The organism is Mesorhizobium sp. LNJC391B00 (assembly GCF_000502535.1).
Classification (GTDB): domain Bacteria; phylum Pseudomonadota; class Alphaproteobacteria; order Rhizobiales; family Rhizobiaceae; genus Mesorhizobium.
The window spans coordinates 53890-108761 of record NZ_AYWI01000010.1 but is presented as its reverse complement, the minus strand read 5'-3'; the positions used below and the strand labels follow the sequence as shown (position 1 = coordinate 108761).

At 63.4% G+C, this 54872-nt stretch carries 59 protein-coding genes and 2 pseudogenes (1 of these 61 running past the window's edge); 29 read left to right on the top strand and 32 right to left on the bottom strand.

All coding sequences use genetic code 11. The features are described from left to right. Nucleotides 1-228: 228 nt before the first annotated feature. From X750_RS142205 to yihA, 3 genes are all read left to right on the top strand, one after another. The gene (locus X750_RS142205; protein WP_023748265.1) at nt 229-795 is read left to right on the top strand and encodes a fasciclin domain-containing protein; all 567 of its coding nucleotides are present in this window, start codon (nt 229-231) and stop codon (nt 793-795) included. 319 nt (nt 796-1114) lie between these two features. Beyond that, a complete protein-coding gene (locus X750_RS142210) occupies nt 1115-1753 on the top strand; it encodes a CatB-related O-acetyltransferase (RefSeq protein ID WP_023748264.1) in 639 nt (212 codons plus the stop codon). Continuing rightward, entirely contained in the window at nt 1750-2409 is a 660-nt protein-coding gene (yihA, locus tag X750_RS142215; protein ID WP_023703785.1) for a ribosome biogenesis GTP-binding protein YihA/YsxC, read from the top strand. The genes X750_RS142210 and yihA overlap by 4 nt, the downstream gene beginning before the upstream one ends. A gap of 63 nt (nt 2410-2472) precedes the next feature. Here yihA and X750_RS142220 read toward each other — a convergent pair whose 3' ends face one another. Next, nucleotides 2473-3216, bottom strand: a complete 744-nt coding sequence (locus tag X750_RS142220) for a TetR/AcrR family transcriptional regulator (protein WP_023748263.1) — start codon at nt 3214-3216, stop codon at nt 2473-2475. A 147-nt stretch (nt 3217-3363) separates the two neighbouring features. Here X750_RS142220 and X750_RS142225 point away from each other — a divergent pair, with 147 nt between their 5' ends. Both X750_RS142225 and X750_RS142230 read left to right on the top strand, forming a co-directional pair. Then, nucleotides 3364-4545, top strand: coding sequence for an HlyD family secretion protein (locus X750_RS142225; RefSeq protein ID WP_023696024.1), 1182 nt, complete (start codon nt 3364-3366; stop codon nt 4543-4545). 119 nt (nt 4546-4664) lie between these two features. Further along, a complete protein-coding gene (locus X750_RS142230; RefSeq protein WP_023748262.1) occupies nt 4665-6266 on the top strand; it encodes a DHA2 family efflux MFS transporter permease subunit in 1602 nt (533 codons plus the stop codon). Nucleotides 6267-6382: 116 nt separating this feature from the next. Here the strand turns inward: X750_RS142230 and X750_RS142235 are convergent, their stop codons facing one another. From X750_RS142235 to X750_RS142255, 5 genes are all read right to left on the bottom strand, one after another. Further along, on the bottom strand, nt 6383-7930 hold the full coding sequence (locus X750_RS142235; RefSeq protein WP_023750785.1) for an FAD-dependent monooxygenase: 1548 nt from the start codon (nt 7928-7930) through the stop codon (nt 6383-6385). A 151-nt stretch (nt 7931-8081) separates the two neighbouring features. Then, nucleotides 8082-8576: a peptide-methionine (R)-S-oxide reductase MsrB gene (gene msrB / locus X750_RS142240; protein ID WP_023703789.1), complete on the bottom strand. Its 495-nt coding sequence runs from the start codon at nt 8574-8576 to the stop codon at nt 8082-8084. Between the two features lie 211 nt (nt 8577-8787). Next, nucleotides 8788-9345 (bottom strand): fasciclin domain-containing protein, encoded by a 558-nt coding sequence (locus X750_RS142245; RefSeq protein ID WP_023693011.1) that lies wholly within the window; start codon nt 9343-9345, stop codon nt 8788-8790. 224 nt (nt 9346-9569) lie between these two features. Beyond that, on the bottom strand, nt 9570-10292 hold the full coding sequence (locus X750_RS142250) for an anti-sigma factor (protein WP_023703790.1): 723 nt from the start codon (nt 10290-10292) through the stop codon (nt 9570-9572). Continuing rightward, nucleotides 10289-10828, bottom strand: a complete 540-nt coding sequence (locus tag X750_RS142255; protein WP_023673234.1) for a sigma-70 family RNA polymerase sigma factor — start codon at nt 10826-10828, stop codon at nt 10289-10291. The genes X750_RS142250 and X750_RS142255 overlap by 4 nt, the downstream gene beginning before the upstream one ends. A 301-nt stretch (nt 10829-11129) precedes the next feature. On the opposite strand from X750_RS142255, the gene X750_RS142260 reads away from it, so the two are divergent. Then, complete coding sequence (locus X750_RS142260) at nt 11130-11471, top strand: amidase family protein (protein WP_023703791.1); 342 nt, start codon at nt 11130-11132, stop codon at nt 11469-11471. Nucleotides 11472-11548: 77 nt separating this feature from the next. Beyond that, nucleotides 11549-12442: an acetylglutamate kinase gene (gene argB, locus X750_RS142265; RefSeq protein WP_013528489.1), complete on the top strand. Its 894-nt coding sequence runs from the start codon at nt 11549-11551 to the stop codon at nt 12440-12442. 42 nt (nt 12443-12484) lie between these two features. Here the strand turns inward: argB and X750_RS142270 are convergent, their stop codons facing one another. The 3 genes and pseudogenes from X750_RS142270 to X750_RS142280 form a co-directional block, all read right to left on the bottom strand. Next, nucleotides 12485-12883, bottom strand: coding sequence for a RidA family protein (locus X750_RS142270; protein ID WP_023748261.1), 399 nt, complete (start codon nt 12881-12883; stop codon nt 12485-12487). Between the two features lie 315 nt (nt 12884-13198). After that, nucleotides 13199-13531 (bottom strand): annotated as a pseudogene (locus tag X750_RS142275) (cobalamin-dependent protein); the annotation flags it as partial. 111 nt (nt 13532-13642) lie between these two features. After that, a complete protein-coding gene (locus X750_RS142280) occupies nt 13643-14119 on the bottom strand; it encodes an Lrp/AsnC family transcriptional regulator (RefSeq protein ID WP_023687465.1) in 477 nt (158 codons plus the stop codon). Nucleotides 14120-14258: 139 nt separating this feature from the next. On the opposite strand from X750_RS142280, the gene phhA reads away from it, so the two are divergent. Beyond that, nucleotides 14259-15095, top strand: a complete 837-nt coding sequence (phhA, locus tag X750_RS142285) for a phenylalanine 4-monooxygenase (protein ID WP_023748259.1) — start codon at nt 14259-14261, stop codon at nt 15093-15095. Nucleotides 15096-15290: 195 nt separating this feature from the next. On the opposite strand, the gene X750_RS142290 is transcribed toward phhA, so the two are convergent. The 3 genes from X750_RS142290 to X750_RS142295 all read right to left on the bottom strand — a co-directional run bounded on the left by X750_RS142290 (nt 15291) and on the right by X750_RS142295 (nt 17833). Then, a complete protein-coding gene (locus X750_RS142290) occupies nt 15291-16730 on the bottom strand; it encodes a GMC family oxidoreductase (RefSeq protein ID WP_023748258.1) in 1440 nt (479 codons plus the stop codon). Further along, nucleotides 16727-16897, bottom strand: coding sequence for a hypothetical protein (locus tag X750_RS1000000165985; RefSeq protein WP_023673226.1), 171 nt, complete (start codon nt 16895-16897; stop codon nt 16727-16729). The genes X750_RS142290 and X750_RS1000000165985 overlap by 4 nt, the downstream gene beginning before the upstream one ends. 174 nt (nt 16898-17071) lie before the next feature. Next, a complete protein-coding gene (locus tag X750_RS142295) occupies nt 17072-17833 on the bottom strand; it encodes a GGDEF domain-containing protein (RefSeq protein ID WP_023681345.1) in 762 nt (253 codons plus the stop codon). A gap of 175 nt (nt 17834-18008) precedes the next feature. Between X750_RS142295 and X750_RS142300 the strand changes: the two genes are divergently transcribed. Next, entirely contained in the window at nt 18009-18728 is a 720-nt protein-coding gene (locus X750_RS142300; protein WP_023748257.1) for a pyrimidine 5'-nucleotidase, read from the top strand. A gap of 80 nt (nt 18729-18808) precedes the next feature. Here X750_RS142300 and X750_RS142305 read toward each other — a convergent pair whose 3' ends face one another. Continuing rightward, on the bottom strand, nt 18809-19654 hold the full coding sequence (locus tag X750_RS142305) for an LOG family protein (RefSeq protein ID WP_023681343.1): 846 nt from the start codon (nt 19652-19654) through the stop codon (nt 18809-18811). Between the two features lie 148 nt (nt 19655-19802). Here X750_RS142305 and dapD point away from each other — a divergent pair, with 148 nt between their 5' ends. The 3 genes from dapD to X750_RS142320 are packed head-to-tail and all read left to right on the top strand — an operon-like array spanning nt 19803 to nt 21850. Beyond that, nucleotides 19803-20657 (top strand): 2,3,4,5-tetrahydropyridine-2,6-dicarboxylate N-succinyltransferase, encoded by an 855-nt coding sequence (dapD, locus tag X750_RS142310; RefSeq protein WP_023673222.1) that lies wholly within the window; start codon nt 19803-19805, stop codon nt 20655-20657. Next, the gene (locus tag X750_RS142315; protein ID WP_081725464.1) at nt 20654-21058 is read left to right on the top strand and encodes a DUF805 domain-containing protein; all 405 of its coding nucleotides are present in this window, start codon (nt 20654-20656) and stop codon (nt 21056-21058) included. Before dapD ends, X750_RS142315 begins: the two co-directional genes overlap by 4 nt. 21 nt (nt 21059-21079) lie before the next feature. Beyond that, the gene (locus X750_RS142320) at nt 21080-21850 is read left to right on the top strand and encodes a hypothetical protein (protein ID WP_023732758.1); all 771 of its coding nucleotides are present in this window, start codon (nt 21080-21082) and stop codon (nt 21848-21850) included. Nucleotides 21851-21908: 58 nt separating this feature from the next. Here X750_RS142320 and X750_RS01000000163260 read toward each other — a convergent pair. Beyond that, a pseudogene (locus X750_RS01000000163260) lies at nt 21909-22921 on the bottom strand (2-dehydropantoate 2-reductase). 115 nt (nt 22922-23036) lie between these two features. On the opposite strand from X750_RS01000000163260, the gene dapE reads away from it, so the two are divergent. Both dapE and X750_RS142330 read left to right on the top strand, forming a co-directional pair. Further along, nucleotides 23037-24227 (top strand): succinyl-diaminopimelate desuccinylase, encoded by a 1191-nt coding sequence (gene dapE / locus X750_RS142325; protein WP_023748256.1) that lies wholly within the window; start codon nt 23037-23039, stop codon nt 24225-24227. A gap of 2 nt (nt 24228-24229) precedes the next feature. Further along, complete coding sequence (locus tag X750_RS142330; protein WP_023681339.1) at nt 24230-24835, top strand: hypothetical protein; 606 nt, start codon at nt 24230-24232, stop codon at nt 24833-24835. Here X750_RS142330 and truA read toward each other — a convergent pair. From truA to def, 4 genes are read right to left on the bottom strand one after another with little or no spacing between them, the layout of a single operon-like run. After that, complete coding sequence (gene truA / locus X750_RS142335; RefSeq protein WP_023681338.1) at nt 24832-25587, bottom strand: tRNA pseudouridine(38-40) synthase TruA; 756 nt, start codon at nt 25585-25587, stop codon at nt 24832-24834. The genes X750_RS142330 and truA overlap by 4 nt on opposite strands. 11 nt (nt 25588-25598) lie before the next feature. After that, nucleotides 25599-26105, bottom strand: coding sequence for an N-acetyltransferase (locus tag X750_RS142340; protein ID WP_023748255.1), 507 nt, complete (start codon nt 26103-26105; stop codon nt 25599-25601). Next, entirely contained in the window at nt 26102-27052 is a 951-nt protein-coding gene (fmt, locus tag X750_RS142345; RefSeq protein ID WP_023748254.1) for a methionyl-tRNA formyltransferase, read from the bottom strand. The genes X750_RS142340 and fmt overlap by 4 nt, the downstream gene beginning before the upstream one ends. 5 nt (nt 27053-27057) lie before the next feature. Continuing rightward, a complete protein-coding gene (def, locus tag X750_RS142350) occupies nt 27058-27588 on the bottom strand; it encodes a peptide deformylase (RefSeq protein ID WP_023673213.1) in 531 nt (176 codons plus the stop codon). Nucleotides 27589-27691: 103 nt separating this feature from the next. Between def and X750_RS142355 the strand changes: the two genes are divergently transcribed. Then, complete coding sequence (locus X750_RS142355) at nt 27692-28945, top strand: DNA recombination protein RmuC (protein ID WP_023748253.1); 1254 nt, start codon at nt 27692-27694, stop codon at nt 28943-28945. 61 nt (nt 28946-29006) lie between these two features. Here X750_RS142355 and X750_RS142360 read toward each other — a convergent pair whose 3' ends face one another. The 4 genes from X750_RS142360 to X750_RS142375 form a co-directional block, all read right to left on the bottom strand. Continuing rightward, nucleotides 29007-29813: a class I SAM-dependent methyltransferase gene (locus tag X750_RS142360; protein WP_023748252.1), complete on the bottom strand. Its 807-nt coding sequence runs from the start codon at nt 29811-29813 to the stop codon at nt 29007-29009. An 81-nt stretch (nt 29814-29894) separates the two neighbouring features. After that, nucleotides 29895-30299 (bottom strand): GFA family protein, encoded by a 405-nt coding sequence (locus X750_RS142365; protein ID WP_023732767.1) that lies wholly within the window; start codon nt 30297-30299, stop codon nt 29895-29897. A 77-nt stretch (nt 30300-30376) separates the two neighbouring features. Then, nucleotides 30377-31330 carry a cation diffusion facilitator family transporter gene (locus X750_RS142370; protein ID WP_023701969.1) on the bottom strand — a complete coding sequence of 318 codons (954 nt, stop codon included), beginning with the start codon at nt 31328-31330 and terminating at the stop codon, nt 30377-30379. Between the two features lie 112 nt (nt 31331-31442). Continuing rightward, nucleotides 31443-32252, bottom strand: a complete 810-nt coding sequence (locus X750_RS142375) for a transglutaminase family protein (protein WP_023687480.1) — start codon at nt 32250-32252, stop codon at nt 31443-31445. Nucleotides 32253-32464: 212 nt separating this feature from the next. On the opposite strand from X750_RS142375, the gene X750_RS1000000167430 reads away from it, so the two are divergent. Both X750_RS1000000167430 and sugE read left to right on the top strand, forming a co-directional pair. Continuing rightward, nucleotides 32465-32590 carry a hypothetical protein gene (locus tag X750_RS1000000167430; RefSeq protein ID WP_006200611.1) on the top strand — a complete coding sequence of 42 codons (126 nt, stop codon included), beginning with the start codon at nt 32465-32467 and terminating at the stop codon, nt 32588-32590. A gap of 206 nt (nt 32591-32796) precedes the next feature. Further along, entirely contained in the window at nt 32797-33111 is a 315-nt protein-coding gene (sugE, locus tag X750_RS142380; protein ID WP_023681326.1) for a quaternary ammonium compound efflux SMR transporter SugE, read from the top strand. Nucleotides 33112-33196: 85 nt separating this feature from the next. On the opposite strand, the gene X750_RS142385 is transcribed toward sugE, so the two are convergent. Then, nucleotides 33197-33625: a DUF6481 family protein gene (locus X750_RS142385; RefSeq protein WP_023673205.1), complete on the bottom strand. Its 429-nt coding sequence runs from the start codon at nt 33623-33625 to the stop codon at nt 33197-33199. Nucleotides 33626-33859: 234 nt separating this feature from the next. On the opposite strand from X750_RS142385, the gene X750_RS142390 reads away from it, so the two are divergent. The 7 genes from X750_RS142390 (at nt 33860) to pmtA (ending at nt 41868) form a co-directional block, all read left to right on the top strand. Beyond that, entirely contained in the window at nt 33860-34921 is a 1062-nt protein-coding gene (locus tag X750_RS142390) for an LLM class flavin-dependent oxidoreductase (RefSeq protein ID WP_023732768.1), read from the top strand. Nucleotides 34922-35030: 109 nt separating this feature from the next. Continuing rightward, the gene (locus X750_RS142395; RefSeq protein WP_023673203.1) at nt 35031-36200 is read left to right on the top strand and encodes an AI-2E family transporter; all 1170 of its coding nucleotides are present in this window, start codon (nt 35031-35033) and stop codon (nt 36198-36200) included. 82 nt (nt 36201-36282) lie between these two features. Continuing rightward, nucleotides 36283-36486 carry an arylamine N-acetyltransferase gene (locus tag X750_RS142400; RefSeq protein ID WP_023673202.1) on the top strand — a complete coding sequence of 68 codons (204 nt, stop codon included), beginning with the start codon at nt 36283-36285 and terminating at the stop codon, nt 36484-36486. Between the two features lie 22 nt (nt 36487-36508). Then, a complete protein-coding gene (locus tag X750_RS142405; RefSeq protein ID WP_023673201.1) occupies nt 36509-37507 on the top strand; it encodes an LLM class flavin-dependent oxidoreductase in 999 nt (332 codons plus the stop codon). 371 nt (nt 37508-37878) lie between these two features. Then, on the top strand, nt 37879-39795 hold the full coding sequence (dnaK, locus tag X750_RS142410) for a molecular chaperone DnaK (RefSeq protein WP_023673200.1): 1917 nt from the start codon (nt 37879-37881) through the stop codon (nt 39793-39795). 219 nt (nt 39796-40014) lie between these two features. Then, nucleotides 40015-41145: a molecular chaperone DnaJ gene (gene dnaJ / locus X750_RS142415; protein WP_023681322.1), complete on the top strand. Its 1131-nt coding sequence runs from the start codon at nt 40015-40017 to the stop codon at nt 41143-41145. Between the two features lie 117 nt (nt 41146-41262). Further along, the gene (gene pmtA / locus X750_RS142420; protein ID WP_023681321.1) at nt 41263-41868 is read left to right on the top strand and encodes a phospholipid N-methyltransferase PmtA; all 606 of its coding nucleotides are present in this window, start codon (nt 41263-41265) and stop codon (nt 41866-41868) included. 96 nt (nt 41869-41964) lie between these two features. Here pmtA and X750_RS142425 read toward each other — a convergent pair whose 3' ends face one another. Beyond that, nucleotides 41965-42873: a LysR family transcriptional regulator gene (locus X750_RS142425; protein WP_023732769.1), complete on the bottom strand. Its 909-nt coding sequence runs from the start codon at nt 42871-42873 to the stop codon at nt 41965-41967. A gap of 122 nt (nt 42874-42995) precedes the next feature. Between X750_RS142425 and X750_RS142430 the strand changes: the two genes are divergently transcribed. The 4 genes from X750_RS142430 to X750_RS142445 all read left to right on the top strand — a co-directional run bounded on the left by X750_RS142430 (nt 42996) and on the right by X750_RS142445 (nt 45335). Then, nucleotides 42996-43607, top strand: coding sequence for a LysE family transporter (locus tag X750_RS142430; RefSeq protein ID WP_023687486.1), 612 nt, complete (start codon nt 42996-42998; stop codon nt 43605-43607). A 120-nt stretch (nt 43608-43727) separates the two neighbouring features. Continuing rightward, a complete protein-coding gene (locus X750_RS142435) occupies nt 43728-44324 on the top strand; it encodes an NADPH-dependent FMN reductase (RefSeq protein ID WP_023701964.1) in 597 nt (198 codons plus the stop codon). Next, nucleotides 44321-45034, top strand: coding sequence for an orotidine-5'-phosphate decarboxylase (gene pyrF, locus X750_RS142440; protein WP_023696050.1), 714 nt, complete (start codon nt 44321-44323; stop codon nt 45032-45034). The genes X750_RS142435 and pyrF overlap by 4 nt, the downstream gene beginning before the upstream one ends. A gap of 13 nt (nt 45035-45047) precedes the next feature. Next, complete coding sequence (locus X750_RS142445) at nt 45048-45335, top strand: DUF1330 domain-containing protein (RefSeq protein WP_023748251.1); 288 nt, start codon at nt 45048-45050, stop codon at nt 45333-45335. Nucleotides 45336-45353: 18 nt separating this feature from the next. Here the strand turns inward: X750_RS142445 and X750_RS142450 are convergent, their stop codons facing one another. The 8 genes from X750_RS142450 to X750_RS142485 form a co-directional block, all read right to left on the bottom strand. Next, the gene (locus X750_RS142450) at nt 45354-46607 is read right to left on the bottom strand and encodes a low temperature requirement protein A (protein WP_031201382.1); all 1254 of its coding nucleotides are present in this window, start codon (nt 46605-46607) and stop codon (nt 45354-45356) included. A gap of 90 nt (nt 46608-46697) precedes the next feature. After that, nucleotides 46698-47759 (bottom strand): hypothetical protein, encoded by a 1062-nt coding sequence (locus tag X750_RS142455; protein ID WP_023692989.1) that lies wholly within the window; start codon nt 47757-47759, stop codon nt 46698-46700. 103 nt (nt 47760-47862) lie between these two features. Beyond that, nucleotides 47863-48738 carry an SMP-30/gluconolactonase/LRE family protein gene (locus X750_RS142460; protein WP_031208463.1) on the bottom strand — a complete coding sequence of 292 codons (876 nt, stop codon included), beginning with the start codon at nt 48736-48738 and terminating at the stop codon, nt 47863-47865. Beyond that, nucleotides 48738-49379: a 2-dehydro-3-deoxy-6-phosphogalactonate aldolase gene (locus tag X750_RS142465; protein ID WP_023692987.1), complete on the bottom strand. Its 642-nt coding sequence runs from the start codon at nt 49377-49379 to the stop codon at nt 48738-48740. Before X750_RS142465 ends, X750_RS142460 begins: the two co-directional genes overlap by 1 nt. 22 nt (nt 49380-49401) lie before the next feature. Next, nucleotides 49402-50346, bottom strand: a complete 945-nt coding sequence (locus X750_RS142470; RefSeq protein ID WP_023692986.1) for a 2-dehydro-3-deoxygalactonokinase — start codon at nt 50344-50346, stop codon at nt 49402-49404. A gap of 5 nt (nt 50347-50351) precedes the next feature. Beyond that, the gene (locus X750_RS142475; RefSeq protein WP_023692985.1) at nt 50352-51119 is read right to left on the bottom strand and encodes an SDR family oxidoreductase; all 768 of its coding nucleotides are present in this window, start codon (nt 51117-51119) and stop codon (nt 50352-50354) included. 169 nt (nt 51120-51288) lie between these two features. Next, nucleotides 51289-52638, bottom strand: coding sequence for an EAL domain-containing protein (locus X750_RS142480; RefSeq protein WP_023681311.1), 1350 nt, complete (start codon nt 52636-52638; stop codon nt 51289-51291). A gap of 100 nt (nt 52639-52738) precedes the next feature. After that, nucleotides 52739-54538, bottom strand: coding sequence for a hypothetical protein (locus X750_RS142485; RefSeq protein WP_023739807.1), 1800 nt, complete (start codon nt 54536-54538; stop codon nt 52739-52741). 124 nt (nt 54539-54662) lie between these two features. Here X750_RS142485 and X750_RS142490 point away from each other — a divergent pair, with 124 nt between their 5' ends. After that, on the top strand, nt 54663-54872 hold the beginning of the coding sequence (locus X750_RS142490; RefSeq protein WP_023710382.1) for a glycosyltransferase. Its footprint extends 795 nt past the window's final position; only the first 210 of its 1005 coding nucleotides appear in the window; its start codon is at nt 54663-54665; the stop codon falls past the right edge of the window.

Here is a 54872-nt window from a genome sequence, read left to right as displayed (position 1 = left end):
GTACCGCCAAGGCCGATCAACACCGATCAGCCCTAATCCGAAGACCGCTGTTTTTGATCCGCGACCCCGTCATGTCCATCGCGGGGATGCGGCTCGTGGGATGGGCATTCGCCTTTAAGTATCTGTTATTATTATTGTTTTTTACTCTGTATCGAAACTTTCCGGCAGTCGCCGCGTAACTCTTCCCGACAATCGAATCAACAATTGTCGCACCAGAAGGGTTCTCCAATGGCAAAGTCCATCCTCAAGGCATTCTGCTTTTCCGCCGGCCTGGCTCTATCGGGCCTCGCAGCGACGACGGCCTATACGCTCGCCAATCCCGCCGTTGGCGGCGCTGCGATGCTGACCTCCAAGAACATCGTCGAGAACGCCCTCAACTCGCCGATCCACAAGACGCTGGTTGCCGCCGTCAAGGCCGCCGGCCTGGTCGACACGCTGGAAAGCGCGGGACCCTTCACGGTGTTTGCGCCGACCGATTCCGCCTTCAAGAAACTGCCGGCCGGCACCGTCGCCACGCTGGTGAAGCCCGAAAACAAGAACAAGCTGACCAATATCCTGACGGCCCATGTCGTGGCCGGAAAGATCTCGGCCAAGGAGATGATGACCAAGGCCAAGGCGATGGGCGGCAAGTATGAGATGAAGACCGTCAGCGGCGACACGCTGATCGCCGAGGTCAAGGGCGGCTCGCTCTACATCGTCGACGAGTCCGGCGGCGCCGCCAAGGTGACGGTCGCCGACGTCAACCAGTCGAACGGCGTCATCCACGTCGTCAACAAGGTGCTGTTGCCGAAGTAACGGCTTTACGCAACGGGGAATGACGGCGGGCTGCGACGGGCTTTCTCGGTCTGCCTTCCCCACCTCACGGCGAGGTGCCATTCTTTTGAAGCCGTCTTCGACACCACCGGGGTCCTGCTTGTCCTTCGCAGGGCCCCGTTTTTTTGGGTTTCAGGGCGCCTTAGCCGACGGCGGCGGTCGACCTGATCGTGATCTGCCGCGGCACGAACTGAACATCGAAGCCCAGCAGGGCTCGCTCATCGGGCGATTGGTGCTATAGGGCGGATCACGCCATCTTGAATGGCGGCTTTAATTTGCGCCACTCTCGACGGATCTCGCCATGGACGGACCCAACCCAGACATCAAACACCCGATCCCGATGCACACCCGCGTCGGCTTCCTCAAGCCCCTGGTCACCGCGCCGAATATCGAGATCGGCGAGTTCACCTACTATGACGATCCTGACGGACCGGACAAATTCGCCGAGCGATGCGTGCTGCATCATTATCCCTTCATCGGCGACAAGCTGATCATCGGCAAGTTCTGCGCCATCGCCGAGGGCGCGCGCTTCATCATGAACGGCGCCAACCATGCCATGTCCGGCTTTTCCACCTATCCGTTCAACATTTTCGGCCATGGCTGGGAGCAAGGCTTCGACCCGAAGACGTGGTCGCAGGAACTGCGCGGCGATACGGCGGTCGGCAATGATGTATGGATCGGCATGGATGCGGTGATCATGCCCGGCGTGTCGGTCGGCAATGGCGCCATCGTGGCGGCGAAATCGGTGGTGACGCACGACGTGCCGGCCTATGCGATCGTCGCCGGCAATGCGGCAAAGGTGGTGAAGATGCGTTTCGACGACAGGACGGTCAGGCGGCTGCTTTCCGTGGCGTGGTGGAACTGGCCGGTGGACAAGATCGGCCGCAACCTCAACGCCATTCGGGGCGCAGATATTTCCAGGCTGGAGGCAGCGACTTGAACGCCTTGGGCAACACCGTCATCGGCACCGACCTGTTCACCAAGGGGTGGATCTTCATCCGCGGCGTGCCGGCGATGAAGTTCCTGCCGCCGGAGGGGCCGCCGGAGATCGCCTTTGCCGGCCGCTCCAATGTCGGCAAGTCGTCGCTGATCAATGCGCTGGTCGGCCATAACGGGCTGGCGCGCACCTCCAACACGCCGGGGCGCACGCAGGAGCTCAACTATTTCGTGCCGGGCGGGTTTTCCGGCGAAGGCGCCGACCTGCCGCCAATGGCGCTGGTCGACATGCCGGGCTACGGCTATGCCAGCGCGCCGAAGGAAAAGGTCGACGACTGGACCAAGCTGGTCTTCGATTATCTCAAGGGCCGCGTGACGCTGAAGCGGGTCTATGTGCTGATCGATTCCCGCCATGGCATCAAAGCCAAGGACGACGAAGTGCTGTCGCTGCTCGACAAGGCGGCGGTGTCCTACCAGATCGTGCTGACCAAGACCGACAAGATCAAGGCCGCCGGCGTGCCGCGGCTGATCGAAGAGACATTACTGAAGATCAAGAAGCGGCCGGCGGCGTTTCCGTTCGTGCTCGCCACGTCGTCGGAAAAGGGCGAGGGTCTGGACGAACTGCGCGCGGCGATCGTGCTGGCGGCCAATGGCGGTTAAAAGCAACTCCAGGAAGTGTGAAGCGGTTTTCCGTCCGGAGTTGCGAAAAAAGACCTTGGCTAACTAGGCCTTTGCCTTTGGCTTCGCCTCCACAGCGATCATCTGGTGGCTTTCTTCCTCGGCAAGCTTTTCGGTGCCGTAGGACTTCAGGAACAGGCTGACGCCCGACCGCACGATGTGGTCGATTTCATCCTGGCTCGGCGCCTTGGTGCGGTAGGCGAAGATGCACTGGCGAAACAGGCCGGCGAGGCACAGTTCGGTGAATTGATAGGCGGCAAGATCGACATCATCGATCTTGAGCAGGCCGCGTTCGATGGCTGCATTGAGGAACTTGACCACCTTGTCGTGGCCGCGTTTGGGGCCGCGTTCGTAAAACCGCGCGCCCATGTCGGGTATCCTGTCGGAAGCGCCGATCACGGTGCGTTGCGCCTGGATGACCTTGGCCGAGGTGATCTTCATCGACAGCACCTTGCCGAATTTCACCAGCGTCTGGCGCAGATCGTCAGCTCGGTCGAGCATGTCGTACATGTTCTTGAAGATGGTGCCGCGCTCTTCCTCGATCAGCGCCTCGAACAGCTCTTCCTTGTTGGCGAAGTAGACATAGATCGTGCCCTTGGAGACGCCGGCCTCGCGGGTAATGTCGTTCATCGACGCCGCTTCGAAGCCCTTGTCGATGAACACGCGCCGCGCGCCCTCGATAATCTGGCTGCGCTTGACCGGATCCTGGCCCGCCGCCGGGCGGCCGCGACGCGCACTATCCAGCACATCGCACGGATCATTTTCGACGTCGGGTAACGTGTCGGCCATTAAAGTCACACCTCGCGAAAATAATTCGAACCGAGCGGTTCGATTGCTCTTGATATGGGCCTGCTTTAGCGCTATGTCAACGTTCACATCGAACCGAACGGTTCAGTATAACACATTTTCCTTATATAGCTACGGTAGCGAGATATCATGTCCTCGAACACGCCAACCACCGCCGAAGTCCGCCCCTTTCCCAACGCCAAGGTCTCGCCGGTTATCGAAGCGCCGGAAGCGCCCATCAAGCCTGCCGCCGAAGTTTTGGCCGAGGTGCCGGCCAAGAAAAAGCGGTCGGCTCGCTCGTTCATGCTGCCGATCGTCGGCCTCGCTCTGCTCAGCGCCGGCGCCTGGTATGGCTATAATTACTGGACCGACGGCCGGTTCCTGATCTCGACCGACGATGCCTATGTCCAGGCCGACATGTCGTTCGTCTCGCCGAAGATTTCCGGCTATGTCGATCAAGTCAAGGTCTCGGAGAACCAGCAGGTCAAGGCCGGCGATCCGCTGCTGACGATCGACGACGGCGACTACAGAATAGCCGTTGCCCAGGCGGAGGCGCAGATCGCCACGCTGGCCAAGACGCTCGACCGTATCGACGCGCAGACCAAGGCGGCGCACGCTTCGCTGCAACAGGCGCAGGCGCAGAAGGTCGCCGACCAGGCGGCAGCCGACAATGCCGCTCGTGCCCAGCAGCGCGCCGCGCAACTGGTCAAGACGCATGTCGGCACGCAGGCGCAATTGGACGACGCCCAGACCGCTCTCGACCAGGCCAATGCAGCCCTTGTCGGCGCCGACGCGCAGATTGCAGCCGCACAGGCCAATATCGGCGTGTTCGAAGCGCAGCGCGCCGAATCGGCCAGCACGCTGGCTTCGCTGCGGCTGAACCGCGACAAGGCCGCCCGCGATCTTTCCTTCACCGTGCTCAAGGCGCCATATGACGGCGTCGTCGGCAACCGCTCGGTCGAGCAGGGCGACCTCGTCAGCCCCGGCCAGAAGCTCGCCGTCGTGGTGCCGCTGGACAAGCTCTACATCGTTGCCAACTTCAAGGAGACGCAGCTGGCCAAGCTGGTGCCCGGCGAGAAGGTGCGGGTCTCGGTGGACGCCACGGACGGCCATGATTTCGAAGGCACGGTGTCGTCGCTGGCGCCGGCTTCGGGTGCGGTGTTCTCGCTGCTGCCGCCGGAAAATGCCACCGGCAACTTCACCAAGGTGGTGCAGCGCATCCCGGTTCGCATCGACGTGCCGGCCGATGTGCTGAAGGCCGGCAGGCTGCGCGCCGGCCTGAGCGTCGTCGTCGCCGTCGACAGCCGCACGGCTCCGGCCGCGGCGAACTGAGCGAAAGCCGGGAGCAATACCATGGCAACCGCANGCGCGCCGGCCTGAGCGTCGTCGTCGCCGTCGACAGCCGCACGGCTCCGGCCGCGGCGAACTGAGCGAAAGCCGGGAGCAATACCATGGCAACCGCAACCATAACAGCAGGAGCGGCGCCGGCGCCTGCCATGCCGGCGGTGCCGACGACCATCTCGACGCGCCGCCTCATCGCCTTCCTGGCGATGGTGTTCGGCATGTTCATGGCGATCCTCGACATCCAGATCGTCTCAGCCTCGCTGGCCGAGATCCAGGCCGGCCTCAGCGCCAGTTCCGATGAAATCCCATGGGTGCAGACCGCCTATCTGATCGCCGAAGTGGTGATGATCCCGCTGTCGGGCTTCCTCAGCCGGATGCTGTCGACGCGCGTGCTGTTTGCAGGCGCCGCGGCCGGCTTCACGGCGGCCAGCGCGCTGGCCGCGACCGCCACCAACATCGACCAGATGATCGTCTACCGCGCCATCCAGGGCTTTATCGGCGGCGGCATGATCCCGAGCGTTTTCGCCGCCGCCTTCACCATCTTCCCGCCGTCGCGCCGCGCCATGGTGTCGCCGATGATCGGCCTGGTGGCGACGCTGGCGCCGACCATCGGCCCGACCGTCGGCGGCTATATCAGCCATGCCATGTCGTGGCACTGGCTGTTCCTCATCAATGTCATTCCAGGCATTCTGGTGACGGTCACGACCTGGACCCTGATCGATTTCGACAAGCCCAATCTCGGCCTGTTCAGCAAGTGCGACTGGTGGGGCCTTGCCGGCATGGCGGCGTTTCTCGGCTGCATGGAATATGTGCTCGAGGAGGGTCCGAACCATGACTGGCTGCAGGAACAGGCCGTGTTCATCTGCGCCATCATCATGGTTGTCGGTGCGGCGCTGTTCTTCTGGCGTGCCTTCACCGCCGAGGAGCCGATCGTCGATCTCAGGGCCTTCACCAACGTCAATTTCGCCTTCGGTTCGCTGTTCTCTTTCGTCATCGGCATCGGCCTGTACGGTCTGACCTATCTCTACCCGGTGTTCCTCGGGCGCATCCGCGGCTACGATTCCATGATGATCGGCGAAGCCTTGTTCGTCAGCGGCCTGGCGATGTTCGTCACTGCGCCGATTTCCGGCATCCTGTCGAGCAAGATGGATTTGCGCATCATGATGATGATCGGGCTGTTCGGTTTCGCTGCCGGCACATGGTGGATGACGCATCTGACCGCCGACTGGGATTTCTGGGAATTGCTGATCCCGCAGATCCTGCGCGGCAGCTCGATGATGCTGTGCATGGTGCCGATCAACAACATTGCGCTCGGCACCTTGCCGCCGGACCGGCTGAAGAACGCGTCGGGCCTGTTCAACCTGACCCGCAACCTCGGCGGTGCGGTCGGCCTTGCCGTCATCAACACCGTGCTGATCGATCGCAGCGCCTTCCACTACGCCAGGCTGTCCGAACATGTGGAATGGGGCAGTGCGGCGGCGCAGGCCAAGCTGCAGAACATGACGCTCGACTTCCAGCAGACTCCCGGCCTCGACGCCACCAAGGCGGCGATCTCCAAACTGTCGGGCATGGTCCAGCAGCAGGCGTCGCTGCTGTCGTTCATGGATGTGTTCACCATGCTGACCGTGCTGTTCGCGACCATGGCGGTCTTCACCCTGGTCATCGCCAAGCCGGCGCCGCCCGCGGGCAGCGGTGGCGGAGGCCATTGAGCGCGCCGGATCCCCGCCTGGCGCCCTCATGTGTGACCCCGGAAATCACCCCCGATTTCCGGGGTCACGCTTAAGCATCGATCGTTGTCAAGCTCCTTGGTCGAACACCCGGCGCGCTATGCTGCGGCAGGCGGCCCAAACCATTTGGTCAGCGAGTCGGTTAGCCCGGCTGCTTCAGGGCCGCCGACCCAGGCCACATAACCGTCAGGCCGGACCAGCACTGCGCGTGGGGCTTCGACTGCCCCCAGCACCGGAAGCTCCCATGCGCCATCGTAGCTGGCGTCGACCAGCTGAATCCGCTCCACCCACGGGCCGATACCAAAAGCGCCGGGCTCACCAAGATTAAGCAGCAGCGGCCGAGCGTCGTGCAGCAGGGCGAAAACCGGCAGCGGACCGGCAGCGGTGACGAGGTCGAGATCCGGCATGCGACGCCCCAGCAGCGGATGCCCCTCGCCAAGATCGTAGTGGATGTCCAGGCCGGATAACATGCCGGCAAAACGCTTGCGCGGTTCTTCCATGCCGAGAAGTTCCGACACTGTATCGCGCAGCGCTTTGGTGCGCTCGTCTTCGCGACGGAGCACGACCGACGCCATGGTGTTTTTCATCACACGCGCGGCAATCGGGTGGCGCTCTGCCTGGTAGCTGTCGAGCAGGCTTTCGGGCGCAGTTTTCCTGACCACCTGGGCAAGTTTCCAGCCCAGATTGACCGCGTCCTGCACGCCGGTCTGCAGCCCCTGTCCACCGTCCGGTGGATGCACATGCGCGGCGTCGCCGGCCAGCAGCACCCGCCCCTTGCGGTATGCGGCTGCCTGCCGGGTCATGTCGGTGAAGCGGGCCAGCGATGTCGGATTGTGGACGCCATAATCGGTGCCGTAGACGGCAATGAGCGCCTCGCTGAGATCGCGCAAAGTTGGCTCGCCGCCAGCCCCGACCTCGCGCTCGGTCACCAGCACCCGTACCGTATCGTCTTCCAGTCTGCTGAGGCCGTGAATTCCGATGGCATCGCGGTGGATACCCCATTGCGGCTCTTCTGTTACCTCGATCTCGGCGATCAAATTGCTGGTTGTCGGCTCGGAACCGGGGAACTCTATGCCCCCCGCCTTGCGCACGAGGCTTCTGCCGCCGTCGCAGCCGACGAGATAATCGGCACGAAGCGACCCGCCATCGCTCAGCGCGACATCGACGCCGCCGCCATCCTGCACGAAGCCTGTCACCTCGCGGCCACGGTAGACCGTGACGCCAAGTTCATCGACCCAGCAGGCAAGGATGCGCTCTGTGTGCTTTTGCCACAGCGCCAGCCCGTAATTGTGGCGGGTGGGGAAGTCGCTGATATCAAGCGAAACGCCGGCGAAGCCTGCGACCTGTGCGGTCTGGCCTTGCGACAGGAACCGATCGGCAATGCCGCGCTGGTCGAAGATCTCGATGGTGCGCGAATGCAGGCCGCCCGAGCGCGCGCCGGCGAGGTCCTGGTTCTCGCGCCGCTCGACGATGGCGACATCGATGCCGGCCAGGGAAAGCTCGCCGCCCAGCATCAACCCGGTCGGGCCGCCGCCGGTGATCACCACGGAATGGGATATTCGCGGCCGGTCCGCATCAACACCGTCGGTCGATTTGGCGCTCGATTTGGGCTCGCCGTCGCGAGCCCGTGCTTTGGTTGGTTGCATAGGTTCTGGCCCTCTCGTTGGGGCTGCGGAATCTACGCATAAAAAGCCGTCTGCCAATTCTTGAAGTTGACTGTTTTCGCCCCAGTTCAAGAGATAAGAGGCGGTCGTCACGCCGGCTCCAAATCCCCACCCCGCTAAAGACGCCGAACGGTCAGGCAGTGGCCGGCTTGAAGCTGAGCGCAACGCCGTTGATGCAATGGCGCAGGCCGGTGGGTGCGGGACCGTCATCGAAGACATGGCCGAGATGACCGCCGCAGCGGCGGCAATGGACCTCGGTGCGGGTCATGCCCAGCGAACGGTCCTCGGTCTTGCCGACGGCGTTGGCAATCTCCTGCCAGAAGCTCGGCCAGCCGGTGCCGGACTCGAACTTGGTGTCTGAGGGGTAGACCGGCAGGTCGCAACCGGCGCAGGCGAAAATGCCCTTGCGATGCTCGTTCAGCAGCGGGCTGGTGCCGGGATACTCGGTGCCTTCCTTGCGCAGCACGTTGAAGGCTTCGTCGGACAGGATGGCGTGCCATTCGGTGTCGGTCTTGGTGACCTCGAAGGTTTCGGCAGCCTTAGCGGGCCCGCCCATGCGCAACGTTGCCGCCGCGCCGGCCACGGCAGCGAGGGCGGCGCCGCTCAAAAGCAAATCTCGACGGTTCATGACAGAAATCCTCCTGCGGGTTGTTTTGCCAAATTTGGCCGCCACTGGAAAATCAAAAGCCGGTGACGGTTGTCCTGCAAACGAACGCTCCACACCGGCTCCGCGCTTGTTGCGGACGGGATGGAGCGCTCGGTCGTTTGCTCGGCCCACGGGGGCGGGGCCGCGCAATCTGCAGGAGCTTACCGCCTGTTCGTCGGCGGCAGGGGCTTTGTTACATCTTCGGCAGCAGGACCTTGTCGATGACGTGGATGACGCCGTTCGACTGCTCGACGTCGGCGATCGTCACATTGGCGACATTGCCGTTCTCGTCGGTCACGGTGACCTTGCCGCCATCAGCCTTGAGCGACAGCTCGCAGCCGCCGACCGTCTTGACCTTGTGGGTGCCGCCATCGGCCTTGGCCATCGAGGCGACATCGGCGCCCATCGCCTTGGCGCCGATGACATGGCAGGTCAGGATCTTGGTGAGCTTGTCCTTGTTCTCGGGCTTGAGCAGCGACTCGACCGTGCCAGCCGGAAGCGCGGCGAAGGCCTCATTGGTCGGCGCGAACACGGTGAACGGGCCGGCGCCCTGCAGTGTCTCGACCAGGCCGGCAGCCTTGACGGCGGCGACCAGTGTCGTGTGATCCTTCGAATTGACGGCGTTCTCAACGATGTTCTTGTTGGCGTACATGGCGGCGCCGCCAACCATCGGATTCTCGGCATAGGCGATTGTGGCGAGGGCGGAGACGGCAATGGTACCGGCGAGCAAAAGGGTGGCGATTCTACGCATAGTGTTCGAACTCCTCGGGGTTATTGTTTCCTCTTTCGGGAACATGAGGAGATACGGAATAGAACTGCCTGAGTTTCCGCGCGCCGGGAAAAATTTATCCTTTATTTTGTCGCCGAATTATCTCCGGAGATCGAATCCGTAATCTCCAGCAGCGTATCCAAAACGAAAACAGCGGAAGATGTACTTCCGCTGTCTTCATTGTCACGTCATGATCTTACGATTTATCAGATGCCCTTCAGGTCGCCCGCGGCAACGACCGGTCCGGTCGGCTGTCCCGTCGTCGAACCGCCCGTCGGCTCGACGCTGACAGCAAGCACGGCGCCTTGCGCCAGCTTCTGCTGCACGGCCGGGGTAACCGGGATATGGGCGACCTGGCCGGCGGGGATGACGCCCATCGAGACCGGAGCATTCTTGCCTTCGATCATCCACAGTTCGAAGTCCTTGCCGGCGGCGCGTTCGCCCGAAACCAGCGACAGGCCGACATCGCGGCGGGAAGCGTCGTAGACGACAAGGTATTTGACATCGCTGCCTTCGGCAGCCAGCGAGGCGACGAGGCGCTCCTGCGGCACGACGACCGGCGACCTGACGTAAGGCACGGCGACATAGAGCACCAGGGCCGCGAGAGCCGCTGCGGTGAGGCCGCGCCAGAAGCTAAGGCTGGACCACAGGCTGCCGCTCGGGGCCGTCATCGACGCCGCGGTGGAGGAGAACAGCCGGCGATCGATAGCCGGCTTGATGGTGGCCGGCGGCTCTACCTCAGCATAAGCGGCAGCCATCGGCGAGAGGTTTACTTCCCAGGAATCGACGAGACGGGCAAAGCCGGTCTCCGCGTCGATGCGTCCGGAGGCTATCTGGCGCTCATCCGCCGGCAGCACGCCGAGAACGTATTCGGCTGCGAGCAGGTCGTCGCCTCCACGTTCCGGTCCATTTTCTTCTGCCAGGGTCATCTTTCCAGACATTCTCTAAGTTTCAACAGGCTGCGGCGCAGCCATGTCCGCATCGTGTTGAGCGGAACCTTGTGACGTTCCGCGAGCTCGGCGTAACTTTCGCCGTTCAAATAAGCACCCCGAACGGCTTGCGCCCGGTCTTGTTCCAACTCTTCAAGGCACTGATAGATGCGCTCGGATTCACCGCCCGCAACAACCATAGCCTCTGGCCCCGGACCGGGGTCAGCCACGTCGAGCGCGGCATCGATATCGGCAGCAGGCTTGCGTCGCGACCGGATGCGATCAATCGCATGATTGCGTGCTATGGCCACCAGCCAGGAGATTGGGCTGAGATCAGAAACAGCGAAACGATCCGCCTTCGTCCACACTTTGACGAAGACCTCTTGCAGCGCTTCTTCCGCATCTCCGCGATCCTTCAATACACGAAGGCACACGCCGAAAAGTTTCGCACTGGTTTGCCGGTAAAGCAGATCGAACGCAGTCCGATCCTTCATCGAGGTCCGGACAATCAGGGTGGAGATATCCTGCGGCGTCATACGGACAAGCTAAGCGATCACAATTTATTTGCAAAGGCAGAAATCTTGTTGTCCACGCAAACGATGTCCGCGCCCGATCGCCAGTAATCGCCGGTCGGTGCCAAGGAAATCGGCTGTCGTTAGCCTCCCGCAGAAAGGGGAACAGCAATGTCGGCCGAACGGATGCTGTGGGAGAACGATGCGACCGGCTTGGCGGAGCTGGTGCATAGAGGCGAATCTCGCCGCCGGACCTTGTCGATGCTGCGAGCGCGCGCGCCGAGGCAACCCGATCATTGTGCATCCGCCGCTTGCCTGAGGCGCCATGGGCCCGAAGGGGGCCGACGAGCTCATCGAAAACCTGCTCGACAAATTGCATCTGACCCGTCTCTTGGAGATCAGATCCCTGTTTGGGCAATTGATGGACAAGAGCCTGTGGTTCACCCACCGGCCGGCGATCCAGAATGTCAGCGGCCAGCCGTCGATCGCGCTGCCGGTCCATGTCACCGATGCCGGCCTGCCGCTTGGCATCCAGGCCGTCGGCCGCCCCGGCGACGAGCAGGACGCTTTTGTCGCTTGCCGCGCAGATGGAGAAGGTTTCCGGGTGGCTGACGCGGCGGGCGCCGCTCAAGGTGCCGGCCTGATCCGGCAGATTTCATCATCGTGATAGCAAAGCTGTTTGCGGCCTGGGCCAATTCCCGCTAAGACGCCGCCGTCCTTACCCGCATCCAGGGAACCATGCCGATGACGGAGATCACCGCCACCGCCGAAATGCAGGCCGCCCTGCTCTCGCGGGCCCTGCCCTATATGCAGCGCTACGAGCACAAGACGGTGGTGGTGAAATATGGCGGTCATGCCATGGGCGATATCGAGCTCGGCAAGGCTTTCGCCCGTGACATCGCGCTGCTGAAGCAGTCCGGCGTCAACCCGATCGTCGTCCATGGCGGCGGGCCGCAGATCGGCGCCATGCTGGCCAAGATGGGCATCGAATCCAAGTTCGAAGGCGGACTGCGCGTCACGGATCAGAAGACGGTCGAAATCGTCGAGATGGTGCTGGCCGGTTCGATCAACAAGGAGATCGTCGCGCTGATCAACGCCGAGGGCGAATGGGCGATCGGCCTGTGCGGCAAGGACGGCAACATGGTGTTCGCCGAAAAGGCTCGCAAGACCATGATCGACCCGGATTCCAACATTGAGCGTGTGCTCGATCTCGGTTTCGTCGGCGAACCGGTCGAAGTCGACCGCACCCTGCTCGACCTGCTGGCGCGCTCCGAAATGATCCCGGTGCTGGCGCCGGTGGCGCCCGGCCGCGATGGCCATACCTACAACATCAATGCCGACACCTTCGCCGGCGCCATCGCCGGCGCCTGCCAGGCGACGCGCCTTTTGTTCCTGACCGACGTGCCCGGCGTGCTCGACAAGAACAAGAAGCTGATCGACGAGCTGACGGTGGCCGAAGCCAAGGCGCTGATCAAGGACGGCACGGTGTCGGGCGGCATGATCCCCAAAGTCGAGACCTGCATCGAGGCGATCGAGCGCGGCGTCGAAGGCGTCGTCATCCTCAACGGCAAGACGCCGCATGCGGTGCTGCTGGAATTGTTCACCGAACACGGCGCCGGCACGCTAATCGTGCCCTGATCGGCAACTGGCTTGGCGGCCAGTTGGTCGGCTGGCCAGCCCTTAGGCAGGCTGGGGCAGGCGCGCGATGACCTTTATCTCGAAGTCGAAGCCGGCTAACCAGTTGACGCCGACCGCCGTCCAATTGGTGTAGGGCGGTTCACCGAACACCTTCAGCCGAACGGCATCGATCACGGGCCATTGCGTTGGCGGATCGGTGTGGAAGGTGGTCACGTCGACTATATCGTCGAACGTGGCGCCCGTTGCTTTCAGCACTGCCGCGAGATTATCGAAGGCAAGCTGGACCTGCTTTTCGAAGACAGGTTCGGGCGACCCGTCCTCGCGGCTGCCGACCTGGCCCGAGACGAACAAAAGATCGCCCGATCGTATTGCAGCAGAATAGCGATTGATCTCATAGAGAGCCTGCCGGCCGGCAGGAAAGATTGCGTCACGTTTGGTCATTTTCTCTCCATTGTCCGGGTACTCACATACGTCCCGTATGCATGAGGTGGATACATACGCTGCGTATGTCAATACGCATGCGGTATTATCTACGAATGGCAGCGAGCCTGTCAGGGGCCGGCCGAGATCGCGACAGCCGCTTCGGCCGGCTTGCGCGACGGGCGCATGACGACCATGGATTCCTCATCGGCATCCTGCGGCGCGCCCCAGAACTCAGCCAGCGTCTGACCATCCTTGAGGCGGCGGTCGCGGGCCAGAAAACCCCAGACCTCGCGGAACCACACGCGGCGGCCCATTTGCGTGTACCAGCGCATCGTCGCGCCAGTGATAGGTCGGGAACACGCCGCCATAGATCACCAGCGTCGCCGGCTCGAGCGCCTTGACCATGCGGGCGATCGCGAGCGCGGTGGGATGCGCCGAGGTCGAGCCGGAGTGGCCGATCAGGATGCAATCGGGCTGGCCGCTGAGCGCATCGCGCACCAGCGTTTCCAACGGCATCGGCCCGAATTCGGCATCGACCAGCCGGACTTTATGGCCGGCGTCGATAAGCGGGCCGCCCAGTGCCAGCAGGCCGAGCGGTGGCAGATGGTCATCGGGCACGCGGCTGCCGATGGCGGTGTGCGGCGGATTGATCAGCACGATGTTCATGACGGACCTTTGAGCGACGGTCCGCATGGCGTAGCCGGCGTTTCAGTTTCGCATTTGGGCTCCGTTCAGCAGTTTGCGTGCAGCTTTTCCGCAGAAATGGCGATGCGTGTCCTACCGCCTGAGGTGGGCGAGCGGCACGTGGCCCGGGCCCTTGATGTTCTGCAGCACCAGCTGGGTGTGAACGTCGCGCACGCCGGCAAGGCGCATCAGGCGGTGCATGACGAAGGCGTTGAGTTCGTCGACCGACGGCACCATGACGTGCAGCAGGAAATCGTGGTCGCCGGTCATCGTCCAGCATGACGACACTTCGTCCATGCGTTGCACGGCGGCGATGAAGGTTTCGGGCGAACCGTCGCTGTGGCTGGTGAGGCGCACCTGGATGAACACCTCGACCATCAGGCCGACGGCGCGGCGGTTGAGCACGGCGGCAAAGCCCTTGATGATGCCGGCCTCCTGCAGCGCCTCGAAGCGGCGGGCGCAAGGCGTCGTCGACAGGCCGATCTCCTGCGCCAGTTCGGACACGGGCTTGCGTCCATCGCGCTGAAGAACATCCAGCATCTTGATCTCGAAATCGTCGAACTGAGGCATTTTCACTCTCTTTCAGCTTCTGCTTGGTGATTTTTACCTCAAATCATGGACCCAAGCCATCATCAAAGCTGAATTGCCTCGCCGGCCGCCGCTAGACTCTGCGGACAGATTCAAGTGTCACGATCAGGGGAGAAGAACCATGACGACGATGAGCGTTGCCGAATATGCCCGTGATTGCGCGGCGCAAGGCCTGCGTGGCGACTATTCAGTGTGCCGTTCCGACTTCACCGTGGCGCAGGGCTACAACTACAGCGCCGACGAACAGGCGGTGTGGCGCACGTTGTGCGACCGGCAGACCAAGCTGACGCAGAAGCTGGCGCACCATTCCTATCTCGATGGGATCGCCGCACTCGGCCTGCTCGACAAGATCCCGGATTTCGGCGCGGTCTCAGACAAGCTGCGCAAGCTGACCGGCTGGGAAATCGTCGCCGTGCCTGGCCTCATCCCGGCCGCGCCCTTCTTCGACCATCTCGCCAACCGGCGCTTTCCGGTGACCAACTGGCTGCGCACCAAGGACGAGCTCGACTACATCGTCGAACCCGACATGTTCCACGACTTCTTCGGCCATGTGCCCATCCTGACACAGCCGGTGTTTGCCGACTTCATGCAGATGTATGGCGAAAAGGCCGAGAGCGTGATTGCACTGGGCGGTGACGAGATGATCACCCGGCTCTACTGGTACACCGCCGAATACGGGCTGATACAGGAGGAGGGCCAGAAGCGGAAAGCTTTCGGTGCCGGGCTGATGTCGTCGTTCACCGAATTGCAGTTCGCCGTCGCGAGCCCGGACGCGCACCACGTGCCCTTCGACCTCGAAACGGTGATGCGCACCGGCTACGAGATCGACAAGTTCCAGCGCGCCTATTTCGTGCTGCCGTCCTTCGACGTGTTGCGCGATGCGTTCCGGACCGCCGATTTCAAGGCGATCATCGCCCGCCGCAAGGGGCAGCCGGCGCTGGATCCAGCGACGGTTTAGCAAATCCTAAAGGGTTTGCGCGGCACCTACCCCCACCCTTAATCCCTCCCCACAAAGGAGGACGGAGATCTCGTTGGCGCTGATTTCGAGGGTTTCGACACCAAGGCATGGGTAGCGCCGGCAGCAATCCTGTCGCGCCGTTCGCTTTTTTGACAATCAGACGGTAATGACTTCGTCACACCGTGGATGACTTCGTCACACCGTGATTACTTTGGTCAGATGGTCGCCTAGCCGGCAGGCAAGTGCGGTGATCGTCGTCGTCGGGTTGCATTCGCCCGACGTGCAGAACACCGACGAGCCGCCGACATAGAGATTGTCCATGCCGTGCACCTTGCAGTTGGCGTCGACCACGCTTTTGCTCACATCGGTGCCCATGCGCGTGCCGCCCATGTGGTGGTGGCCGGCCAGTTCCTCATCCGTCGGGTAGTCCTCGCCATTGGTCAGCCAGTCCATGATGCGGACGCGGCCGAGGTCCTTCTCGATCAGCGTCGTTCCGAACAGCTTGAGCCCCTCGAGGATGGTGCGGCGCTCCAACGGCGACTTCTTCCAGTGCAGCTCGATGCGCGGCACGCCGGCACGGTCGACATCGGTCTTCGACAATTCGATATGGTTCGAGGCCAGCGGCGCCTGTTCCCAGGCGACGTAGAGCTGGGCGGCGCAGCGCAGGTTCTGGCTGAGCTGGTAGGCGACCCATTCGGCGGCCTCGGGCGCGGTGCAGGCAAGGTCGGCAATCAGGCTCTTGACGCCGGCATAGGGCGTCTCGATCAGGCGTATGCCGAAATTCATGATCTGCAGCCGCTCCATGGCGGCGAGCGTCGGCGAGAAGAACGCCTCGTTGACGGCATCGACCTCGAACTCGCTGTAATCGGCCAGGATGGCATTGCCGCCCTCGAAGGTCGGGTGCTCCATCCAGTAGCGGCCAAGTGCCGTGGCGTTCGGCACCACGCCGCCATTCGAGCGCTGGTTCGACCATAGAAGCAGCCGCGAATTCTCCAGCCCGCCGGCGCAGACGATGAAATGATCGGCGCTGAAGGCGCCGGCATCCTTGCCGTTCGACCACAGCCTGGCGCCGGTCACTCGTTTGCCGTCCCCGGCAAGTTCGGTGGCATAGGTGTTGAGCACGAGCGCTATGTTCTTGCTCTTGTCGAGCTCGTCGGAGAATTTCTCGCCAAAGCGCACGGCCGGGCTCTTGATCAGCTGCACCCAGCGTATGTCGTCTGAAATCGGCACATCGGGCTTGAAGTCGGGAAGCTCGAGTATGTCGTGCAGCTCGGACAGATAGGGCTCGATGTCGGTCCGGGCGATTGGCCAGCCGGTGTCCGGCGCCCATGCCTTGGGCTCAAAGTCCTGCTTGTCGAGCACGCGGCACCAGCCGGCCCAGTGGTTCGACGACCCGCCCATGAAGCGCAGCCGGGTGATGTCGAGATCGAAATATTGATCGCCGACCGTGGAGCCGCGGTAGAAATCCTGCGACTCGTCGCTGAATTCGCGTGCGCCGGCCTCCAGCACCACGACCGGAATGCCGGCGGCGCCGAGCTTTCTGGCAATGGTGGTGCCGGCCGGCCCGGAGCCGAGAATGCAGACCTTGGGCTTGAAATCCGAGGCTCGAAACGCCTCATAGCTGTCGAATATCATGCCAGGTCGCTCCGCTTCAGGATCCAGCCATTGACCACGACGATCTCGTCGGGATCGGCCGGGGGGCGGTCGCTGTCAGGCAGCTTGCGAAAAAGCTGTAGCGCCGGCATCGCAATCAGCGCCTGCACGATGGTGCGGCGCGACATTTTCCTGATGAAGAAACTCATGACACGTCTCTGGATGGGGGCTTCGATCCACGCATGGCGTTCCCTGAACGGCACAGGTACCGGCCAGACATGCCATTCCCGTGCCAAGCCTTGCCTGTAAACGAGTTACAACCCGGTAAACGGCGCAGTTGCGTGGAAACAATGTTGGCGAACCGTTAACAGCCCCACCAACACCTAGGCAGCTTCGGAAATGTCCCGGTCGAGGATCGACAAATTGCGGCCGCGGTGCTTGGCCTCGTAGAGCCGGCGGTCGGCGGCGCGCATCAGGTCCGAGACATCGGCATCTTGCGCACAGGTGATGCCGCCGATCGAGACGGTCAGCGGCACCGTGCGCTCGTCGACCGGACGAAAGCGGACCAGCTCGACTTCACGGCGGATGCGCTCGGCCACGCGCCGGGCTTCGGCTTCCGTAGCGCCGACCAGGAAGGCGCCGAACTCCTCACCGCCAATGCGGCCGAGCACGTCGCCGCTGCGGACGCCGCGCTCGATGGCGCTGGCGATCAACACCAGTGCGTCATCGCCGGTCAGATGGCCGAAACTGTCGTTGATCGCCTTGAAATGGTCGGCGTCGATGATCAGCAGCGCGCCGCGATCGGATTTGCGCCGCGAGCCGTCCAACGCGGCAAAGAAGCTCTCGCGGTTGAGCATGCCGGTCATGTCGTCGCGGCTCGCCTTCGCCGACAGGCGCCGATGCGCGGCGGCGAGCTGGGCATGCGCGCGGGCGAGATCGCGATGCGCGTTTTTCAGTCGGTCGCTCTGCCAGAAGGTGCTGGCGCAGGCGATCCAGGCGAGCGCCAGCGGGCACACCGTCGATGTCAGCCAGACAGTGCGGTCGACCGGAAAACCCATGGCCGGAACGATGATCAGCGTCAGCAAAAGCGAGATGGCTACCGAGCCGAATGCGACGGCGGCGGACTTTAAAACTATGCGACTCATCGCTGGCTCCCACTGAACCGTCTCTGTGCCAGCAAGCCCTGAAGGCCACCTTTCCGCGATGGCTAAAATTTGAATGGTGAGCCCATTTTTACAACTCTAGATGCACATAGGTTGTGGATAAGCTCTGCATCAGAAAGGGGTTCGAACGGCAGATATTTCATGCCATAAGGACGCCATGACCACGCTTCCCGATCCCGCCCGCTTCGCCCATGTCACCGACTGGGTGTTCGACCTCGACAACACGCTTTATCCGCACCATTCGAATCTGTTTTCGCAGATCGACGTCAAGATGACGGCCTATGTCGGAGAACTGCTCACGCTGCCGCGCGAGGAAGCGCGCAAGCTGCAGAAGGAACTCTATCTCGAATATGGCACGACGCTGAACGGGCTGATGACGCGCCACGGCATCGACCCCGACGATTTTCTCGAAAAGGTGCACGACATTGACTATTCGTGGCTGGTGCCGGATCCGGTGCTGGGCACCGCCATCCGCCAGCTGCCCGGCCGCAAGTTCATCTTCACCAATGGCGACCGCAGGCACGCCGAGCGCACCGCGCGCCAGCTCGGCATACTCGACCATTTCGACGACATTTTCGATATCGTCGCCGCCGGGCTGACGCCGAAGCCTTCGCGGCAGACCTATGAGAAGTTTGCCGAACTGCACGCCGTCACCGGACACAATGCGGTGATGTTCGAGGATCTCGCCCGCAACCTCGAGGTGCCGAAATCACTGGGCATGACCACGGTGCTGGTGGTGCCGCGCAATTTCGAGCCGACCTTTGCCGAGATCTGGGAACGCGATCCGGCCAATGAGGACGACGTCGATTTCGTCACCGACGATCTCGCGACGTTTCTGACGGGGATAGTGGAGGGGGCAGAGGAATTGAGGAGCTGAAGAATTGAAGAACTGGTGAAAGGGAGACCGATCCGGACCTCCTTTTCCTCAATTCTTCAGTTCTTCAATTCCCGGTTCCCCTACTCCCCCAACTTGTAGAAGCGGCTGATGATCCCCCAGGCCTCGTCGGCGGTGTCGACAAAGTCGATGATATCCTGGTCGCCGGGCGTGATGGTGCCTTGTTCGGCCAGGAAATCGAGGTCGATCGCGCGCTGCCAGAACGCCTTGCCGAACAGGATCACCGGCACGCGCTCCATGCGGCCGGTCTGGATCAGCGTCAGCGTCTCGAAGAATTCGTCCATGGTACCGAAGCCGCCCGGAAACACCGCGACGGCCTTGGCGCGCATGACGAAATGCATCTTGCGGATGGCGAAATAGTGGAAGTTGAAGCACAGCTCCGGGGTCACATAGGCGTTCGGCGCCTGCTCGTGTGGCAGGACGATGTTGAGGCCGATCGACGGCGCGCCGACATCGTCGGCGCCGCGATTTCCCGCCTCCATCACGCCTGGGCCGCCACCGGTGACGACGACGAATTCGCGGTAGTAGGACGTGGCCGATTGCTGTGAGCAGAGGCGGGCGAATTTGCGCGCCTCCTCGTAGTATTTGCTGTTTTCCTCGAGGTTTTTCTTCTGCGTCTCGTTCTTGGCGGCCCAGGCCTCGCCGCCGGGCTCGGGAATACGCGCGCCGCCGAACAGGATGACCGTCGAGCGGATGCCGCGCTCGGCCAGGATCATTTCGGGCTTCAAGAGCTCAAGCTGCAAGCGCACAGCGCGCAATTCCCGGCGCGTCATGAAGTCGGGATCGTTCCAGGCCAGCCGGTAGGTTTCGGCGCGCGTCTGCGGCGTGTCGGGAACGCTTTTCGAGCGCTCCAGATCCTCGTCCGAATGCGGCAGCGGCGTCCATCCCGCCTTTTCCATAGGAGTCATATGCTTTCTACCCGTCCCAACAGTTCACTTGCGCCGTCCCATGGCGCACGCGCGATTGACCCCCAATACGCCTTAACATAGGGTCCGCGCGACTTTCAAAACAAGGTTAAGGCCGACGGCCTTAACAGCGTGGTAACGGAGCGAATTCATGTCGAAGCCTGATCTGGCCAGCCTCGAAAAGACGATCGAGAAGGCCTTCGAGGAGCGCGACACGATTTCGACCGCGACCCGGGGCGAAACGCGCGACGCCATCCAGTCCTCACTCGACCTGCTCGACCGTGGCACCGTGCGCGTTGCCGAGCGCCAGGCCGATGGCAAATGGCATGTCAACCAATGGCTGAAGAAGGCGGTGCTGCTCTCGTTCCGGCTCTATCCGATGGAGATCATCAAGGGCGGCCCCGGCCAGGCGGTCTGGTGGGACAAGGTGGCGTCGAAGTTCGACGGCTGGAGCGCGGTCGATTTCGAGAAGGCAGGCTTCCGCGCCGTGCCGTCTTCGATCGTGCGCCGCTCGGCCTATGTCGCGCCGGGCGCGGTGCTGATGCCGTCCTTCGTCAATGTCGGCGCCTATGTCGACAGCGGCACCATGGTCGACACCTGGGCCTCGGTCGGCTCCTGCGCCCAGATCGGCAAGAATGTGCACCTCTCGGGCGGCGTCGGCATCGGCGGGGTGCTGGAGCCGATGCAGGCCGGCCCAACCATCATCGAGGACAATTGCTTCATCGGCGCGCGCTCCGAAGTGGTCGAGGGCTGCATCGTGCGCGAAGGCTCGGTGCTCGGAATGGGTGTGTTCATCGGCCAGTCGACCAAGATCGTCGACCGCGCCACCGGCGAAGTGTTTTATGGCGAGGTGCCGCCGAATTCGGTCGTCGTCGCCGGCTCGATGCCGGGCAAGGCCTTTCCGAACAACGAGCCGGGCCCTGGCCTCTACTGCGCCGTCATCGTCAAGCGCGTCGATGCCAAGACCCGGTCGAAAACCTCGATCAACGAACTGCTGCGTGATTGATCCTGTCCGAGCAACCAGAGCGCTCCAGATTGCCCAACACACCACCACTTCCCTGGCTTTTCTTCAGCCTCTCAGGGCGCGTCAGCCCAAGTGCCTACGTGCTCGCCGGGCTGCTGCTGGTGCTTGCACAGTTTTTCCCGCTCTACCAGTTGTCGAGACTGGAACCCGGCACCGCAACCAGCCAGAACTGGGCACTTGTGTTCTGGGTCGTTTTGCTGATCTCGACATGGTCGAGCTTTGCGGTAACCGCAAAGCGGTTTCATGATTTCGGCAAGCCGACTTATTACGCGTTGATCTCTCTTATCATCGGCCCCATTCTTCTCATCGTTCTAGCGTGTTTCCGGGGTGACCCCGGTCCGAACCGCTACGGCAAGCGTAGCAACGCGCCGGCTGAACCATGAGCGCCGACCGGATATCTCGCCATGCGCTACCGCACGCTTGATCCGAAACTGATCATCGACACCGCCGAGCGGCTGGAAGAGCGCGTCGCCGAGCGTTTTCCCGATGCCGGCCTGCGCGGCGTCGCCGCCGAACTGGTGTCGCTGTCGCGCGACCTGGCCAAGGCGGCGCAGGCGCTGGAAGCGCCGATCTGGTGGCTGCGCGGCGCCATCGTCGCCGCAGTTGCCGCCGGCGCGCTGATCTTCCTGTTCGTCGGCACCATCCTGCCGCTCATCCATATCTCGCAGGCCGACGATGCGGTGCAGTCGGTGCAAGGCATCGAAGCCACGATCAACATGATGATCCTTGCCGTGCTCGGCCTGCTGGCGCTGATCCGCACCGAGGAGCGCATCAAGCGCAAGCGGGTGTTTCGCCAGCTGCATGGGTTGAGATCGCTGATCCATGTCATCGACATGCACCAGCTGACCAAGGATCCGGCAGCATTGTCCGCCAATTTCAGGCCGACCGCGCATTCGCCGGCGCGCATCACCAATGCCGCCGACCTGGCGCGCTACCTCGACTATTGCTCGGAGATGCTGTCGATCACCGGCAAGATCGCGGCGCTGTTTGCGCAGTCGGTCAATGACGATGTGGTCATCGACGGCGTCAACGACGTCGAGAACCTGGCGTCCAACCTGTCGCGCAAGATCTGGCAGAAGATCACGCTGATCGAGAACCACCCGGCTGCGCAGCCCCTGCCGGCGCCAGGCTCGGCGAGCAAAGCGCCGGCTCCGAGGCGCGCACCAAAGCTGTGACGCGGCGGGCCCACGCGCCTATTTTGCGGGCCAACGCCCGAGGCTCGCGGCAAGTAGACTATCCAGTGACGGTTTCCGGCGTCAGCCTGGGTGAGCCGCGCTTTTCCCGCTCGGCCTGCCGCACCAGCACGGTGACCCGCTTCAGCAGAGGCGCCGGCGTGCCGGCCTTTTCGGCGAGGCTCAGGACGGCCCCCTGCAGGTCACCGATCTCGGTCGGCCGACCACGCTGGAGGTCGTCCCACATCGACGAACGCGCCTGCGGGTCGATGGCGAGCATGCGGCGGGCGACCAGCCCGAACAGCCAGTCCGGCAGCCGGAGCAGGTTCGGCAGCAGGCCGGGATGCAAGCCGCCGATCCGCGCCGGCGCGATATGTAACGCCTTCATCGCCGCCAGGGCCTCGTCGATCTGACCGGCCAGGATCCGCCGCCAGCGGCGGTCGGCAAGTTCGCTCGCCAGCGGCAGGCCGGACAAGGCGACAAGCGCGTTGTTGAGGTTGATCAGCAGCTTGCCCCACTGAACGGCTTTCATGTCGGGATGGGTTTCCACGCCAAGCCCTTCGACATCGAGAAGGCCGGCAAGGCCGGTCACGCCATCTTCGATCATGACCTTGCCGTCGCTGGCGCGATGCACGTGAAGCGGCAAATTGCCTATGGCCGACTGGACGACATTGAACGGCACCATGCCGGCGAGCACAGTCCGTCCACCGAGCCCGGCGCGTAACCGGTCGGCATTGCCGACGCCGTTCTGCAGGCTGACCACCACGACATCGCCGCGCGCATGTCCGGCAACAAGCGACGCCATCTCCTCGGTAGCGCCGTTCTTGACCGTCACCAGCACCACGTCGGCACTGGCGAGGGCAGCGGCGGGATCGGTGGTGACGGACTCCGGCCGGATGGATCGGTCGCGACCATCGAGATGGTGATGCGCAGGCCACCGTCCAGCAAGGCCGTCGCGATGCCTGGCCGCGCCAAAAACACCACCTTGCGTCCGGCCAGCGCCAGGCAGCCGCCGACATAGCAGCCGATGCTGCCGGCGCCGGCAATGACGATGGTCTTTTCGGCGTTGGCCATGCGATTGTCTCGTGTTGGCCTGCACTATACGACAGGAAAACCATAATGTCGGCGGCAGGACCGGTCATCATCTCTGGCCGTGACAGGCCTTTCGCTTTCGATTATCGCTTTGCCCATGAAACTGCCGACCGATCCCGCCGCCAACCTCGCGACCCTCATACGCTGCGCCTCCATAACGCCCGCCGAGGGCGGCGCGCTGGCTGCCCTGGAAGGCATGCTGAAGCCGCTCGGCTTTTCCGTCGAACGCCCGGTGTTTTCCGAACACGGCACCCCCGACATCGAGAACCTCTACGCGCGCCGCTCCGGCAATGGGCCGCATCTGATGTTTGCCGGCCATACCGACGTGGTGCCGGCGGGCGACGAGGCGTCGTGGACGCATCCGCCCTTTGCCGCCGAGATCGCCAAGGGCGAAATGTACGGCCGCGGCGCCGTCGACATGAAGGGCGGCATCGCCTGTTTCATCGCCGCCGTGGCGCGCCATGTCGAGAAAAAGGGTGGTCCGAAAGGCTCGGTCTCGCTGCTGATCACCGGCGACGAGGAGGGGCCGGCGATCAACGGGACGACAAAACTGCTCGACTGGGCGGCGGCCAAGGGCGAGAGATGGGACGCCGCGATCGTCGGCGAGCCGACCAATCCGGACACGCTCGGCGACATGATCAAGATCGGCCGGCGTGGCTCGATGTCGGGCAGCGTCACGGTCAACGGCCGCCAGGGCCATGTCGCCTATCCATTGCTCGCCGACAATCCGGTGCGCGGCCTGATCAGCCTGGTCGACGCCTTGCTGTCGCCCGTCTTCGACAAGGGCACGAAGGATTTTCAGCCGACCAATCTGGAAGTGACCTCGATCGATGTCGGCAACCCGGCGACCAATGTTATTCCGGCCAAGGCGACAGCCACCTTCAACATCCGCTTCAACGACACATGGACTGCCGAGACGGTGCAGGCCGAAATCCATAACCGCCTCGACCAGGCGGCGAAGCGCAAGAAATACCGGACCGGCAAGACGCCGGTCGACTACGAGCTGATCTGGCGCGACCGGCCGAGCCATGTCTTCCTGACGCGCGACGACAAGCTGATCGGGACGCTGCGCGGGTCGATCAAGGCGACGGTCGGCAAGGAGCCGGCGCTGTCCACCTCGGGCGGAACCTCGGATGCGCGTTTCATCAAGGACTATTGCCCGGTGGTCGAGTTCGGCCTGGTCGGCAAGACCATGCACATGGTCGACGAGCGCGTCGCACTGGCCGACCTCGAGACGCTGACCCAAATCTACCAGCGCTTCATCGATGACTGGTTCGAGCAGGGCTGATCATGCTTTCGGTTGACGAGACCTCTTCATCGCTTAACGGCGCCTGGCGGCTGATGCTCGGAAAGGCCGACGGCTTGCGGCTGCTCGACCTTTCGGCGGACGGCTTCTGGAATTCCTTCTTCGCCATCGTCGTCGCCGCGCCGGCGATGATCGTCGGCTGGGTCGGCACGGCCAACGAGATCGGCGATCCCAATGCGTTCGCCGGTCGGCTGGGCATGTTGGTTCGCCTGGCGACCGTCGACCTCGGCTCGTGGCTGCTGCCCCTGGTTGTGCTTGCCCTGGTCGCATCGCGCGCCGGCATCGGCGACCGCTTCGTCCACTATGTCGTCGCCAGCAACTGGGCGTCGGCGATCACCGCCTGGATGCTGCTGCCTTCAGCGTTGATCAGGCTTTTCCTGCCGTCCGGCAACCCGGTTGCCGAATTGGTGTGGCTGGTTCTGGTGGTGCTGTCGCTGGTACTCACCTGGCGGATGACCAACGCCGCGATCGGCAAGGGCGCGGCTGTCGGCAGCGCCGTGTTCGCAGGCATGTTGGTGGTGTCTCTGGCCGTCTTGTTCGGCCTGGTGGCGCTGCTCGGCATCACGGTGCCGACCGCCGCTCCGGCCTAGAACTTTTCCGGATAGTCTACACCGACGAGAAAAAGCCCGTCGGGCGGCGCCACCTGGCCGCAGGCGGCGCGGTCTTGCGCCGCGAGCGCTGCCTTGAGGTCGGCGGCGGTCCAGCCGCCGTCGCCGACGCGTTTCAGCGAACCGACCATGGAGCGCACCTGGTTGTGCAGGAAAGAGCGCGCCGAGGCCCTGACTTCGATCAGGTCGCCCTGGCGGCTTACATCGAGCCGCTCCAGCGTCCGCACCGGACTGTTGGCCTGGCATTGCGTCGAGCGGAAGGTGGTAAAGTCATGTCGGCCGAGCAGGACTTTCGCCGCTTCGTGCATGGCGTCCGCATCGAGCCGCTTCGGCACCCACCAGACCTTGCCCTTTTCCATCGCTGCAGGCGCGCGCCGGTTGAGGATGCGGTAGAGATAGTGCCGTCCGGTGGCCGAGAAACGGGCGTCGAACTCATTGGGGACAACCGTCGCCTGCAGGATGGCGATGCGCGCGCCTGCCGCCTGCAGGTGCGCGTTGACGGCGTCGCGCACCTTGTCGTTTGGCCATGCCTTGGCGAGGTCGACATGCGCCACCTGGGCGGTCGCATGCACCCCGGCGTCGGTGCGGCCGGCGGCGCGTATCCGCACCGCCTCACCGCAGAATTTCTCGATCGCCTGCTCTATCGCCTGCTGCACCGAAGGCTGATCCGCCTGGTGTTGCCAGCCGGCGAAGAGGCTGCCGTCATATTCGATATCGAGACGAAAACGCGGCATACACCCTTCGTTCAGGCGGCGAGTGCGGTAAAGGCCTGGGCGTAGACCAGTTTGCCTTTTTCGGGTGCGTCACCCCAGGCCAGCGCCTGCAGCGCTTCGCCCTGATATTCGCTCTCGAACATTTCGGCCCGCGCATGATTGTAGCCGAAGCGGCCGTAATAGGCCGGATCGCCCAACACAACGGCGAGCGTCTCGCCGCCATCCCTGAGGCGGATATGCGCCTCGCGGATCAGCGCACCGCCAATGCCCGAGCCGTGGAACGAAGGTTCCACCGCCAACGGCGCCAGCGCCACGGCTGCGAACTGCTTGCCGCCGTTCTGGACGAACAGCCTGGAAAACAGGATGTGGCCGACCACCTGGCCGTCTTCTTCCGCCACCAGTTCGACAACGGCGTCGCCGCCGGTGACCAGAGCGTCGACCAGCCCGGCCTCCGCCTGCTGGCCGAATGCGTGTTCCTCGACCAGGCGTATGGCCTCGCGGTCCCGCGGCGTCGCGCCGCGTATCGACATCATGCTCATGAGAACTTCATTCCTTTTTCGATCTTGGCCCCGCGCAGAAACTCCTTCGCGGCAGCAGGCTTTCCGCCCGCCCGTTGAACTTCGACCAGCCTGACCGCGCCCGACCCGCAGGCGACCGTCAGCCGGTCATCGAGAATTCCTCCCGACTCGCCCATGCTTTCAGAAAGCGTACCTTCAGAAAGCGTCGAGCGAAGCAGTTTCAGCCGTTCCGTGCGGCCGCCGATGTCGGCCTCGCACCAGGCGCCGGGGAATGGCGACAGCCCGCGAATGTGATTGTGGACCTCCGCAGCCGGGCGCGTCCAGTCCACACGTGTCTCCGACTTATCGATTTTCCTGGCGTAGGTCACCCCGTCAGCCGCCTGCAAAGTCGATGCCAGGGTATTTGTCTCCAATCGGGACAGCGCTTCCACCATCAGCGTGGCAGCAATATTCATCAAGCGGTCGTGCAGATCGCCGGCCGTCATATCGGGCTCTATGGCGCATTTTTCAACCAGTGCCACCGGACCGGTGTCCAGGCCCTCTTCCATGCGCATCACCATCATGCCGGTCTCGACGTCGCCGGCCATAATGGCGCGCTGGATGGGAGCTGCACCACGCCAACGCGGCAAAAGCGAGGCGTGGCCGTTGAGGCAGCCGAGGCGCGGAGCCTCCAGAATAGCCTTCGGCAACAGCAAACCATACGCGACGACGACCGCGACATCGGCACGCAACGCATGGAAAGCAGCTTGCTCGGCCTCGCCTTTCAGCGACAGCGGCGTGCGCACTTCGATTCCCAGCCGCTCAGCCTCGCGCTGCACCGGCGACGGTGTCAGCTCCAGCCCGCGGCGGCCCGCGGCGCGCGGCGGCTGGGTGTAGACGGCTGCTATCTCGTGCCCGGCCTCGGCAATCGCGCGCAGCACCGGCACCGAAAACTCCGGCGTGCCCATGAAGATGACGCGAAGCGGCATCTTCCCTATCCCACCAGCTTGCCCGGCGCCTTGTCCTTGGCGAGCTTCTTGAACTTCTTGACCACCATGTCGCGCTTCAGCTTCGAGATGTGGTCGATGAACAGCACACCGTTGAGATGGTCGATCTCGTGCTGCAGGCAGGTCGCCATCAGGCCTTCGGCCTCGATCTCCTGCAGCTTGCCGTCGCGGTCGAGATATTTCACGCGCACCGAGGCGGGACGCTCGACCTCGGCGTAATAGTCCGGGATCGACAGGCAGCCTTCCTCGTAGACCGAGCGAGCGTCGGCGCTTTCGAGGATTTCGGGATTGATGAAGACATGCGGCGCCGGCGGCTCGTCTTCCTTGGCGAGGTCGATGACCAGCATGCGCAGCGGCTCGCCGATCTGGATTGCGGCCAAGCCGATGCCCGGCGCATCATACATCGTCGCCAGCATGTCGTCGGCCAGTTTGCGCAAAGGCGCGTCGACGCGTTCGACCGGTTTGGAAACCTGGCGCAGGATAGGATCGGGAAGGATGATGAGCGGCTTGATCGACATGGCGCCTCACCTAAAACGTCGCAGGAGAAGCGTCAACCGGTGCGAATCGGTCTCGTTCACGTTTTGATCTGTGCCAGGTCTGCGAATCGGCTATGCTGGCGGGATGAACGACCTGAGCACCATCCTTTACGAACCCGTTGCCCGGCTTGGCGCCACGACGATCACGCTCGGCCATGCACTGGCCCTCGGCGCGCTGGTGTTTCTCGGCCTGTTCCTGGCGCTTCTCGTGGCGCTGTGGCGATCGGCCAAGGCGCGCACCATCGCCGCGGCGGAAGCCGCCGACCACGCCCGCGACGCCGAGGCGCGGATGGCCGGCATTTTGCAAAGCCAGGCCGAGATGCAGGGCCGCATGGGCGCCATCGCCGACGTGTTCGGCGCAAGGCAGGCCGAACTCAACCAGTCGATCGGCCAGCGCCTCGACGCCATGACCGGCAGGCTCGGTCAAACCATGACCGAACAGACCAAATCGACGCATGAGAGCCTCGCCAAACTGCAGGAACGGCTGGCGGTCATCGACACCGCGCAAGGCAACATTCAGTCGCTAGCCGGCCAGGTCGTGCAATTGCAGGCGATCCTGTCCAACAAGCAGACGCGCGGCGCCTTCGGCCAGTCGCGCATGGAGGCGATCGTCGCCGACGGCCTTCCGATGGGCGCCTACGAGTTCCAGGCAACGCTGTCAAACGGCAGCCGTCCCGACTGCCTGGTCAGGATGCCGAACGGTGCGCCGCAGCTTGCCATCGACGCCAAGTTTCCGCTGGAAGCCTGGAACGCCATCCGCGCCGCCGATGGCGCCGAACAACAGAAGATCGCGGCCCAGGCTTTCCGCCGCGACATCGAAATTCACGTCCGCGATATCTCGGAAAAATACCTGATCCAGGGCGAGACGCAGGACACCGCCTTCATGTTCGTGCCGTCCGAATCGGTGTTCGCCGAAATCCACGAGAATTTCGACGCCGTGGTCCAGAAGGCGCACCGGGCGCGTGTCATCATCGTCTCGCCGTCGCTTTTGATGCTGTCGATCCAGGTCATCCAGGCCATCCTCAAGGACGCCCGCATGCGCGAACAGGCGCATCTGATCCAGGGCGAGGTGATCCGGCTGATGGAGGACGTCGCGCGCGTCGACGAACGCGTGCGCCGGTTGCAGACGCATTTTGGCCAGTCGGCCAAGGATATCGACGAGATACTGGTCTCGACGTCGAAGGTGACCAAGCGCGGCCAAAAGATCGAAGCGCTGGAGTTTGGCGAAAGCGAAGCCGAAGTGCGCGGTGGCGGACCCGCCAAGGCCGAAGCCGGGGTGCGGGTGGCGGATTCCAAGACGGGGCAGCTCAGGCTACGTGTCGTCGAAGGCGACGATTAAAGTCTTTGTTTTGATGCATGTCGTTGTCCCAGAACCGCGGCACACTTCTGGGCGCCATGCATTAGACCGTAGCCACGATCACGTGCGCCTGGATCTTGGCCGCAACCTCGCCGCTGCCGTGTCTGGCTGCAATCACGGACGCGGCGTGATCGGTTGCGGCTTCCAGTTTTCCTCTGGCCTCGATTTCGTTGCGAAGCGGAGTTCCCTGGCAATAGGCAACCGCCGGAAGGCGTGGCGAGGAGGCACGGCTTTGTTCTGCCCTCGTGTCGATCACCACACGGGAGAAACCTGCGGCTTCCAACTCGCCGCGGATCAATGCAGTGTCATTGTAGCCGTGCGGCGTGCGGGCGAGAAAGCGGGGCGGATCGTTCGGAAAAATCTCCGCAAGAGCATTCGTCACATCATTGGCGAACACATTCTCTTCGATGCGATCCCACACGTTGAACAGGAAATGGCCGCCGGTCTTCAGGACCCGCTTTGCTTCGCGATAGCCGGCGGCTCGGTCGGGAAAGAACATCGCGCCGAACTGACAGCAAACGAGATCGAAAGCCGCATCTTCGAACGGCAGCGCCAGAGCATCAGCCTGACGCCATTGTATGCGACTGTCGGGAGCTTGTCGCGAGGCCGCGTAGTCGAGCATAGGCTGGTTCAGGTCGGTCACGACATAGCTTGCGCCCGGAGACAGTTTTGGAGCCAATGCGCGGGTGACAACGCCGGTGCCGGCGGCGACTTCCAGGACGGCGCCGGGCGACAAGGACGCTGCCCGTCGTGCCAAATCCGCGGCGAACGGCTCGAAGATCAACGGCACCATGTAGCGGTCGTAGTTTTCCGGAATCGAGCCGGCAAACACTTTGTCCGTTTCCGACATTGCTATCCCCCGCCATCCGTTTGATGGGTAGCCTAGCACATTATTGGCTGGTTTGGGCCGCGTTTAACCGGGAGGCAGGTGCTACTGCGCCTCTACGATGCTTACGCCCTCGAATTCCGGAAGCCAGTGCAGGGCCGATCGGTGCCATTTCTGTTGGGTCGGAACGAGATCCTCGCGTTGCCGCGCGGTCCCCGCCCTGATCCCATAGACCTTCGGCCCGTCGCCAACCGACGTTGCGTAAAGATGCGAACCGCAGTCGCCGCAGAACGCCTGGGCACGCTTGGCGCCGCTCGATCCCGCCTTGATATAGACCTTCGGTGTTCCCTTGGTGATCCTATAATGATCCTCAGGCGCGGGAACAGTGACACGAAAGGCGGTGCCGGTCAGTTGCTGGCAGTCGGTGCAATGACAGATAGAGGTCTTTTCCGGGTCGACCTCTGCTTCATAAGTTATGGCGCCGCAATGACACCCACCATCGATTTTCATGGTTGATTCTCCGAAATCCGTCGGGTGATCTTAGCGGGACCAGGCGATGGGGCCAACGGTGGACTGCTGGTCCAGAACTAGTCCGACGCCGCCTCGACCTGCTTGCGCCGGTGCTCCCAGGTTCCGGTCGTCTGCGGCTTGACGAACAGTCTGGTGATCTCCGGCATTTCTTTTTTCAAGAGCGCCTCGATGCGCTCGACACAGGCTTCGATCTCAGGCGCCGTCAGATGGTCCTCGAATTCGATGCTCAGCCCAGCGACGATCTGTTGCGGGCCGAGATGGACGGTGAGAACGCCGTTGGCCCGCTGCACTGCCGGATCCTGCTGGGCGATGGCCAGCACCTTGGCCTGCACTTCCGGGGAGGCCGGCTCACCGATGAGCAATCCCTTGCTTTCGCGCGCCAGAAAGATGGCGGTGGCGCCGAGGATCATCGCGATGCCGATCGAGGCGACGCCGTCGAGTTCGGGCATGTCGAGGAGTTCGGCCGCCAATATGCCGGCGAAGGCGACGAACAGACCGAGCAGGGCGGCGCTGTCCTCGAACAGGATCGTGTAGACGCTCGGATCCTTGCTCGATTGCACGGCCTGCAGCCAGCCTTGCTTGCCCTTCTGCTGGCGGAACTCCTTCAGCGCCACGTACCAGGAGCTGCCCTCGAACAGCATCGAGAGGCCAAGCACGATGTAGTTGATTTTGGGATTGGCGACCGGCTCAGGCGCCATGATGTGGACGACGCCTTCATAGAAGGACACGCCGGCGCCGAGCGCGAATACGAGCAGGGCGACAATGAAGCTCCAGAAATACAGCTCGCGGCCATGGCCGAGCGGATGCGTGCGGTCCGGCGGACGGGCGGCGCGGTGCATGCCGTAGAGCAGCAGCCCGCCATTGCCGGTATCCACCAGCGAGTGCACGCCTTCCGACAGCATCGCCGAGCTGCCGGTGAAGAAGGCGGCGACGAATTTGGTCACAGCAATAGCGAGATTACCGGCGAGCGCCGCGTAGATGACCGTCTTCGACCCGCCATGTGCTGCCATGCTGTCCCTCCAAGGCGCCCAATGTAACGGCCTGCCGCCGAGCTCCACAGGCATCACAACGCACGAATCGCCTGGTCGTTCAGGTTGAAGGCCAGCTTGCGGAAAGACGCCCCTATTCGATGATCTCGTCCGTCCACACCTTGAAACCAGCCAGCGTGCCCGGTCCGAAGATGTGGGTGAGCGGCACGTCGGCGGCGTCGCGGCCCGACGCGATCAGGATGCGGCCGATGCGCGGCGAATTGTTGCGTGGATCGAAGACATGCCAGCGGCCGCCGAGATAGACCTCCATCCAGGCTGCGAAATCCATGCTCGCCCAAGGTTTGGGCAGGCCGATGTCGCTGATGTAGCCGGTGCAGTAGCGGGTCGGGATATTGAGCGCACGGCAGAAGGTGACCGCAAGGTGGGCAAAGTCGCGGCAGACGCCGCTTTGCTCGCGATAGGCTTCGGCCGCGGTGCGCGTCGGTCGGGCATTGCCGTAGCTGAAGACGATGTGGTTGTGGACGAAATCACAGACCGCCTGGACGCGGGCAATACCGAGCGGAGTGTGCCCGAACAGCCGCCAGGCTTCGCTGGCCAGCAGATCGCTCTCGCAAAAGCGGCTGGGCAACAGGAACAGCAATGTGTCCGACGGCAGGTCGCGCACCTCATGCTGCCAGGCCATCAGGTCGCCCATCTCGAAGGTACCGGGGTCGCGGATTACCGAATCGGTGCCGAAGGTGAAGCGTCCGGGCGGGGCGACGAAACGGTTGCACCAATTGCCGAAACTGTCGCGGTAGCTCTGGATCGGCACCGGCGGGTTGGAGGTCAGGAAATCCGGGCGCTCGAGATCGGAGGCCCTGGAGTAGTGGACGTTGAGCATCGCGATCAGCGGCGTTTCCTGCGGAAAATCGAAACTCATCTCGCTGCCGATGCGGATTCGCATTGTCGTCCTGACCGCACTGCCTGATCATCGCCGGGCGAAGGCATGGCCGATGCTGCAGTGCGAAGGCAACCATGGCACGGACCGGAATGGTTTACGAGCAAATTAGAAACCGGTTGAAAGCGGCCCGACGGCGCCGGCGACAGACGCAGCCCCCTTGCAGTCCGGCGTTTCTCTTGTTTCACTTGGCCTCCCAGCAACTGGAGGAACGAATCATGGCTAAAGGTGCGATGAAGGCGGGCAAGGAAGCTCGGAAGCCGAAAAAAGACGCCAAGAAGCCCGCAGCGGCTCCGGCACTCAAGGCGCCGCCCGTCAAGGCGATGAGGCTCAAGGAAAAGTAAGCCCGCCTCGGAAGATCTTGGACGGTTGAAATCCGGACAAACCGTTTCGGCGCAGATTTTGACACCGGCGGCATGAACGATGCGGCCGGTGTTTTTGTTGATCGCACCGGCGCGGCCGCTTGTGTCGAAGCGGCGAGGACGACCTCGCGCCTTCCCATAAATCGGCCGGGACGGCCCGCCATGCTCATGGAATGGAGTGCATCCCGATGTCGTGGATTTTTCTGTTTTTCGCCGGCCTGTTCGAAATCGGCTGGGCGATCGGCCTCAAATACACCGACGGCTTCTCGAAGCCGCTGCCGACGGTGCTCACTGTCGCCTCGATGATCATCAGCCTCGGGTTGCTCGGCCTGGCGCTCAAGACGCTGCCTGTCGGGACGGCCTATGCGGTGTGGACCGGCATCGGCACGGTCGGCACGGCGCTTCTTGGCATCTGGCTGCTGGGCGAGCCTGCGACGGCCATCCGGCTCGCCTGCATTGCGCTCATCGTCTGCGGCATTATGGGGCTGAAGCTCGCCGCCTGAGCAAAGCAACCAAGGAAATCGACGCACAAACACATTCAGGGCCGCTGGAAGGCGACCCTGATGTCCGATCGTTTCGATCGAAGCGTTAGCGGGCGGAGAAGCCCGGAGGCGTCCTGCCGGTACGCTGCTTGCGCGCCGCATAGCGTGCGTCGCGCTTGGCCTTGCGTTCGGCTTCGTCGGCCAGCAAACGGGCGATGCGCTCGTTTTCTTCGGCTTCCTTGATCTTCGCTTCAGCCTGCGCTGCCTCTTCGGCCGCAATACGCGCCGCTTCGGCTGCTGCCTCGCGCTCGGCCTTCTCGACCGCCTCGCGTGCCAGCTTTTCCTGCTTCAGCCTGGCCTTTTCGGCCTCGCGTATTTCGCGAGCCTCAAGAATCGCCTTGCGTTCGGCCTGTTTGGCCAGAACCGCAGGATCATCAGCCGCCGGCTTCGACTTGAAGCGCTCCAGAAGCGCCTTCTTTGCCTCGTTCGCGGCATTGCGCCGCTCGAAAATGTCTTTTTCCCTGTAGATAGCCAAGTCCACTTCCCTGAAGTCAATTCGCGACGCTTACATACGCGCGAAAACCGAGAGTTCAAGCGCCAAAACGGTATGCCAGCCATGAAAGTTTAGGCTGTTGCAGCCGGGAGACGCGTTTTCCCTGAAACAAAGCCGGCCGAAACCGACATGCACTGTTCACTATCCGCCCCTCTGGCGGCCGGGGCGGCTCGCCGCTACCTCTAGCGGCAAATCAGAACATTTGGATGACATGCCATGGAACTCGGTCTCTACACTTTCGCCGACGTCAGCCCGGAGCCCGGCCCCGGCGCGATCGGCCCGCATCAGCGGCTGCGCAATCTGATCGAGGAGGTCGAGCTGGCCGACCAGGTCGGCCTCGACGTCTTTGGTCTGGGCGAACATCACCGCCCCGACTATGCCGCGTCCGCGCCGGTGGTGGCGCTGGCCGCTGCCGCCGAACGCACCAAGCGCATCAAGCTGACCAGCGCGGTCACCGTGCTGTCCTCCGACGATCCGGTTCGCGTCTTCCAGCAGTTCGCAACGCTCGACCTTTTGTCGGGCGGCCGGGCCGAGATCATGGCCGGGCGCGGTTCGTTCATCGAATCCTTCCCGCTGTTCGGCTACAATCTCGAGGACTATGACGAGCTGTTCGCCGAAAAGCTCGATTTGCTGCTGGCCATACGCGGCGGCGTCAAAGTTACCTGGTCCGGCAATCTGCGCGCGCCGATCAACGACCTCGGCGTCTATCCGCGGCCGCTACAGGACAAATTGCCGATCTGGATCGCAATAGGTGGAACGCCGCAATCTGCGGCGCGCGCGGGCGTGCTCGGTTTGCCGCTGGCACTGGCCATCATCGGCGGCGAGCCGGCGCGGTTTGCACCGCTGTTCGACATTTATCGCGATGCCGCAAGGCGGGCCGGTACCGACCCCTCGGGCCTTGCCACCAGCATCAATGTGCACGGCTTCATCGCCGGCACCACTGAACAGGCGGCCGACGATTTCTATGGCCCGCAGGCCGAAGTGATGAACCGCATCGGCCGCGAGCGCGGCTGGGGCCCGACCTCGCGGGCGCATTTCGATCAGTCGCGTGGTCCGAACGGCGCGCTATTCGTCGGCGATCCGGAGCAGGTGGCGGAAAAGATCGTCGCCCAGCACAAGATCTTCAACAATGACCGCTTCCTGCTGCAGATGGCGATCGGCGCCATGCCGCACGCCAAGATCATGAAGGCGATCGAACTGTACGGCACCAAGGTGGCGCCGATCGTACGCAAGGAGACCGCCAAGCCCGGCGTCGCCGTCGCAGCGCCAGCCGCCTGAGCGACGGGCGGCCCGGATTGAGGCCTTGCCGGCTAACGGAACCTTGGGCTTGCAGAGGCGTTTCCGTCAGGGGAAAGCACCAATTGCGGTGCGCCGCTGAGGGAAAATCATGAAAGCCGAACCCGCCGCTTTGGGTGCTGGCCTTGCCGAAACCGAAGAGGCGAGAGTTGTGGCGCGTGCCGACACGCATCTGATGCGTTCGCTGCTCATCGGGATCTTCCTGTTCATGGCCATCTACGCGCTGTATTTCGCGCGTGCTTTCTTCATGCCGGTCATCCTCGCCTTCCTGCTGACGCTGACGCTGACACCAATCGTGCGCTTCCTGCGCAAGCGCGGCATTCCGGAAGTGGTTTCGGCGACAATGTTGGTCGTGCTGTCGATCTGCGTCTTCGGCGTTGCCGGCTATCTGCTCAGCGGCCCGGTCATCGACCTTCTCAACAACACCTCGTCGATCGGCCAACAACTCACCGAACGGCTCGCGCAATTACGGCGTCCGCTCGAGAGGATCATGCAGATCTCGCATCAGATCGAGCAGATGACGGAGACCTCGCAGGAGCCGGGCATCCAGAAGGTGGCGATGGCGCAGTCCGGCGTCCTGTCGGCCGCCGCCAGCAACGTCCTGTCGGCGGGGACAAGCCTGACCATCATCTTCGTGCTGTCGCTGTTCCTGCTGGCGTCGGGCACGATGTTCTATGAGAAGATCATCCAGTCCTTCGCCAGCCTCAGCGAGAAGAAGCGGGCCTTGCGCGTCGTCTATGACGTCGAGCGCGAAATCTCGCATTATCTGCTCACCGTCACCGTCATCAATGCCGGTCTCGGCGCGGTTATCGGCCTTGGCCTGTGGGCGCTCGGCATGCCCAACCCGCTCGTCTGGGGAACGATGGCGGCGCTGCTCAACTTCCTGCCCTATGTCGGCGCGCTGATCACCATCGTGCTGGTCAGCGTCATTGCGATGATCAGCTTCGACTCGATCACCTACGCCCTTTTGGCGCCGGGCTTCGTGCTTTTGTGCGACATCGTCGAAGGCCAGTTCGTTACGCCGATGGTTGTCGGCCGACGCCTCGAGATCAACGCCGTGGCGATCTTCATCGCCATCGCCTTCTGGTCCTGGCTTTGGGGCTTTGTCGGCGCGCTGATGGCGGTGCCGCTGTTGGTCGTCGTCAAAGTGTTCTGCGATCATTTCGATGGCCTCAGCCATGTCGGCAATTTTCTCGCCGCACAGCAGACGGCCGTGGTGGAGGAAGAAGCGGCCGAAGAGAACGGAAAGGCAGCGGCATAAGCTTGCCGCGCCTGCCCGTCATCGCGCATTTGTTGTCTTCAGGCGGAGTGCCTATATCGAGCCGGTCAAGCCGGACCCTGCGATGAAAGATGCCTCCTTCGACCTCGATTCCTATTTCGACCGCATCGGCTATCGCGGCCCGATCGATGCTCCGCTCGGCACGCTGAGCGCGCCGCATCGCCAGCGTCCGCAGGCGATCCCGTTCGAGAATATGGACCCGTTGCTTGGCACCAGCTCGACATCGTCATTCCCGACCGCGCCTTCGAAACCAGGGTCAGGCAGTTGAACATCGTAAAGGCTTGAGGCCCATGACCGCACTTTCCGTTCTCGACCTGTCGCCGATCGTCGAAGGCAGCGACGCCTCGCAATCGCTGGCAAATTCGCTCGACCTGGCCCGCCATGCCGAGCGGCTCGGCTACAGGCGCTACTGGCTGGCCGAGCACCACAACATGCCGGGCATCGCCAGCGCGGCGACCGCCGTCGTCATCGCCCATGTCGCCGGCGGCACCAAGACCATCCGCGTCGGCGCCGGCGGCATCATGCTGCCCAACCATGCGCCGCTGGTGATTGCCGAGCAGTTCGGCACGCTGGCGGCACTGCACCCCGGCCGCATCGACCTCGGCCTCGGCCGCGCGCCCGGCACCGATATGGGAACAGCGCGCGCGCTGCGCCGCAATCTCGAGGCGTCAGACAATTTCCCCCAGGATGTCGTCGAGCTGATGGGCTATTTCCAGCCGGCCGCGGAAGGCCAGCGTATCCACGCCGTGCCCGGCGAAGGCCAGAAGGTGCCGGTCTGGATCCTCGGTTCCAGCCTCTATGGCGCGCAGCTCGCCGCCATGCTCGGCCTGCCCTATGCCTTCGCCTCGCATTTCGCGCCGGCCGAACTGGACCATGCGCTGGAGATCTACCGTTCGCGCTTCCAGCCTTCGGAACAGCTGGACAAGCCCTATGTCATGCTCGGCCTCAACGTTTTCGCCGCACCGACCGATGGAGAGGCAAAACTGCTGTTCACCTCGCTCCAGCAGGCCTTCGTCAATCTGCGCACCGGGCGGGCCGGCCGCCTGCCGCCGCCGGTCGAGGGCTATGACCAGACGCTCGAGCCGATGGCAAAAACCATGATTTCGCAGGCGCTGTCCTGCGCCGTCGTCGGCTCTCCCGAAACCGTCCGGCAAGGCATAGACGCGTTCGTGCGCCGCACCGGCGCAGACGAGCTGATGGTGACCGCGCAGATCTTCGACCATGCGGCACGCGTGCGCTCGTTCGAAATCCTGGCCGAGGCGCATAAATCGCTGTCGCAGGCCGCGTGACGCTTTTGCCTGTGTCTGCTGTGGGCAGGCGCCTTCCTCAGCCAGGAGCCGCCTCTCTCACGCATAGGTGACGTTTTCTTGTGGTTTCGAAGCCCTGACTGGGCGCTTCGCCGGGGGATCGCGCAGATCCTGGGGTTTTGAGCGCGGTTGGAGCACATCCGGGCCGCCGGGCGGCTGTTCAAAGGCGCCAAGCGCGGCGCGGTGGATGCCATGCGCAGAATGCTTGCGCCCGATGCCGCCTGTTCTTATATACGCGCCAAGCCGCCCAGTGCCGGAATGCCGGTTGCCGGAGCGGAATTTCTTGTGAACAGGGGCTTTCGTCGGAACGCCTTACGGGTCCTGAGAGCCTGCTTAGCGGAGAGACTAGAAAAATGGCAAAAGTAATCGGTATCGATCTCGGCACCACCAACTCCTGCATCGCCATCATGGATGGCAAGGAGCCCAAGGTCATTGAAAATGCGGAAGGCGCGCGCACGACGCCTTCCATCGTCGCCATCTCGGGCGACGGCGAACGTCTCGTCGGCCAGCCGGCCAAGCGCCAGGCGGTCACCAATCCTGAAAACACCATCTTCGCGGTCAAGCGCCTGATCGGCCGCCGCTATGACGACCCGGTGACGGAGAAGGACAAGAAGCTTGTCCCCTACAAGATCGTCAAGGGCGACAATGGCGATGCCTGGGTCGAGGCCGGCGGCAAGAAGCAGTCGCCCAGCCAGATCTCGGCCATGATCCTGCAGAAGATGAAGGAAACGGCGGAGGCCTATCTCGGCGAGAAGGTCGAGAAGGCGGTCATCACCGTTCCGGCCTATTTCAATGACGCCCAGCGCCAGGCCACCAAGGACGCCGGCAAGATCGCCGGCCTTGAGGTGCTGCGCATCATCAACGAGCCGACGGCTGCAGCACTTGCCTACGGCCTCGACAAGAAGGATGGCAAGACCATTGCCGTCTATGACCTTGGCGGCGGCACGTTCGACATTTCGGTGCTCGAAATCGGCGACGGCGTGTTCGAAGTGAAGTCGACCAATGGCGACACCTTCCTCGGCGGCGAGGATTTCGACATGCGTCTCGTCGAATACCTGGCGGCCGAGTTCAAGAAGGAACAGGGCATCGACCTGAAGAACGACAAGCTTGCGCTGCAGCGCCTCAAGGAGGCGGCTGAAAAGGCCAAGATCGAGCTGTCGTCGACGACGCAGACGGAAATCAACCTGCCCTTCATCACCGCCGACGCGACCGGCCCCAAGCACCTGACGCTGAAGCTGACCCGTGCCAAGTTCGAGCAGCTGGTCGACGATCTCGTCCAGCGCACCATCGAGCCCTGCAAGGCGGCGCTCAAGGATGCCGGGCTGAAGGCTGGCGAGATCGACGAAGTGGTCCTGGTCGGCGGCATGACCCGCATGCCCAAGATCCAGGAGATCGTGAAGCAGTTCTTCGGCAAGGAGCCGCACAAAGGCGTCAACCCGGATGAAGTCGTCGCACTCGGCGCCGCCATCCAGGCCGGCGTGCTGCAGGGCGACGTGAAGGACGTGCTGCTGCTCGACGTGACGCCGCTGTCGCTCGGCATCGAGACGCTGGGTGGCGTGTTCACCCGCCTGATCGAACGCAACACGACCATCCCGACCAAGAAGAGCCAGGTGTTCTCGACCGCTGAAGACAGTCAGTCGGCCGTGACCATCCGCGTCTTCCAGGGCGAGCGTGAAATGGCTGCCGACAACAAGGCGCTCGGCCAGTTCGACCTGGTCGGCATTCCGCCGGCGCCGCGCGGCGTGCCGCAGATCGAGGTCACTTTCGATATCGACGCCAACGGCATCGTCAACGTTTCGGCCAAGGACAAGGGTACCGGCAAGGAGCACCAGATCCGCATCCAGGCCTCTGGTGGCCTTTCGGACGCCGACATCGAGAAGATGGTCAAGGACGCCGAAGCCAATGCCGAGACCGACAAGCAGCGGCGTGCTTTGGTCGAGGCCCGCAACCAGGCCGAGGCGCTGGTGCACTCCTCCGAGAAGTCGCTGAAGGAATATGGCGACAAGGTTTCGGAAACCGAGCGCACGGCGATATCGGAGGCTATCACGGCGCTGAAGGCTGCTGCCGAAGGCGACGATGCCGCCGACATCGAGGCCAAGTCGCAGACGCTTGCCGAAGCATCCATGAAGCTCGGCCAGGCCATGTACGAAGCTTCGCAGAAGGAAGCGGCGGAAGCCGACGCCAAGGCGGACGCGGCCAAGGATAGCGACGTGGTCGACGCCGATTTCGAGGAAATCGACGAAAACGACGAGAAGAAGAAGTCGGCCTGACCGGTTGACGGCAAATAAAGCGGAAAGCCCGGCGCAAAGCCGGGCTTTTTTGCAACCCTCGCTGAAAAAGTGCGGGCCTTGCCGAAAAAGTCACTGAAAAACACAGGCACAAGCGCGCCGGCCCTAGCATCCGGGCATCACCGCTCCTAAATCGAGACAACGTGCCGGCAAACGACGCAACATGCATCAAGACGTTGAGCATCCGGACTGCGGGAAAAGATGAAAGCTGATTTCTACGAGACGCTGGGCGTGCAAAAGGGCGCCGACGAGAAGGAGCTCAAGAGCGCTTTCCGCAAGCTGGCCATGCAGTTCCATCCAGACCGCAATCCCGGCGATCACTCCTGCGAGCACAAGTTCAAGGAAATCAACGAAGCCTACGAAACGCTGAAGGACCCGCAGAAGCGCGCGGCCTATGACCGTTTCGGTCACGCCGCCTTCGAGCAGGGCGGCATGAATGGCGGCGCGCAAGGTTTTGGCGCCGGCGGCTTCGCCGACATTTTCGAGGATATTTTCGGCGACATGATGGGCGGGCGCCAGCGCCGCTCGTCGGGCGGCCGCGAACGCGGCGCCGATTTGCGCTACAATATGGAAATCACGCTGGAAGAAGCGTTTGCCGGCAAGACCGCGCAAATCCGCGTGCCGGCCTCGATCTCATGCACGGAATGCTCCGGGACCGGCGCCAAGCCCGGCACCCAGCCGGTGACCTGCTCGATGTGCCATGGCCACGGCAAGGTACGGGCGACGCAAGGCTTCTTCTCGATCGAGCGTACCTGCCCGCAATGCCAAGGCCGCGGCCAGACGATCAAGGACCCGTGCCCGAAATGCGCCGGCCAGGGCCGCGTCACCGAGGAACGCTCGCTGTCGGTCAATATCCCGGCCGGCATCGAGGACGGCACCCGCATCCGGCTTGCCAATGAGGGCGAGGCGGGCCTGCGCGGCGGCCCATCGGGCGACCTCTATATTTTTCTGGCGGTGAAGCCGCATGAATTCTTCCAGCGCGACGGCGCCGATCTCTACTGCAAGGTGCCGATATCGATGACGACGGCCGCCCTTGGCGGCTCGTTCGAGGTGACGACGCTGGACGGCAGTCAGACCAAGGTGAAAGTGACCGAAGGCACGCAGAACGGCCGCCAGTTCCGCCTCAAGGGCAAGGGCATGCCGGTGCTGCGCCAGCCCAATGTCGGGGACCTCTATATCCAGACCGCGGTCGAAACGCCGCAAAATCTGTCGCGCCGCCAGCGCGAGTTGCTGGAAGAGTTCGAGCAGCTGTCGTCGAAGGACAATTCGCCCCAGTCGAGCGGCTTTTTCGCCCGCATGAAGGACTTTTTCGAATCCTTCGGCGAGCACTGAACCCAAACCAAGGCCGCCACGCTTCCCGAACGTCATCAACATCTTATGCCAGATCGCGCCTTGCCTTGGACCTGTTAGCTGCTAAGTAGCGTTCGGGGAGTGTTGAGGAGAACTTGCATGGCACGTGGTCCGGGATTGCGGAAGGCGCTGGCGGAAAAGTTCGACGACGAACTCAAATTCTTCAAAGGCTGGATCGACAAGCCGAAGTCGGTCGGTTCGATCGTGCCGACAAGCTCCGTCACCGCCCGCAAGATGGCTTCCATCGTCAATCCGAAGTCGGGCCTGCCGGTGCTTGAAGTCGGCCCCGGCACAGGCGTCATCACGCGTGCAATCCTCGCCCAGGGCGTTAAGCCCGAAAACCTCTACGCGGTCGAATATTCCACCGATTTCGTGCGCCATCTGCGCCAGCTCTATCCCGGCGTCAACGTCATCGAGGGCGATGCCTTCAATCTCAACGCCACGCTTGGCGAGAAGAGCGGTATGGTTTTCGATTCCGTCGTCTCCGGCGTGCCGCTGCTCAATTTCCCGGTCGCACAGCGGATCGCCTATATTGAAAGCCTGCTAGACCGCATCCCGGTTGGACGGCCAATCGTGCAGCTGACCTATGGGCCGTTGTCGCCGATCCCGCCCGGCCGCGGCAATTACACGGTCAAGCATTTCGACTTCATCTTCCGCAACATCCCGCCGACGCAGCTGTGGATCTACCGGCGCGAAGCGCATTAGCTTGGTATCGAGAGCCGAAGAAGTCTCTGGCGCCTTGTAGAGGATCGACGTCTCCCGAAGGAAGCTCGATTGAGGGTCGATCCACATCCTTGACTGTTATCCGGCTCGCAAACTCGCGGCGACCTCTCTGATCGCCGCGCACATGGCCCGCACGGCCGTTGCTTCGGCGCTGCTGGAGAACAGAAGCAGCAGAGGCCGACGCGCACGCGGCTCAAGAGGACGCCTCGCGACGGTTCGCTGCCAATCGGCCGGAAACGCCAGGCCTGGCGCAATCGACAAACCGCGCCCGGCCCCAACCAGAGCAAGCAGCGCCGCCATATCGCTCGCCGACAGGATGACAACTGGCGCAACGCCAAAATCCTGGAACAATTCGGCAAGCATTGGTCCGCAGCCGCCGCTCGACATAATGAATGGCTGGCCGTCGAGAGCGCGGATCGGAAATGACCCGCCTTGGACTGAGTTCTTTTGCGATGACGCCACAAAGAGTTCGTCGTCGACAAGTTCCTCGGCTTGGCAATTGCCGGCGATGTAGGACAGTCCAATATCGGCGGCACCGCGATCGACCCACTCCGCCACCTCGGTATCCGTGCCCAAGAGCAGTTCGACAGCAAGCTCCGGGTGCCGGACGGAAGTAATGTTCAACGCATATGGAGCAATCTTTACCGAGGCGCTGCTGACCAGCGCGAGCCGTACTCTGCCTTTGATGGAGTGTTCCCGTAGGCCGACAAGACGGCCTAAAGCATGCAAAGCGGCGCGCGCCGCGTCCAAAGCCGCCTCGCCGGTTGCGGTGAAAGCGACACCGCGCCGATCACGTATGACGAGGGGCGCGCCAACGATCTCCTCCAGCGCCTTCATTGCATGGCTTATGGCCGATTGAGAAAGACAGAGCCGCTCGGCGGTTTTGGTGAAGCTGCGCGTCTCGCTGAGCGATGTCAGGACGCGCACCATCGTGATGTTGATATTAGCCTTGTTCATGGCTGCCGAAATATCTTTCATTTCGCTCATATTAAAGAGCGCTGTAGGTTTTGTGAAGGTGAGGGAAACGACCCTCGAAATCGGCGAGCGGCTTTCCTGGCCTCTCCGGCATGCAGGCGTGCGGTACGACGAGACTGAAACTGGAGTATCGCATGAGCTACCTTCCGCAATTCCTGACCCTTGCTTCGGTCTTCCTGCTCGGCGCCATGAGCCCAGGACCCGATTTTGTAGCCGTGACTTCCCATGCGCTGATCAGCCGTCGCGCGGGGTTCCATGTGGCGCTTGGCATTGCCGCAGCGATCATGGTGTGGGCGGCTCTCGCGATGTGTGGCCTGGGCCTCGTACTGACGCAGATTGCATGGGCTCACCTTGCCGTCCGGATCGCCGGTGCCGTGTATCTCGGTTACCTGGGCAGCAAGATCCTTTTGTCGGCTTGGCAGGCGCGGCCACCGCTGGCCGTCGGTGGCGCAGAGACTACGGCTCCTTGGCGAAGCGGATTCGTTGTCGGAATTACAAATCCGAAGACGGCCGCGTTCTTCGCGAGCCTGTTCATATCGGTATTGCCGATGCAGGCTCCGATCTGGGTCCAGGCAGTGTCGCTGGCCATAATCGGGCTGGTCGCGATGGCGTGGTTTGGGCTTGTTGCGCTAATGTTCTCCACAAGAAGGGTTCGGTCGGTATATGGCAGCGTCCGCAGGCCGATAGATGCCTTGCTCGGAGTTGCACTCATCGCGCTGAGTGCAAGAATTGCGGTCACCCACTAGCAATAGCCCAGCTGCTCGGCACACCTTCGCGCGCTTGCCCCCCGATCGTTTCCGTTTTTTGAGCCAGTGCGTTGATTTGCGCAGCCTCTGGCTGTACCTGTCCGGGAACAAGAGTGGCCAATGGCTGTGATCGCGAAAATCCTCGTCTTCGCCGGCTCGGTGCGCAGCGGCGCCTTCAGCGGCAGGACCGCCGATGTGGCGCAGAAGGAGCTGGCCATGCAAGGCGCCGAGGTGACGCGCATTTCGCTGGCCGACTATCCGCTGCCGATCATCGACGAGGACCTCGAAAAGGAAAAAGGCGTTCCCGACAACGCCGTGAAGCTCGGCCGGCTGATCGCCGCCCATGACGGGCTACTGATCGCGACGCCGGAATATAATGGCTCGATCCCGCCACTGCTCAAGAACACGATCGACTGGGTAAGCCGGGTGCGCCTCGATGGCGGCTGGCCGGTGAGGCCATTTGTCGGCAAGGTCGCCGGCCTGTGCTCGTCTTCGAACGGACATTTCGCCGGGATCCGCTGCATCAACCATCTGCGCGCCGTGCTGGTGCGCTGCCAGCTGGAGATGGTGACGCCGGAATGCTCGGTATCCGATGGCGGCAGTGCCTTCGACGGCGACGGCAATTTCAGGGATGATAGACTGACCAAATCGATGGAGCACCTATGCCGCACGCTGATCGAAACCTCGCGCATGCTATCGACCCGGACCGGGGCATGATTTCCACAGCCATGCAGGCCCATACCATGAGAGACAGGCTGATCGTCGGCCTCGACGTGCCGACGGTGAAAGAGGCCGAACAGGCGGTGCGCGAACTCGACGGCGTCGTCTCCTTCTACAAGATCGGCTATCAGCTGGCCTTCGCCGGCGGGCTCGACTTCGCCAGGGAGTTGGCCAGCGGCGGCACGAAAATCTTCCTCGACATGAAGCTGCTCGACATCGACCACACCGTGGCGAAGGGTGTCGAGAACATCGTGCGCATGGGCATGACCATGCTGACCATCCACGCCTATCCCAAGGCGATGCGAGCCGCGGTGGAGGCCGCCAGGGGCAGCGACCTCTGCCTGCTGGCGGTCAGCGTGCTGACCTCGATGGACGAGCAGGACGTGATCGACGCCGGCTATGAATACGACCCGCACACGCTGGTGCTGAGGCGCGCCGAACAGGCGCTGCATGCCGGCATGGGCGGCGTCGTCTGCTCGGCCGAGGAGGCGGAAGCGGTGCGCCGCATCGTCGGACCCGACCTGGCGGTGGTGACACCGGGGATACGGCCCAAGGGCAGCGACCATGGCGACCAGAAACGCGTGGTGACGCCCGGCCAGGCGATCCGCAACGGCTCCAGCCATCTTGTTGTGGGCCGGCCAATCGTGGCGGCAAGCGACAGGCGCGCGGCTGCCGAGGCCATACTGGAAGAGATGCGCGCGGCGTAACGAGGAGAAGAAAATGCCCAAGGGATACTGGATAGCCCGCGTCGATGTGCGCGACGCCGAAGGCTACAAGGACTATGTCGCTGCCGCCAAGCTCGCTTTCGACCGTTTCCACGTGAAGTTCCTGGCCCGTGGCGGTGAGCATGAAAAGGCCGAGGGGCCTGGCCGCGCCCGCAATGTCATTATCGAGTTCGAATCGCTGGCGATGGCGCATGACTGCTACCACTCGCCGGAGTACCAGCGCGCCGTCGCCATCCGTCAGAAAGTGGCCGATGGCGAGATCGTGCTGGTCGAGGGTATCTGACGCGCGAAGCTGCTCTGCTCAGTGCGGCGCTTCCTCCTGCGCCAGCACCTCCAGTCGATGGCGGTGCCCCGACAGCTCATAGCCGACAACGGTGACGGCCGGCGCTAGCGTGAGTAAGATGAGGCAGACCGCCATGTCGACGCCGGCAAGGGCGGCGATGATGGCAAGTGCGACGACCGCAGCCGTTCCCGCCAGCAGCCAGACATGGAGGGGATCGAAGCGCTGGACGAGATAATAATACAGCGCGTAGATCGCCCCCAGGAACACGCCTAGCGGAATGGCAACTGACAGCAGCGTCGCCACCGGGCCGATATGGGTCTTGTGCTCGATGAAATAGGCCGCGACATGCAGCCCGGCGCCGGTGGCGACGATGGCAGCGACGATCAGCATCTGGCCATAGCCCCAGATAAAAGAGCGATTGCGGTGCTGGTGCAGCACCGTCCCCGAGGGCAGCATGTAATAGACCCACCACATGCCGAAGGTGAGACCCATTCCGGCAATGCCGATCAAGGCGGCATCGAGGTTCCAGCCCTGCTCCTCGACCACGGCCGACAGCGTCGCCAGCGTGCCGACCACCCCTTCGCCCAGCGCGATGATGGCGAACAGGCTGTAGCGCTCGGCGACGTGGTGCGCGTGCCAGGGCGTGCCGCCATCCCTGCGCTCGGCGATCGCCGGCCCGGCAAGCTCGATGAGAACCAGGATGGCGCCGAAAGCCAGGCTGGTCTCCAGCGAGAAATCGACCAGTATCTGCACCACCCAGCCGATCTGGGCGATCGCAATGGCGACGGCGTAGGTCAGGCAGGCACGCCGCCGCCCAGGGTCCTGCCGCGCCGCGCGCAGCCATTGGAAGATCATGGCGACGCGCATGATGACGTAGCCCAGCACCATGACCGAATTGTTGAGGTGTTCGCCATGCTCGATCGAGGCGAACATGCGCGGCAGGCCGATGGCCAGCACCAGCACGCCGATCATCTGCACCATGGTGACGAGGCGGAAGATCCAATCGTCGGTGTCATAGGCGGAGGAAAACCAGGAGAAATTGATCCACGCCCAGCAGATGGCGAAGCTGGCAAAGCCGAAGCCGATCAGCGCCGCCGCGTAGTGGCCCTCGGCCAAGGCATGCGCCAGTTGCGACGAGGCAAGGCTGAAGGCGGTGACGAAGGTCAGATCGAACAGCAGCTCGAGCGGCGTGGCGACGCGATGCGCCTCGTGCGGATCGCGCCCGGCCATGCGCCTGATGTGATGGTGGAGGGAGCTTGCTGGTGTGCTCATCGCGCGGCCTTGCCTGAGGACTGTCCCGCGACACTAAAGGTGGAGCAAAAGCCGTCAAGGCGCGGTAGGTCGCGCTGGTCCCTCGACCGTTCAGATCGCCTGTCGGTTCAGTCGGTTCGCCGCCGTCTCGGCAACCGCATCGGCCAGCGTCATGCCCCATTGCATCAGGCAATAGGCGCGGAAATCGAAGCAGGGCAGGCCGGGACAGACCTCGAACTCGATGAGGTGGACATGGTCGTTAGCCTCGACCCTGAAATCGAGGGAAAACACGTCTCGCAGGCCGAGCCCGCTGACCAGCCGCTCGGCGATGCGGCGGATGGTTGCCGCGGCTGCCGGCTGGGTGTCGGCAACCGCCTCCAGCACCGGCTCGCTGTATAGTCCAGCCGCCTTGGCGGCCTCGCCGGTGTCGCCGTAAAGCGCCATCGAGTCCGCCATGGTCTGGAAATCGCCGCCGGAGTCGACGAATGCAACGCCGAGCGCTTCCGCCCCGGCATCCGTTTGCAGCCCAAGGAAGCTGGCGCGGACATTGCGACCGCCGACATAGGGCTGGACGACGACATCGTCGCGATAAGCGGCATAGACCCGCCGGCTAAGCTCCAGCGCATGGGCCAGGTCGTTGCAGCGTGAATCCGGCCAGATGCCTACCTTGGAGCCGAGCCGGTTCGGCTTGACGAACCAGCCGGCTTCCGAAGCTGGCGGGTCGGCCAGCCAGCGGCCGTCGCGGGCCAGGCCTGCCTGCGGCGCCGGCAGGCCGAGCGCGCAAAGCACGGCGCCGGAACGGAACTTGTCCTGGCAAAGCGCGAACAGCGCATCGTCGGCTCCGATGGTTCTAAGCCCATTCAGCCTGGCAAGTGCGGGCGCTGCAGCACCGCGGAAATAGGCAATGCCGTCGGTCAGCGTCCAGACCAGCGTGGTTGCGGGATCGGCCTTCGCCAGCGCGCTTGCCGCATCGTCGAATGCAACCGGCATAAAGGCGAGGCCGCGCCGCCCGCAAGCGGCGGTGATTTCATCGAATTCGGGCGCGAGATCGGTCGATTGCGCCAGATAAGACGAGATTTCCAAGGCGCGCTCGGCGGGAAAGCCGTCGGCGACCAGCCTGTCGAAACAGGCCTTTTCCGGCTCGTGGACGAGGATCAAGGTCGGGCGCGGCATGGGTCAAAGCTTCTCGGTGATGCAGCCACACCATCGCACGGCCAATGCGATCGGCTTGCGCGAAATCGACCCGCGCCCGACGCCTGCACGACAACCGGTACGCTCAGGCGATCAGCACGCGCGGCTCGAAGCGGCCGTTGACGGGGATGTCGAGCAGGAAGGTCATGCCGGCCTGTGGGTCAAGCTTGCGCTGCTTGTCGTCCTTGCCGTTCCAGGCCGAGGTCACCGCCAGCCGATCGGCCTTGGCGCCGACAAAGGCCGGGCACGAGGACTGCCCCGCCGGCGTGGCAATTTCGCGCAACAATGTGCCGTCCGGCGCATAAGCCTTCACCGCCTTGCCGCCCCAGACCGCGTTCCACAGCACGCCGTCGCGGTCGACGACCGAGCCATCGACATAGCCCTTCGACGAGCGATGGTCGACGAACACTTTGGACTCGCCGATCGGCAGACCCGTTGCCGGATCGCAGGCGACGCGCATCAACAGGCCGGTCGCGGTATCGGTGTAGTAAGCGATCGTTCCATCCTGCGAGAAACAGATCGAGTTCGACACGGTGATGCCGGTGTAAAGCGTGCGCAGCTCGCCCTTGAAGAACCAGTAGATGGAGCCGGCGCCCTTCTCCTCACCCTTGCCCATGGTGCCGACCCAGAAGGCGCCACAAGGGTGGACGCGCGAATCGTTGGAGCGGGTCAGCGCATTGTCGGCCTCGATGGCCGTATGCAGCGTCAGCTTGCCGGTCGAGACGTCGCGGACATGCAGGCCAGTCTCGGTGGCGATGAGCTGGCGATTGCCATCGACAATGGCGATGGCGCTGGCCATCTGACCGAGCTCATGGACTTTCCGCGCGCCGGACGTGACACCCTGCTCCAGCAGCAGGCCGTTGACAATGTCGAACCAGAACAGCGTATCGGTGGCGGGATCGTAGCTCGGCCCCTCGCCGAGCTCGCAGACATGGTCCGAGAAAACCGAAACGTTGTCCATCATGCCGCTCCGCCGAAGGCCGCATCCCAGGCCATTACCGCCGCCCGGGCACGCGTGGCCACCTCGTCGACGCTCATGCCGGGTTTGAACAGGCTGGAGCCAAGACCGAAAGCGGTCACCCCAGCGGCTTTGTAGCCGGCAAAGTCTTTCTCGGAAACGCCGCCGACGGCGCCGACCACGGTATCGGCCGGCAGCACGGCCCGCATCGCCGAAATGCCGCTAGGCCCGAGCACGCTTGCCGGGAAGAATTTGAGCGCCGAAGCCCCAAGCCTAATCGCCTGAAAAGCTTCGGTGGGGGTGAACACGCCTGGCATCGTCACCATGCCGTGGTGCATGGCGCGGGCCATGACGTCGGCATCGATGTTGGGGCTGACCAGCAGCCTCCCGCCGGCCTTGGCCAAGGCGTCGACATCGGCTGAAGTCAGCACCGTGCCGGCGCCGACCAGCGTCGTCTTGGGCAATGCGGTGACAATGCTGGCGATCGATGAAAACGGCTCCGGCGAATTGAGCGGCACCTCGATGGCTTCGATACCGGCGTCAAACAGCGCCTGGCCGATGGCAACCGCCTCGCTGGGTTTGAGGCCGCGCAGAATGGCGACAAGACCACGCTTCAGCTTCGGGAAAGGTGCGGTCTGGGTCACGCTGTTACTCCACTCTGGTGAGTCATTTGGCGATCATGCCATTTTCCCGCGCTGCCTCGATAAGGCCGGCACGCACCGCCTCGTCGGCGTCGACCGTCCTGACGGCAAGCCCTGCAAGGTCTAGCGCCTGGCGGTAGAGGGCTGCTAGCGAGCCGGACGCAACCAGCACGATTGCGGTGGTGCTTTCGCCATAGCGGCGGCCCGCCGAGGCGATCTCGCCGCCGATCAGCAGGCCGGACAGGCAAGCGGCGGCATCGTCGGCCTTGAGGTTCTGCAGCAAGCCGGCGGCGCGGATCGAGAACAGCCGCGAGGTGACATCGCCGCCCTCCGCCAAAGCCTTGCGGCACCATTCCTGGAAGAACGGATTGTCCGGAGTGACCGGCTTCGGGCTCTCGCCCAGCGAATGGCGCAGGATAGAGTGAGTGGCCAGCACCGAAAACAGCTCGCCGGTCGGCCAGGTGCAGAAGCCGTCGACCGCGCCGTCTGCGACCAGAACCCATTTCGAATGGGTGCCGGGCATGCAGACGAGATGGCGACCTTTTGCCGGCAAACCGGCGCCGGCAAGCTGGGTTTCCTCGCCGCGCATTACGTCCGGCGCATCTTCCAGGCGCTGCGCCAGGCCAGGCACGATGCGGATGTCGCGGCTCTGGCCGGGAATGCGGGCGGCCCCCGCGAGAATGGCACTGAGCGGCGCCGGCACGGTGACGTAAGGCGCTTCCAGCCAACCCTGGCGCGAGCCGGCCATGCCGCAGATGATGACCGGCAGTGTGTCAGGTGCGCCGAGCGCCGCCAGATGGCCCTCGAGGATGGTCGAAAAGCCTTTTTGCTGCGCGGTGATCAACCCATCATCGCCGCGACGCTCGGCAAGCACCCCGCCCGCCCCGTCGACCAGCCAGACCCGCATGCGGGTCGTGCCCCAGTCGACGGCGGCGACTGCCGGCGTGCCTTTTGCCGGATTTTGATTCACCGGACTCACAGGAAACCCCCGTCGACGATCAACATCTGCGCCGTCAGCATACGCGCGGCGTCGGAGGCCAGGAACAGCACTGTGCCGACGATGTCGTCGGGCTGCATGACCTGCTTGATGCATTGCTTGGCGACATGGGCGGCGAGCCTCTCCTCGGTGACCCAGAGTTCCCGCTGCCGCTCGGTGATCACCCAGCCCGGCGCAATCGCATTGACGCGGATGCCGTCGACCCCAAGCTTGCCCGCGAGACCTTTGGTGAGGCCGAGTATGCCGGCCTTGGCGGCGGTGTAGGCCGGCATATCGGGGTGGTTGATGAGATAGGAGGTTGAGGTGAAGTTGATGATCGACCCGCCGCCGGCCCGCTTCATGCCCGGCGCGACCGCCTGTGCGGTGAAGAAATGCGGGCGCAGATTGACGGCGAGATTGTTGTCCCAGAACTCGACGGTAACGTCGGCGACCTCGTGGCGTTCGTCCCAGGCGGCATTGTTGACCAGCACGGTGACGTCGCCATGCGCCTCAGCCGCTTTGGCGGCCGAAGCGCGCAACGCCTCGACGTCACGCAAATCGGTCTTGAGGTAGAGCGGTCGCCGGCCAAGTTCTTTTTCGACGCGGTCGGCAAGCAGCGTGCTTAGGCCATCGGCGATGTCGATGAAGGCGACATGGGCGCCCTGGCGAACGAAGCCCTCGGTCAGTGCCGCACCAATTCCGGAACCGCCGCCGGTGATCAGCACCGAGGCTCCCCTGAGGTCGGCAAAATCGGCCGATGGCATCATATTTTTCTCTCCCGATCCGGTCGGCGCGCATCCTATCCAGCCAAGTCCGGGGAGCAAGGGCGAAAACGGCGATTTGTTTGGCTTATGTCAGACAAAAGGACGCAAGATGGCGGCCACAGTCGATCTTGGCTCGCACCGCTGACTTGCTCGACGCAGGCAAGACCGCCGGTCAGACTGCCTTGGCGTAGAGGGCGCCGCGATAGGAATCGCGGAGGTAGCCGAGCGTGGCGTCGGCGTCGACCGGTTTGCCGAAGAGATAGCCCTGGCCGCCGGCGCAGCCGAACTGGACGAGGCGGTCGGCCTGCGCCTCCTCCTCGATGCCTTCGGCGACGACATCCATGCCGAGCCCTTCGCACATGGCCAGAATGGCGCGGATGATGTGTTCCGACGGGCGGTCGTCGAGGATCGAGGAGACGAAGGCGCGGTCGATCTTGAGCTTGTCGAAATGGAATTCGCGCAAGCGGCCGAGCGAGGACTGGCCGGTGCCGAAATCGTCGAGCGAGACTCGGATGCCGACGCGACGCAGGTCCTCGACGATCTTCTCGGCCGAGGCCGGATCGTTCATCAGGCCGGTTTCGGTGATCTCGATCTCCAGCCGTCGCGGATCGAAGCCGGTGCGGTCGAGGATCGACAATATGTGCAGGCCGGTGTTCTGGTCGACGAGTTGCGAGGGCGACAGGTTGAAGGACAGGAACAGGTCCTTCGGCCAGCTGCGCGCCGCTTCGGTCGCCTTGCGCAGCACCAGCTGCGACAGCGGGCCGATGATGCCGCGCTCTTCGGCGATCGGGATGAACACGGTCGGCGGCACCACGCCGAGGTCGCGATCGGTCCAGCGCGCCAGCGTCTCGAAGCCGATGGTGCGGCGGGTGGTCAAATCGACGATGGGCTGGAAATGCGGTTCGACCTCACCGGCCGAGACGGCACGGCGCAGCGCCTGTTCGATGCGGGTGACGCGCTTGGCCGCCTCTTCCATTTCGCGGGTGTAGACGACGACCCGGCCACGGCCCGAACGCTTGGCGTGGTAGAGCGCCGTTTCGGCCTTGTTGACGAGGATTTCCGTGGTTTCGTCGCCGGAATAAAAGAGCGAGCAGCCGACCGAGGCCGAAAGCCTGGCGGTGCGTTCGCCGACATCGTAGGGCGCCGACAGGATTTCGATCATCATGCGCGACTTCTCGGCCGCCGCTTCCTCCGAGAACACCATCGGATACAGGAAGGCGAATTCGTCGGCGCCGATGCGGCAAACGGTGGAGTGGCTGTCCATCGAAGCGCGCAGCCGCATTGCCACCTGGATCAATATGTCGTCGCCGGCCTTGTGGCCGAACAGATCGTTGATCGGCTTGAAGCCGTCGAGGTCGAGAATGCCGACCGTGAACGGCGCGGGATCGTCTGCACGGTCGCTGATCAGGCGATCGACCTTGTCGAAGAAGCGGCGATGGTTGCCAAGCCCGGTCAGCGCATCGGTGAACGCCAGATCCGAGTTTTCCCTGCTTGCCTGCCCGGTGCCAAACGTCGTTTGCATCGGTATCCCTGTTTGTGACGCCCGAAATTTAGGCTGAGACTGGCAGCAAAGCGTTTAGGAAGCGTATCGCGAAATCGATTTTTCGCTGGCGAATGATGCTTTAGCGGACGCGGTAGAGTTCGACCGGGGTTCCGCGCGTTTCGGCCACCGGTTCGAGCCAATCGGGGACGCTTCCCTGCATCAGCCTGGCCAGGAAGCCTTGCGGCGCCTTGGCGGCAAGCATCTTGCTTTCGGCGCTGCCGCGGCAGAGCGCCATCAGGCCGACGTGGTGAGCCGCCGCGATCATCCTCGCCTGGTCCGCCGATCCGAGGAAGGCATCGAGCGCAAGCAGGTCGCCGGCGATGTTGCGATGATAGGGGCCGGCAAAGACGCGGTGCCCGGAATAGGCAAGGATGGGCGAGCCGAGATTGGAAATGGCAAGCACCGTGGTGTCCGGCAGCCGGGCCAACGCCGCGAAGGAGGCCTTGCGCTCGCAGGACGGATCGCTGTCGGTGTCCTGTGCCTCGACCGAGACCTTGCTGGCCTCGAATACGCTCGACGTCGCGGCGGCAGCGCCGGCCCAGACGGCATTCGCCGACACCAGCCAGACCGCCGCCATGCGCAGCGATACGCTGCGCGCAGGGCTGATCCTCGCCCGTTCGCGCCAGCTTGCGATCCAGGCCGACAGCGGGATGACGGCAAAGGCGATCGAGAATGTCGAGCCGCGGACCTGCCAGGCGCTGACGATGAAGGCGCCGACCAGCAAGGCGCCGACGAGGCTGTCCTGGCGGCGCCATGGTCCGCGCAGGCGAAGCGCCATCAGCGCGATCGCCACCAGCGGCGTGACATAGCGCGCCGCCAGCGACGCCGGCTCATTGACGGCAATACTGAACAGCGACTGCGCCTCGTCGATGTGATCGAGCCACAATTCCTTGAGGCGCGGATCGAGGTTTGCGTAGGGAGCCGCAAGGCATTGCGGAAACAGCGCCACGATGACGGCGCCCAGCCCAAGCGCGAGCAGGCTAAGCGAGATCAGGCGGCGGCTGGCCGTGCCATTGGACACCGTGAGCGACGTCACGGCGGCAAGCCCCAGTCCGGCGATTGCCGCCACCACGAACTGCACAGCCGAGAAGGCATCGCACTGCGGCTGGCCCATGGCCGATGGCGGGATGGTGGTGACGAAGACGAGGGCTGAAACCCCGGCAAAGCCGAGACCGAAATCCCTGGCGATCCGGCGTTCGCCGCCGGGATCGACGACGAACAGCAAAGCGATGCAGGCGCCGATGGTGGCGACATAGGGCGCGGTTTCCATGCCGACGGCCAGCGTCAGGGCCGCACACAGCCCGGAAATCAGCGCCGCCCAGCGACGCGCCGGCGCCTCGAGCAGCAGGCTGAGGCTGGCCATGGTCAGCGTCAGCTGGACATTGTGATGATCGAGCGCACCCGGCAAGAAAATGCCGATGAAATGCAGCGCCGCCGCGCCGATGACGATAGCGGGCAGCACGGCGCCGACGCCGGCGAAGCTGCGTGCCGCACGGGCTGTAAAAAACACCGCCAGGCAGAACAGCAGCGACGGCCACAGCACCTGTGCGATCGCTTCGGCCATGGCCATGCTGCCGGTCAGCGCCGAGGCGGCGAGGATGATGACGGCGAGCGGTGCGTCGACCAGCCGCGACCAGTGCATGACGAAACCGCCTTCCGGCCCCATCCTGTACTGATGCAGGTCGAACCAGCCCTGGCCGGCCAGCATGTCGCGAACCTCGACCAGCCGCAGCAGGCTGTCATTGTCGCCGCCGGCATTGCTCAATTCGCGAAAGCCCGTGGCGGCATTGACAGCCAGCACCACCAGCATGGCAAGCAGCGCCAGCGTCATATCGGACTTCCAGGAGGAAGCACCCGCCTTGGCTGCGTTCATCATCATGACCTTCGTCGGAAAGACTGCGGCCTTAAACCTAGCCTTAACAGCTTCAATAAATAGTAAAGTCGCCTGAGCGAGGCCGCATATGAGCGCGGCCGGAGGCTCCGCCGGGTGTCGGGAGACGGAAATGCCGCACGAAGTCCGCCATGAGCCGGCCATTGCCGTGCTCCTGCCTTGCTACAATGAGGAACTGACCATCGCCGAGGTGGTGCGGCGCTTTCGCGAGACGCTGCCATCGGCCGAGATCTATGTCTATGACAACAATTCCAGGGATTTGACCGCGCTCAAGGCGCGCGCAGCGGGCGCCATCGTCGTCCGCGAGCCGCGCCAGGGCAAG

Excerpts from the sequence above, each read along its gene's own strand:
- msrB (WP_023703789.1), bottom strand. The coding sequence starts at position 8,576 with ATGAACCGTCGAGATTTGCTTTTGAGCGGCGCCGCCCTCGCTGCCGTG.
- X750_RS142355 (WP_023748253.1), top strand. The coding sequence starts at position 27,692 with ATGAACGACCTGAGCACCATCCTTTACGAACCCGTTGCCCGGCTTGGC.
- X750_RS142365 (WP_023732767.1), bottom strand. The coding sequence starts at position 30,299 with ATGAAAATCGATGGTGGGTGTCATTGCGGCGCCATAACTTATGAAGCA.
- X750_RS142485 (WP_023739807.1), bottom strand. The coding sequence starts at position 54,538 with ATGATGATGAACGCAGCCAAGGCGGGTGCTTCCTCCTGGAAGTCCGAT.
- X750_RS142425 (WP_023732769.1), bottom strand. The coding sequence starts at position 42,873 with ATGAGCGAAATGAAAGATATTTCGGCAGCCATGAACAAGGCTAATATC.
- X750_RS1000000165985 (WP_023673226.1), bottom strand. The coding sequence starts at position 16,897 with ATGAGTTTCTTCATCAGGAAAATGTCGCGCCGCACCATCGTGCAGGCG.
- X750_RS142340 (WP_023748255.1), bottom strand. The coding sequence starts at position 26,105 with ATGAGCATGATGTCGATACGCGGCGCGACGCCGCGGGACCGCGAGGCC.
- phhA (WP_023748259.1), top strand. The coding sequence starts at position 14,259 with ATGACGACGATGAGCGTTGCCGAATATGCCCGTGATTGCGCGGCGCAA.
- X750_RS142320 (WP_023732758.1), top strand. The coding sequence starts at position 21,080 with ATGCGCTACCGCACGCTTGATCCGAAACTGATCATCGACACCGCCGAG.
- X750_RS142245 (WP_023693011.1), bottom strand. The coding sequence starts at position 9,345 with ATGCGTAGAATCGCCACCCTTTTGCTCGCCGGTACCATTGCCGTCTCC.
- def (WP_023673213.1), bottom strand. The coding sequence starts at position 27,588 with ATGTCGATCAAGCCGCTCATCATCCTTCCCGATCCTATCCTGCGCCAG.
- X750_RS142220 (WP_023748263.1), bottom strand. The coding sequence starts at position 3,216 with ATGGCCGACACGTTACCCGACGTCGAAAATGATCCGTGCGATGTGCTG.
- X750_RS142400 (WP_023673202.1), top strand. The coding sequence starts at position 36,283 with ATGAAAGATGCCTCCTTCGACCTCGATTCCTATTTCGACCGCATCGGC.
- X750_RS142370 (WP_023701969.1), bottom strand. The coding sequence starts at position 31,330 with ATGGCAGCACATGGCGGGTCGAAGACGGTCATCTACGCGGCGCTCGCC.
- X750_RS142390 (WP_023732768.1), top strand. The coding sequence starts at position 33,860 with ATGGAACTCGGTCTCTACACTTTCGCCGACGTCAGCCCGGAGCCCGGC.
- X750_RS142475 (WP_023692985.1), bottom strand. The coding sequence starts at position 51,119 with ATGATGCCATCGGCCGATTTTGCCGACCTCAGGGGAGCCTCGGTGCTG.
- X750_RS142430 (WP_023687486.1), top strand. The coding sequence starts at position 42,996 with ATGAGCTACCTTCCGCAATTCCTGACCCTTGCTTCGGTCTTCCTGCTC.
- X750_RS142455 (WP_023692989.1), bottom strand. The coding sequence starts at position 47,759 with ATGCCGCGCCCGACCTTGATCCTCGTCCACGAGCCGGAAAAGGCCTGT.
- X750_RS142255 (WP_023673234.1), bottom strand. The coding sequence starts at position 10,828 with ATGACGCCGCAGGATATCTCCACCCTGATTGTCCGGACCTCGATGAAG.
- X750_RS142330 (WP_023681339.1), top strand. The coding sequence starts at position 24,230 with ATGCTTTCGGTTGACGAGACCTCTTCATCGCTTAACGGCGCCTGGCGG.
- X750_RS142230 (WP_023748262.1), top strand. The coding sequence starts at position 4,665 with ATGGCAACCGCAACCATAACAGCAGGAGCGGCGCCGGCGCCTGCCATG.
- X750_RS142395 (WP_023673203.1), top strand. The coding sequence starts at position 35,031 with ATGAAAGCCGAACCCGCCGCTTTGGGTGCTGGCCTTGCCGAAACCGAA.
- argB (WP_013528489.1), top strand. The coding sequence starts at position 11,549 with ATGACGGAGATCACCGCCACCGCCGAAATGCAGGCCGCCCTGCTCTCG.
- X750_RS142280 (WP_023687465.1), bottom strand. The coding sequence starts at position 14,119 with ATGCCTCAGTTCGACGATTTCGAGATCAAGATGCTGGATGTTCTTCAG.
- X750_RS142235 (WP_023750785.1), bottom strand. The coding sequence starts at position 7,930 with ATGCAACCAACCAAAGCACGGGCTCGCGACGGCGAGCCCAAATCGAGC.
- X750_RS142260 (WP_023703791.1), top strand. The coding sequence starts at position 11,130 with ATGGGCCCGAAGGGGGCCGACGAGCTCATCGAAAACCTGCTCGACAAA.
- X750_RS142300 (WP_023748257.1), top strand. The coding sequence starts at position 18,009 with ATGACCACGCTTCCCGATCCCGCCCGCTTCGCCCATGTCACCGACTGG.
- truA (WP_023681338.1), bottom strand. The coding sequence starts at position 25,587 with ATGCCGCGTTTTCGTCTCGATATCGAATATGACGGCAGCCTCTTCGCC.
- X750_RS142460 (WP_031208463.1), bottom strand. The coding sequence starts at position 48,738 with ATGGACAACGTTTCGGTTTTCTCGGACCATGTCTGCGAGCTCGGCGAG.
- dapD (WP_023673222.1), top strand. The coding sequence starts at position 19,803 with ATGTCGAAGCCTGATCTGGCCAGCCTCGAAAAGACGATCGAGAAGGCC.
- X750_RS142375 (WP_023687480.1), bottom strand. The coding sequence starts at position 32,252 with ATGCGAATCCGCATCGGCAGCGAGATGAGTTTCGATTTTCCGCAGGAA.
- dnaJ (WP_023681322.1), top strand. The coding sequence starts at position 40,015 with ATGAAAGCTGATTTCTACGAGACGCTGGGCGTGCAAAAGGGCGCCGAC.
- X750_RS142210 (WP_023748264.1), top strand. The coding sequence starts at position 1,115 with ATGGACGGACCCAACCCAGACATCAAACACCCGATCCCGATGCACACC.
- X750_RS142450 (WP_031201382.1), bottom strand. The coding sequence starts at position 46,607 with ATGAGCACACCAGCAAGCTCCCTCCACCATCACATCAGGCGCATGGCC.
- X750_RS142295 (WP_023681345.1), bottom strand. The coding sequence starts at position 17,833 with ATGAGTCGCATAGTTTTAAAGTCCGCCGCCGTCGCATTCGGCTCGGTA.
- X750_RS142250 (WP_023703790.1), bottom strand. The coding sequence starts at position 10,292 with ATGACCCTGGCAGAAGAAAATGGACCGGAACGTGGAGGCGACGACCTG.
- X750_RS142225 (WP_023696024.1), top strand. The coding sequence starts at position 3,364 with ATGTCCTCGAACACGCCAACCACCGCCGAAGTCCGCCCCTTTCCCAAC.
- dapE (WP_023748256.1), top strand. The coding sequence starts at position 23,037 with ATGAAACTGCCGACCGATCCCGCCGCCAACCTCGCGACCCTCATACGC.
- dnaK (WP_023673200.1), top strand. The coding sequence starts at position 37,879 with ATGGCAAAAGTAATCGGTATCGATCTCGGCACCACCAACTCCTGCATC.
- X750_RS142360 (WP_023748252.1), bottom strand. The coding sequence starts at position 29,813 with ATGTCGGAAACGGACAAAGTGTTTGCCGGCTCGATTCCGGAAAACTAC.
- X750_RS142305 (WP_023681343.1), bottom strand. The coding sequence starts at position 19,654 with ATGACTCCTATGGAAAAGGCGGGATGGACGCCGCTGCCGCATTCGGAC.
- X750_RS142270 (WP_023748261.1), bottom strand. The coding sequence starts at position 12,883 with ATGACCAAACGTGACGCAATCTTTCCTGCCGGCCGGCAGGCTCTCTAT.
- sugE (WP_023681326.1), top strand. The coding sequence starts at position 32,797 with ATGTCGTGGATTTTTCTGTTTTTCGCCGGCCTGTTCGAAATCGGCTGG.
- X750_RS1000000167430 (WP_006200611.1), top strand. The coding sequence starts at position 32,465 with ATGGCTAAAGGTGCGATGAAGGCGGGCAAGGAAGCTCGGAAGCCGAAA.
- pyrF (WP_023696050.1), top strand. The coding sequence starts at position 44,321 with ATGATTTCCACAGCCATGCAGGCCCATACCATGAGAGACAGGCTGATC.
- X750_RS142405 (WP_023673201.1), top strand. The coding sequence starts at position 36,509 with ATGACCGCACTTTCCGTTCTCGACCTGTCGCCGATCGTCGAAGGCAGC.
- X750_RS142205 (WP_023748265.1), top strand. The coding sequence starts at position 229 with ATGGCAAAGTCCATCCTCAAGGCATTCTGCTTTTCCGCCGGCCTGGCT.
- X750_RS142290 (WP_023748258.1), bottom strand. The coding sequence starts at position 16,730 with ATGATATTCGACAGCTATGAGGCGTTTCGAGCCTCGGATTTCAAGCCC.
- pmtA (WP_023681321.1), top strand. The coding sequence starts at position 41,263 with ATGGCACGTGGTCCGGGATTGCGGAAGGCGCTGGCGGAAAAGTTCGAC.
- X750_RS142435 (WP_023701964.1), top strand. The coding sequence starts at position 43,728 with ATGGCTGTGATCGCGAAAATCCTCGTCTTCGCCGGCTCGGTGCGCAGC.
- X750_RS142480 (WP_023681311.1), bottom strand. The coding sequence starts at position 52,638 with ATGCAAACGACGTTTGGCACCGGGCAGGCAAGCAGGGAAAACTCGGAT.
- X750_RS142445 (WP_023748251.1), top strand. The coding sequence starts at position 45,048 with ATGCCCAAGGGATACTGGATAGCCCGCGTCGATGTGCGCGACGCCGAA.
- fmt (WP_023748254.1), bottom strand. The coding sequence starts at position 27,052 with ATGCCGCTTCGCGTCATCTTCATGGGCACGCCGGAGTTTTCGGTGCCG.